52 protein-coding genes and 1 pseudogene are annotated in these 51,109 nt (G+C 67.2%); 32 read left to right on the forward strand and 21 right to left on the reverse strand.

Translation table 11 applies throughout. The features are described 5' to 3' along the window. Window positions 1–12: 12 nt before the first annotated feature. The 4 genes from ABB30_RS01205 (at window position 13) to ABB30_RS01220 (ending at window position 2,373) form a co-directional block, all read left to right on the forward strand. Window positions 13–681, forward strand: a complete 669-nt coding sequence (locus ABB30_RS01205) for an energy transducer TonB (RefSeq protein WP_057636423.1) — start codon at window positions 13–15, stop codon at window positions 679–681. Window positions 682–752: 71 nt separating this feature from the next. Next, window positions 753–1,487: a TonB-system energizer ExbB gene (exbB, locus tag ABB30_RS01210; protein WP_057636424.1), complete on the forward strand. Its 735-nt coding sequence runs from the start codon at window positions 753–755 to the stop codon at window positions 1,485–1,487. 49 nt (window positions 1,488–1,536) lie between these two features. Next, entirely contained in the window at window positions 1,537–1,962 is a 426-nt protein-coding gene (locus ABB30_RS01215; protein WP_057636425.1) for an ExbD/TolR family protein, read from the forward strand. A gap of 3 nt (window positions 1,963–1,965) precedes the next feature. Continuing rightward, complete coding sequence (locus tag ABB30_RS01220; protein ID WP_057636426.1) at window positions 1,966–2,373, forward strand: ExbD/TolR family protein; 408 nt, start codon at window positions 1,966–1,968, stop codon at window positions 2,371–2,373. A gap of 433 nt (window positions 2,374–2,806) precedes the next feature. Here ABB30_RS01220 and ABB30_RS01225 read toward each other — a convergent pair whose 3' ends face one another. The 3 genes from ABB30_RS01225 to cls all read right to left on the reverse strand — a co-directional run bounded on the left by ABB30_RS01225 (window position 2,807) and on the right by cls (window position 5,327). Further along, window positions 2,807–3,574: a pyridoxine 5'-phosphate synthase gene (locus ABB30_RS01225; protein ID WP_057636427.1), complete on the reverse strand. Its 768-nt coding sequence runs from the start codon at window positions 3,572–3,574 to the stop codon at window positions 2,807–2,809. 4 nt (window positions 3,575–3,578) lie between these two features. Then, window positions 3,579–3,800, reverse strand: coding sequence for a hypothetical protein (locus ABB30_RS01230; protein WP_057636428.1), 222 nt, complete (start codon window positions 3,798–3,800; stop codon window positions 3,579–3,581). A gap of 63 nt (window positions 3,801–3,863) precedes the next feature. Further along, the gene (gene cls / locus ABB30_RS01235) at window positions 3,864–5,327 is read right to left on the reverse strand and encodes a cardiolipin synthase (protein WP_057636429.1); all 1,464 of its coding nucleotides are present in this window, start codon (window positions 5,325–5,327) and stop codon (window positions 3,864–3,866) included. 73 nt (window positions 5,328–5,400) lie between these two features. On the opposite strand from cls, the gene ABB30_RS01240 reads away from it, so the two are divergent. The 5 genes from ABB30_RS01240 to ABB30_RS01260 are packed head-to-tail and all read left to right on the forward strand — an operon-like array spanning window position 5,401 to window position 10,313. Next, the gene (locus ABB30_RS01240) at window positions 5,401–5,916 is read left to right on the forward strand and encodes a MarR family winged helix-turn-helix transcriptional regulator (protein WP_057636430.1); all 516 of its coding nucleotides are present in this window, start codon (window positions 5,401–5,403) and stop codon (window positions 5,914–5,916) included. Further along, window positions 5,913–7,964, forward strand: coding sequence for an FUSC family protein (locus ABB30_RS01245; RefSeq protein ID WP_057636431.1), 2,052 nt, complete (start codon window positions 5,913–5,915; stop codon window positions 7,962–7,964). The genes ABB30_RS01240 and ABB30_RS01245 overlap by 4 nt, the downstream gene beginning before the upstream one ends. After that, complete coding sequence (locus ABB30_RS01250) at window positions 7,954–8,151, forward strand: DUF1656 domain-containing protein (protein WP_057636432.1); 198 nt, start codon at window positions 7,954–7,956, stop codon at window positions 8,149–8,151. Before ABB30_RS01245 ends, ABB30_RS01250 begins: the two co-directional genes overlap by 11 nt. Window positions 8,152–8,161: 10 nt before the next feature. After that, window positions 8,162–9,160 (forward strand): HlyD family secretion protein, encoded by a 999-nt coding sequence (locus ABB30_RS01255; protein WP_057636433.1) that lies wholly within the window; start codon window positions 8,162–8,164, stop codon window positions 9,158–9,160. A 55-nt stretch (window positions 9,161–9,215) separates the two neighbouring features. Beyond that, on the forward strand, window positions 9,216–10,313 hold the full coding sequence (locus ABB30_RS01260; RefSeq protein ID WP_057636434.1) for a PA0069 family radical SAM protein: 1,098 nt from the start codon (window positions 9,216–9,218) through the stop codon (window positions 10,311–10,313). Window positions 10,314–10,386: 73 nt separating this feature from the next. Here ABB30_RS01260 and ABB30_RS01265 read toward each other — a convergent pair whose 3' ends face one another. The 3 genes from ABB30_RS01265 to ABB30_RS01275 form a co-directional block, all read right to left on the reverse strand. Further along, on the reverse strand, window positions 10,387–11,076 hold the full coding sequence (locus ABB30_RS01265) for a 2OG-Fe(II) oxygenase (protein WP_057636435.1): 690 nt from the start codon (window positions 11,074–11,076) through the stop codon (window positions 10,387–10,389). 206 nt (window positions 11,077–11,282) lie between these two features. Then, window positions 11,283–12,296 carry a class 1 fructose-bisphosphatase gene (locus ABB30_RS01270; protein ID WP_057636436.1) on the reverse strand — a complete coding sequence of 338 codons (1,014 nt, stop codon included), beginning with the start codon at window positions 12,294–12,296 and terminating at the stop codon, window positions 11,283–11,285. 136 nt (window positions 12,297–12,432) lie between these two features. Next, window positions 12,433–13,635 (reverse strand): amino acid aminotransferase, encoded by a 1,203-nt coding sequence (locus ABB30_RS01275; protein WP_057636437.1) that lies wholly within the window; start codon window positions 13,633–13,635, stop codon window positions 12,433–12,435. Window positions 13,636–13,808: 173 nt separating this feature from the next. On the opposite strand from ABB30_RS01275, the gene ABB30_RS01280 reads away from it, so the two are divergent. Both ABB30_RS01280 and ABB30_RS01285 read left to right on the forward strand, forming a co-directional pair. Beyond that, on the forward strand, window positions 13,809–15,893 hold the full coding sequence (locus ABB30_RS01280) for a TonB-dependent receptor family protein (RefSeq protein WP_057636438.1): 2,085 nt from the start codon (window positions 13,809–13,811) through the stop codon (window positions 15,891–15,893). An 83-nt stretch (window positions 15,894–15,976) separates the two neighbouring features. Beyond that, a complete protein-coding gene (locus tag ABB30_RS01285; RefSeq protein ID WP_057636439.1) occupies window positions 15,977–16,336 on the forward strand; it encodes a hypothetical protein in 360 nt (119 codons plus the stop codon). A gap of 12 nt (window positions 16,337–16,348) precedes the next feature. Here ABB30_RS01285 and eda read toward each other — a convergent pair whose 3' ends face one another. Next, on the reverse strand, window positions 16,349–16,987 hold the full coding sequence (gene eda, locus ABB30_RS01290) for a bifunctional 4-hydroxy-2-oxoglutarate aldolase/2-dehydro-3-deoxy-phosphogluconate aldolase (RefSeq protein WP_057636440.1): 639 nt from the start codon (window positions 16,985–16,987) through the stop codon (window positions 16,349–16,351). 130 nt (window positions 16,988–17,117) lie between these two features. Between eda and ABB30_RS01295 the strand changes: the two genes are divergently transcribed. After that, a complete protein-coding gene (locus tag ABB30_RS01295) occupies window positions 17,118–17,798 on the forward strand; it encodes a HEPN domain-containing protein (RefSeq protein ID WP_057636441.1) in 681 nt (226 codons plus the stop codon). Between the two features lie 3 nt (window positions 17,799–17,801). On the opposite strand, the gene ABB30_RS01300 is transcribed toward ABB30_RS01295, so the two are convergent. Together ABB30_RS01300 and phhA are read right to left on the reverse strand one after the other, a co-directional pair. After that, window positions 17,802–18,386, reverse strand: coding sequence for a cysteine dioxygenase family protein (locus tag ABB30_RS01300; protein ID WP_161808810.1), 585 nt, complete (start codon window positions 18,384–18,386; stop codon window positions 17,802–17,804). Between the two features lie 59 nt (window positions 18,387–18,445). Next, window positions 18,446–19,339 carry a phenylalanine 4-monooxygenase gene (phhA, locus tag ABB30_RS01305; RefSeq protein ID WP_057636443.1) on the reverse strand — a complete coding sequence of 298 codons (894 nt, stop codon included), beginning with the start codon at window positions 19,337–19,339 and terminating at the stop codon, window positions 18,446–18,448. 132 nt (window positions 19,340–19,471) lie between these two features. Here phhA and ABB30_RS01310 point away from each other — a divergent pair, with 132 nt between their 5' ends. After that, a complete protein-coding gene (locus tag ABB30_RS01310; RefSeq protein WP_057636444.1) occupies window positions 19,472–19,957 on the forward strand; it encodes an Lrp/AsnC family transcriptional regulator in 486 nt (161 codons plus the stop codon). A 162-nt stretch (window positions 19,958–20,119) separates the two neighbouring features. Here ABB30_RS01310 and ABB30_RS01315 read toward each other — a convergent pair whose 3' ends face one another. The 4 genes from ABB30_RS01315 to ABB30_RS01330 all read right to left on the reverse strand — a co-directional run bounded on the left by ABB30_RS01315 (window position 20,120) and on the right by ABB30_RS01330 (window position 23,734). Continuing rightward, window positions 20,120–20,698, reverse strand: a complete 579-nt coding sequence (locus tag ABB30_RS01315) for a hypothetical protein (protein ID WP_152980488.1) — start codon at window positions 20,696–20,698, stop codon at window positions 20,120–20,122. Window positions 20,699–20,872: 174 nt separating this feature from the next. Continuing rightward, the gene (locus ABB30_RS01320) at window positions 20,873–21,892 is read right to left on the reverse strand and encodes a patatin-like phospholipase family protein (RefSeq protein ID WP_057636446.1); all 1,020 of its coding nucleotides are present in this window, start codon (window positions 21,890–21,892) and stop codon (window positions 20,873–20,875) included. A 106-nt stretch (window positions 21,893–21,998) separates the two neighbouring features. Then, window positions 21,999–22,634, reverse strand: a complete 636-nt coding sequence (locus ABB30_RS01325; protein WP_057636447.1) for a response regulator transcription factor — start codon at window positions 22,632–22,634, stop codon at window positions 21,999–22,001. After that, entirely contained in the window at window positions 22,631–23,734 is a 1,104-nt protein-coding gene (locus ABB30_RS01330) for a sensor histidine kinase (RefSeq protein WP_083489612.1), read from the reverse strand. Before ABB30_RS01330 ends, ABB30_RS01325 begins: the two co-directional genes overlap by 4 nt. 165 nt (window positions 23,735–23,899) lie before the next feature. Between ABB30_RS01330 and ABB30_RS01335 the strand changes: the two genes are divergently transcribed. Beyond that, entirely contained in the window at window positions 23,900–24,610 is a 711-nt protein-coding gene (locus ABB30_RS01335) for a hypothetical protein (protein WP_057636448.1), read from the forward strand. Window positions 24,611–24,620: 10 nt separating this feature from the next. On the opposite strand, the gene ABB30_RS01340 is transcribed toward ABB30_RS01335, so the two are convergent. Then, window positions 24,621–25,664: a TIGR00266 family protein gene (locus tag ABB30_RS01340; protein ID WP_057636449.1), complete on the reverse strand. Its 1,044-nt coding sequence runs from the start codon at window positions 25,662–25,664 to the stop codon at window positions 24,621–24,623. 181 nt (window positions 25,665–25,845) lie between these two features. Between ABB30_RS01340 and ABB30_RS01345 the strand changes: the two genes are divergently transcribed. The 3 genes from ABB30_RS01345 to ABB30_RS01355 all read left to right on the forward strand — a co-directional run bounded on the left by ABB30_RS01345 (window position 25,846) and on the right by ABB30_RS01355 (window position 30,455). Next, the gene (locus ABB30_RS01345; protein WP_057636450.1) at window positions 25,846–28,140 is read left to right on the forward strand and encodes a TonB-dependent receptor; all 2,295 of its coding nucleotides are present in this window, start codon (window positions 25,846–25,848) and stop codon (window positions 28,138–28,140) included. Between the two features lie 213 nt (window positions 28,141–28,353). Then, window positions 28,354–29,232 carry an Hsp70-binding protein gene (locus ABB30_RS01350; RefSeq protein ID WP_245626391.1) on the forward strand — a complete coding sequence of 293 codons (879 nt, stop codon included), beginning with the start codon at window positions 28,354–28,356 and terminating at the stop codon, window positions 29,230–29,232. An 11-nt stretch (window positions 29,233–29,243) separates the two neighbouring features. After that, on the forward strand, window positions 29,244–30,455 hold the full coding sequence (locus ABB30_RS01355) for a DUF4785 domain-containing protein (RefSeq protein ID WP_057636452.1): 1,212 nt from the start codon (window positions 29,244–29,246) through the stop codon (window positions 30,453–30,455). Window positions 30,456–30,527: 72 nt separating this feature from the next. Here ABB30_RS01355 and ABB30_RS01360 read toward each other — a convergent pair whose 3' ends face one another. Then, a complete protein-coding gene (locus ABB30_RS01360; protein WP_057636453.1) occupies window positions 30,528–31,361 on the reverse strand; it encodes an ABC transporter ATP-binding protein in 834 nt (277 codons plus the stop codon). 125 nt (window positions 31,362–31,486) lie between these two features. Here ABB30_RS01360 and ABB30_RS01365 point away from each other — a divergent pair, with 125 nt between their 5' ends. The 4 genes from ABB30_RS01365 to ABB30_RS01375 all read left to right on the forward strand — a co-directional run bounded on the left by ABB30_RS01365 (window position 31,487) and on the right by ABB30_RS01375 (window position 33,615). Beyond that, entirely contained in the window at window positions 31,487–31,876 is a 390-nt protein-coding gene (locus ABB30_RS01365; protein ID WP_057636454.1) for an EF-hand domain-containing protein, read from the forward strand. A gap of 34 nt (window positions 31,877–31,910) precedes the next feature. Then, window positions 31,911–32,723 carry a bifunctional DNA-formamidopyrimidine glycosylase/DNA-(apurinic or apyrimidinic site) lyase gene (gene mutM / locus ABB30_RS01370; protein WP_057636455.1) on the forward strand — a complete coding sequence of 271 codons (813 nt, stop codon included), beginning with the start codon at window positions 31,911–31,913 and terminating at the stop codon, window positions 32,721–32,723. 100 nt (window positions 32,724–32,823) lie between these two features. After that, window positions 32,824–32,952 (forward strand): hypothetical protein, encoded by a 129-nt coding sequence (locus ABB30_RS16850; RefSeq protein WP_275452391.1) that lies wholly within the window; start codon window positions 32,824–32,826, stop codon window positions 32,950–32,952. Next, a complete protein-coding gene (locus ABB30_RS01375; RefSeq protein WP_211263429.1) occupies window positions 32,953–33,615 on the forward strand; it encodes an alpha/beta fold hydrolase in 663 nt (220 codons plus the stop codon). A gap of 4 nt (window positions 33,616–33,619) precedes the next feature. On the opposite strand, the gene ABB30_RS01380 is transcribed toward ABB30_RS01375, so the two are convergent. Both ABB30_RS01380 and ABB30_RS01385 read right to left on the reverse strand, forming a co-directional pair. Continuing rightward, the gene (locus ABB30_RS01380) at window positions 33,620–34,240 is read right to left on the reverse strand and encodes a thymidine kinase (RefSeq protein ID WP_057636456.1); all 621 of its coding nucleotides are present in this window, start codon (window positions 34,238–34,240) and stop codon (window positions 33,620–33,622) included. A gap of 44 nt (window positions 34,241–34,284) precedes the next feature. Then, window positions 34,285–35,031 (reverse strand): SEL1-like repeat protein, encoded by a 747-nt coding sequence (locus ABB30_RS01385; RefSeq protein ID WP_057636457.1) that lies wholly within the window; start codon window positions 35,029–35,031, stop codon window positions 34,285–34,287. Between the two features lie 81 nt (window positions 35,032–35,112). Between ABB30_RS01385 and ABB30_RS01390 the strand changes: the two genes are divergently transcribed. From ABB30_RS01390 to ABB30_RS01405, 4 genes are read left to right on the forward strand one after another with little or no spacing between them, the layout of a single operon-like run. Continuing rightward, the gene (locus ABB30_RS01390) at window positions 35,113–37,098 is read left to right on the forward strand and encodes a UvrD-helicase domain-containing protein (RefSeq protein ID WP_057636471.1); all 1,986 of its coding nucleotides are present in this window, start codon (window positions 35,113–35,115) and stop codon (window positions 37,096–37,098) included. Between the two features lie 22 nt (window positions 37,099–37,120). Further along, window positions 37,121–37,678 (forward strand): GNAT family N-acetyltransferase, encoded by a 558-nt coding sequence (locus ABB30_RS01395; protein ID WP_057636458.1) that lies wholly within the window; start codon window positions 37,121–37,123, stop codon window positions 37,676–37,678. Between the two features lie 33 nt (window positions 37,679–37,711). After that, complete coding sequence (locus ABB30_RS16020) at window positions 37,712–38,191, forward strand: hypothetical protein (RefSeq protein ID WP_152980490.1); 480 nt, start codon at window positions 37,712–37,714, stop codon at window positions 38,189–38,191. A gap of 60 nt (window positions 38,192–38,251) precedes the next feature. After that, window positions 38,252–38,566 carry a hypothetical protein gene (locus tag ABB30_RS01405; protein WP_057636460.1) on the forward strand — a complete coding sequence of 105 codons (315 nt, stop codon included), beginning with the start codon at window positions 38,252–38,254 and terminating at the stop codon, window positions 38,564–38,566. 84 nt (window positions 38,567–38,650) lie between these two features. On the opposite strand, the gene ABB30_RS01410 is transcribed toward ABB30_RS01405, so the two are convergent. Then, entirely contained in the window at window positions 38,651–39,322 is a 672-nt protein-coding gene (locus ABB30_RS01410; RefSeq protein WP_057636461.1) for a YceH family protein, read from the reverse strand. 104 nt (window positions 39,323–39,426) lie between these two features. Between ABB30_RS01410 and ABB30_RS01415 the strand changes: the two genes are divergently transcribed. The 4 genes and pseudogenes from ABB30_RS01415 to plsB form a co-directional block, all read left to right on the forward strand. After that, window positions 39,427–40,311, forward strand: coding sequence for a 5'-nucleotidase, lipoprotein e(P4) family (locus ABB30_RS01415; RefSeq protein ID WP_057636462.1), 885 nt, complete (start codon window positions 39,427–39,429; stop codon window positions 40,309–40,311). Then, a complete protein-coding gene (pyrF, locus tag ABB30_RS01420) occupies window positions 40,308–41,033 on the forward strand; it encodes an orotidine-5'-phosphate decarboxylase (protein WP_057636463.1) in 726 nt (241 codons plus the stop codon). Before ABB30_RS01415 ends, pyrF begins: the two co-directional genes overlap by 4 nt. A 91-nt stretch (window positions 41,034–41,124) precedes the next feature. Further along, on the forward strand, window positions 41,125–42,105 hold the full coding sequence (locus tag ABB30_RS01425; protein ID WP_083489610.1) for a hypothetical protein: 981 nt from the start codon (window positions 41,125–41,127) through the stop codon (window positions 42,103–42,105). Window positions 42,106–42,113: 8 nt separating this feature from the next. Further along, window positions 42,114–44,699: pseudogene (plsB, locus tag ABB30_RS01430) on the forward strand (glycerol-3-phosphate 1-O-acyltransferase PlsB); the annotation flags it as partial. 307 nt (window positions 44,700–45,006) lie between these two features. Here the strand turns inward: plsB and ABB30_RS01435 are convergent. Further along, a complete protein-coding gene (locus ABB30_RS01435) occupies window positions 45,007–45,171 on the reverse strand; it encodes a YdcH family protein (RefSeq protein ID WP_152980491.1) in 165 nt (54 codons plus the stop codon). 123 nt (window positions 45,172–45,294) lie between these two features. Between ABB30_RS01435 and ttcA the strand changes: the two genes are divergently transcribed. The 3 genes from ttcA (at window position 45,295) to ABB30_RS01450 (ending at window position 48,019) form a co-directional block, all read left to right on the forward strand. Further along, window positions 45,295–46,206, forward strand: coding sequence for a tRNA 2-thiocytidine(32) synthetase TtcA (ttcA, locus tag ABB30_RS01440; RefSeq protein WP_057636465.1), 912 nt, complete (start codon window positions 45,295–45,297; stop codon window positions 46,204–46,206). Window positions 46,207–46,275: 69 nt separating this feature from the next. Next, window positions 46,276–47,184: a recombination-associated protein RdgC gene (locus ABB30_RS01445; protein WP_057636466.1), complete on the forward strand. Its 909-nt coding sequence runs from the start codon at window positions 46,276–46,278 to the stop codon at window positions 47,182–47,184. Then, entirely contained in the window at window positions 47,171–48,019 is an 849-nt protein-coding gene (locus ABB30_RS01450; protein ID WP_425477364.1) for a M48 family metallopeptidase, read from the forward strand. The genes ABB30_RS01445 and ABB30_RS01450 overlap by 14 nt, the downstream gene beginning before the upstream one ends. 53 nt (window positions 48,020–48,072) lie before the next feature. Here ABB30_RS01450 and ABB30_RS16855 read toward each other — a convergent pair whose 3' ends face one another. After that, window positions 48,073–49,872 (reverse strand): methyl-accepting chemotaxis protein, encoded by a 1,800-nt coding sequence (locus ABB30_RS16855; RefSeq protein WP_057636467.1) that lies wholly within the window; start codon window positions 49,870–49,872, stop codon window positions 48,073–48,075. 233 nt (window positions 49,873–50,105) lie between these two features. Then, a partial coding sequence (locus ABB30_RS01460) for a methyl-accepting chemotaxis protein (RefSeq protein WP_245626392.1) occupies window positions 50,106–51,109 on the reverse strand: 1,004 nt, incomplete at its 5' end.

Here is a 51,109-nt window from a genome sequence, read left to right on the forward strand (position 1 = left end):
ACTCTGAGCGCCATGACGGAGCACCTGGTTTTCGACCGCGACGGACCCGCCGGTTACAAAGGCCGGAGCTGGCTTGGCATGGTCGGCTCCGCTGTCGTAATGGCACTGCATCTGACTGCACTGATGCTGATGCTGAGCCCGGCTGTGGCTCCCAAGGCCGCTGCTGAAAAAGAACGCACCGTGATGGTGACGCTGGTGGATGCCCCGCCGCCGCCGCCGCCGCCGCCGCCGCCGCCGCCGCCGGAAGACATCCCGCCGCCGCCGGTGAAGAATCTGGCACCGCCGAAGCCGTCGCCGATTCCGCCGCCGCCTGCTGCCCCGGTTGTCGATATCCCCGAGCCGCGCGCCACCGATATCGTGACCCCGCCGGCACCGCCTGCACCGCCGGCACCGCCGTCTGACATCGGCGCCAGCGTGGACATCTCGTCCAAGGCCATGAACCCGCCGCGCTACCCGCCGGCCGCCTTCCGCGCTGGTATCCAGGGCGAGGTGATCCTGATCATTGATGTCGACGCCAACGGCAACGTCACCAATGTGTCGGTCGAACGGTCCAGCCGTAACCGCGACCTCGACCGTGCCGCAATGGAAGCGGCCCGCAAGTGGAAGTTCAACGCTTCCATTGTCAATGGACAGAAGGCAGCTGGTCGCGTCCGCGTTCCGGTCAACTTTGCTCTGAACTAACAGTCGCCCGGCGGCAACTCCCGCTGCCACGACTTCGCAATACCCATTAACTCTTAACAAAGGTAAGCGTCATGCTGCAGGAAACCTTCATCGCCGCTGCTGGCGGAGCCAACGCTCTCTCGCAGATGGGCTTCGAACACATGATGGCCGAAATGGTCAGCAAGCCGGGTGATTTCGCCGTCTCCTGGATCGTGTTCCTGGTCCTGGTCTTCATGTCCGCCGCTTCGTGGTACTGGACTGTCATCAACATCTTCCGTTCCTCGCGCCTGAAGGCTGCTGCCGATCGCGTGCCGGCCAAGTTCTGGGATGCTCCGAATGCCCAGGCCGCCATCAGCGCCATGGAAGAAGAGCCGGCTTCCGAGCCGTTCTCCAAGATCGCCCTGGACGCTGCCCAGGCTGCTGCCCACCACTCGCGCGTTGAAAGCGCCGATGGCCTGAGCCGCTCGGAGTTCGTTGACCGCGCCCTGCGTCAGGCCGTTGTCCGTGAAACCGACGGCATCCAGGGCGGCATGATCCTGCTGGCCACCGTCGGTGCAACCGCTCCGTTCGTCGGCCTGCTGGGTACCGTGTGGGGCATCTACGGCGCACTGATCAAGATCGGCGCCACCGGTTCTGCCTCGATCGACGCCGTTGCCGGCCCGGTGGGTGAAGCCCTGATCATGACCGCCATCGGTCTGTTCGTTGCTATCCCGGCCGTGTTCGCCTTCAACTTCTTCTCGAAGATGAACAACGCTGTTGTCGGCAAGTTCGACTCGTTCGCCCACGACCTGCACGACTTCTTCGCCACCGGCTCGCGCGTTCGCTAAGCCTGTAACGAAGTCCTCAAGTCCAAGCAACGAATAGACGGAGCCGGTTATGGCCTTCAGTAGTGGAAACAGCGGCGGCCCGATGGCCGACATCAACGTCACGCCCCTGGTGGACGTGATGCTGGTGCTGCTGATCATCTTCATCATCACGGCACCCATGATGTCGCACAAGGTTCAGGTCGACCTGCCGCAGGCCAACCTGATCCAGGATCCGGAGTCGGCGGAAAAGCGCACCAACCCGATCACCATCGCGGTGACCGAGGATGGCTCGCTTTACTGGAACGATGAGCCGATCACGAAGGAGTCCATGGAGGCTCGTTTCGCGACCGAAGCTCAGAAGACCCCGCAGCCGCCGCTGAACCTGCGCGGTGACCGCACCACCAAGATGCGAGTCATCAACGAGGTTGCCAAGATCGCACAGGGTCAGGGCATGCTCGACATCGGCTTCGTCGCAACGAAAGAACAGGGGCAGTAAGCCATGGCATTCAGTTCCGGAAGCAAGGGGCCAATGGCCGACATCAACGTCACGCCGCTCGTCGACGTGATGCTGGTGCTCCTGATCATCTTCATCGTCACCGCGCCGGTCATGACCTACCCGATCGCCGTTGACCTGCCGCAGCGGGTGCTGAACCCGCCGCCGGTTACCCAAGAGCCGCCGCCGCCGATCGACATCCGCATCGACGCCAGCAACCAGGTCACGTGGAACAACTCGCCGGTAGCCGTGGGTGAACTGCAGCAGCGCATGGAGCAGGAAGTGCAGCGTGACCCGACCAACCAGCCCGAACTCCGCATCGACATCAACCCCGATTCGGAATATGAGCTGACGGCCAAGGTCATGGCTGCTGCGAAGAATGCTCAGATGAAGAAGATTGCCTTCGTCCAGTAATACTCGCTGTATCGCAAGACCTCAGTCATGACGCGACTGGAATGCCCCCGCCCAACAGCGGGGGCATTTTTTATGCCCGCCTTGCAGACGCGGATCGCCCAGGGCAGCCGGCAGAGGGGCCCGCCAAGATGTGGCCACCGAGCATGGCCGCAAAGCCGCGCAGGCCGCCGGCAAAGGGCAGGATCAGGTGATGGATGGGGAAGGGGGGCCGCAATGCTGCCCGCAACAGGGGACGCGCAGGAGGCTGGCCTGGACATCATGGCCACGCCTGCCTGCAGCCGGTGGGCGGCCGCAGGGGGGTGTGGCCGGGTCGTGGCGGTCTGGCGATGTCCAATGCACCCACACACCCACGCGTCAGGGGGAGGGCTCAGCTGTTGTTGGCACTGGGCTCAGGTTGTGGCCGGCAGCGCTGGTGCGCTGCAGGGCGGATGTTTCAAGCGGTGTGGATGGCTGCCAGGTAGGCCTTTACCGTGGCTGTCAGGCCGTCATACAGCGCTTCGCTGATCAGCGCATGGCCAATGGAGACCTCCTGCACACCCGGGACCTGGCGCAGGAACTCGGTCAGGTTGGCCTGGGACAGGTCGTGGCCGGCATTGATGCCCAGGCCGACCGCCGCCGCACGCCGCGCCGCCGTGGCAAACAGGGCCAGGCTGGCCTGCGCGCTGCCGTCGGCATGGGCCGCGGCGTAGGGGCCGGTATACAGCTCGATGCGGTCGGCACCGAGTTCGGCCGCACGCTCCAGCAACGGGTTTTCGGCATCGACAAACAGGCTGACGCGGCTGCCCAGCGCCTTGAACTCGGCAATCAGGGCCGCCAGTTGTTGCGGCTCGTGGCGGAAGTCGAAGCCGTGGTCGGAGGTCAGCTGGCCATCGCTGTCGGGCACCAGGGTGACCTGGGCCGGAAGGGTGCTGCGGCACAGGGCGAGCAGGCCGGGATAGCCGACGCGCGGCGGGGCAAACGGGTTGCCTTCGATGTTCAGTTCCACCTGCGCGGCGCGGCACAGGGCGTCCAGGGCCAACACGTCATCGGCGCGGATATGCCGGGCATCCGGGCGCGGGTGCACGGTGATGCCATGGGCACCGGCCTGCAGGCAGGTACGGGCAGCCTGCACCACGTCAGGCTCGCTGCCACCACGGGAGTTGCGCAGCACCGCGATCTTGTTGACGTTCACGCTCAACGCGGTACGGGGGGAAAGGCTCATGCGCTCAGGCTTCCTCGCCGGGGCGACGATGCCCCGGACGGTTGGGTTCATCGGGATCCAGCAGACCCGGCAGTGGGCGGTTGGCCTGGGCCAGGCTCAGGCCACGGCTCCAACCCAGTGCGGCGAGCAGGCTCAGCAGCAGGCTGCCGCCAAGCAGGCCGGAATGGCTGGTCAGGCAGGCCAGGGCAAACAGCGCGACGGCAGACAACAGCAGCAACCAGTGCATGGCCGGCTCCGGCAGACGGGGAGGGCAGAGTGTAGCGCCCGCCTGCCACGGCGGGCAGGGCCGTTACAGCAGCGGCGAGGCGAGGCGGGCGAAGCCCTCGGGCAGGCGGTCGCGCCACAGCGAGCGGTTGCGCGCCGGGGTCACTTCCACCGCCTGCTCGAACTCGGCCTGCAGCAGCTGCTCCAGTTCGCCGGTGATGGCCTTGTCGCGGATCATCATCGACAGCTCGAAGTTCAGGCGGAAGCTGCGGTGGTCGAAGTTGGCACTGCCCACGATGGACAGGTGGTCATCGGCGATGAAGGCCTTGGTGTGCAGCATGCGCGGGCCGTATTCGAAGATGCGTACGCCAGCGGCCAGCAGCTCGTCGAAGTAGGAGCGTGCGGCCAGGGTCACCAGCAGCGAGTCGCTGCGCTTGGGCACCAGCAAGCGGGTATCCAGGCCGCCCAGCGCGGCCGAGGTCAGGGCCATGCAGGCCGCTTCGCCGGGGACGAAATACGGGGTGACCAGCCAGACCCGGCGGCGGGCCTCGTGGATGGCCGCCACGTGCAGGCGGTGGATGGTCTCCCAGCCTGAATCCGGCCCGGAAACCAGCACCTGGGTCTGGATCTCGCGCGACGGCGGTTCGGGCGCCGGTGTGCGCGGCCACAGTTGTGCCGGCATCAGGGCCTGCTTCTTCTGGCCGCTGGCATAGAGCCAGTCCTCGATGAAGACCAGCTGCAGGTTGCGCACCACCGGGCCTTCCACCCGCATGTGCAGGTCGCGGTAGGCATCCTCGCGGATGCGCTCGTCCTGTTCGTCGGTGATGTTGATGCCGCCGGTGAAGGCGACCAGGCCATCGACGATCACCAGCTTGCGGTGGGTGCGCAGGTTCATCCACGGCCGTTTGAACGGGCGCAGCAGCTGGCTGGGGTGGAACCAGACCACCTCGGCGCCGGCGTCGAACAGCGGCTGCAGGAAGGCCTTGCGGATCTTGCTCGAGCCGATCGCATCGATCAGCAGGCGTACCTGCACACCGGCCCGGGCCCGCTCGACCAGGGCATCGCGCAGGGCGGTGCCGTTCTGCTCCGGGGTGAAGATGTAATACAGCAGGTGGACATGGTCACGTGCCTGCTGCACCGCCTCGATGATGGCCGGATACGCATTGCCACCGTCCACCAGCCATTGCAGCGAGGTGGCGGTGGTGGGCGGCAGGCCGGTGGTGGACTGGGCGATCTTGGCCAGCTCGCTGGCGTTCTCGTTGACCGGGCAGACCGCGCGGTAGCTGTTCATTTCCTCGCGGTGGCGGCCACGGCGGATGTTCTGTCGCTTCACCTTCTGCGGGCCGAGCAGGTAATAGATCAACAGGCCGATATAGGGCAGGGCGGCCAGGCTGAGCACCCAGCTCAGGGTGGCCACCGGTTCGCGCTTCTGCAGCACGATGTAGCCAACCAGCCACACCAGGTAGACCAGGTACAGGGCCAGCGCCACGCTGGCCAGGTGGGGGATGCTGGCCAGCCAGTCCCAGGCGTTCTTCAGGGAAGTGATCATGGCCCGATTCTAGGCAGTGTCGGGCGCAGGTGGCGTATAGCGGGGATTTATTTCATAAGTGTAATATATACCAATGAAGAAGATTCCTGCGCCATCACCGCTGGTCGGTGTGATGCTGTCGCGCCTGCAGCAGAGCCAGCAGCGCCATCCCGGTTTCCCGCGCGACCAGGCCGTGCTGGTGCGTCTGGTCAAGTTGCTGCACCGCCTGTTCAACGACAACGCCAACGCGCTGCTGCGCGAGCACGGCCTGAACCATCCCGAGTACAACGTGCTGATCATGCTGGACGGCAGCAGCGAGGGGTTGAGCCCGGGTGAGCTGGCCGAGGCCACCAGCGAGAAGGCGGCCAACACCACGCGCCTGGTGGACCAGCTGCTGGGCAAGGGCCTGGTCACGCGCAGCCCGTGCAATGACGACCGGCGCCGGCTGCTGGTGCGCCTGAGCCCGCAGGGCGAGGCTCTGCTGGAAGTGCTCATCCCGCTCATCGCGCGGCAGCTGGAGGGGTTTTTTGCGCCCCTGGCCGGTGATGAGCAGAGGCAGCTGGAGCAGCTGCTGCAGCAGGTGGTGGCCGGGGTGGAAGCCGGCCAATGAGTGGTGCGGCAAGTACAACGGGCAACGACCGGCAGGATGCGCTTGCCCGGGCAGCGCTGTGGCGCGAGGAAGGCCAGGTCTGGCTGTACATCGGCAAGACCCTGCTGGCCTTGTACCTGACGGCCTGGCTGGCGATGCGTCTGGCCATGCCCTCGCCGCTGACCTGCATGCTGACCGTGTTGATCGTGATGAACCGGCAGACCGGGCTGGTGCTGGCCAAGGCCTTCTACCGTGGGCTGGGCACCCTGCTGGGCTGTATCGGTGGGGTTGCGCTGGTGGCCCTGTTTCCGCAGCAGCCGTTGCTGTTGCTGCTGGCCATGGCCCTGTGGGCCGGGGCGATGGCGGCCGGGGCCATGCTCAACCGCAACCTGCGTGCCTACACCTTTGTCCTGGCCGGTTACACGGTGGCGATGATCGTGCTGCCGTCGGTCAACGACCCGGCAGGCGTGTTCGATACCGCCATCTGGCGTCTGGCCGAGGTCGGCCTGGGTCTGGTGGTGGCCAGCTGTGTATTCGACATTGCCTGGCCCAACCGCCTGCACCAGCCCTTGCGTGGGCTGTCCCAGGCCAAGGGCAAGGCCTTGCTGGCGCTGGTCGGCAAGGTCGCCGTGCAGGGGCTGGAGGATGGCCAGGGGCTGGCATCGCAAGCGCGGGCGCTGGGTGCCAAGGCCGTCGCGCTGGAAGACCTGCGCAGTGTGGCCCTGTTCGATGACCCATCCGTGCGCGCCAGTGACGGCATGCTGCGTCAGCTCAACCAGCGCTACCTGCATGTGCTGTCGCGGCTGCAGCTGTTGCAGCGTGCCTGGCAGCGCAGCCCGGAGCAGGAGCGGCTGCGCCTGGACGCGGCGTTGCGCGCGCTGCCGCCCGGCCTTGCCGATGCCGACCCGCAGCAGGGCGACCTGGTGCCGGCCGTGCAGCGCTGGCGTGAGGGGCTGGCAGCAGGGCATGCCGGTGAAGGGCCGGCCCTGGTCGAGTTTGCCGATGTCCTGGTCGATTACCTGCAACTGGCCGCCGCCAGTGATGTGGACCAGGGCCATCGCCTGCCGCAACGGCTGCGGCGCGCCCCGCCGGCTTTCGTGCGGGTGACCGACCCGCTGGCGGTGCTGCTCACCTTCACCCGCGCGGCACTGGTGATGCTGGTGATGGGCCTGCTGTGGATTGCCAGTGGCTGGAACAGTGGTTCCACCGCCCTGTTCGGCATCGTGGCCCTGCTGTGCATGCTGTCTGCGGCGCCGCAGCCGGCCCTGATCGCCCGCCAGATCTGCCTGGGCCACACCCTGGCACCGGTGCTGGCCCTGCTGCTGTATTCGGTGCTGCCGATCCTGCCGACCTTCGGCCTGCTGGTGCTGGGCAGCCTGCCGTTGCTGCTGCTGATCCTGCGTATCGGTGCCCATCCGCCGCTGGCACCGCTGGGCATGGCCCTGAACATGGGGGTGATGGTGGCTCTGGGGCTGGGCCTGGCTCCGACGTTGAACCCGCAGTTCTATCTCAACGATGCCCTGGCCATTGCCGCGGGGGCCGGGATTGCCCTGCTGGCCTTCATCCTGATGCCCAACCTGACCGGCAGCCGTGGCCAGCGTCGGCGCCTGCACCGCTTGCTGCGCCTGCAGGTGGCCCTGGCCGCGCACGCGCCGCTGCGTGGCTTGCCGCAGCGCTTTGACAGCCGCATGCAGGATTTGCTGCTGCAGCTGGGCAACCTCAGCGCCCCGGGCAGCGTGGCCGCGCGCCGGTTGGACCAATGGATGGGCCAGATCCACCAGGTGGGCCAGAGCGTGATCGGCCTGCGCCAGTGGCAGGCCGCCCAGCCGCGCTTGGCGGCGGCCCCCAGGCGGGCCCTGCGCGAGCTGCTTGATGCCCTGGCCCAGCTGTACCGCCAGCCCGGCCCCGGCCAGCGCCAGCAGGCCATGGCCGCCCTGGCCACGGCCCGGCAGCAGCTGGATGCTGCCCCCGCCCAGCGTCTGCTGGCCCAGCTGGACGTGGAATTGAACCAGGGCCACCGGGCGTTGTGCCCGGCCCCGATTGTTGCCGGAGCTGCCCATGCCGCTTGAGTTTTCCCTGGCCGGCATCTACCTGCCGGCACCGTTGGTGCTGGCCGTGCTGTCGCTGCCGTTCTACCTGTTGCTGGATGTCGTGCTGGCGCGGTTGGGGGTCTACCGCCGCGCGCTGCATCCCTCCTTGTTGCGCATCGCCTTGTTCGTGGTGGTTTACGCCAGCGCGGTGCTGATCCTGCTGTGAGTGAATTGCCATGAAGAATGCAAACGTCGTACGGATGTCGATAACCGCCGTGGTGGTCCTGCTGGCCCTGCTGCTGGCCTGGCTGGCCTGGCACCACTACATGCTCAGCCCCTGGACGCGTGATGCGCGGGTACGGGCCGAGGTGGTGCGCATTGCCCCGGATGTGCCCGGCCGGGTCAGCCAGGTGCTGGTGCAGGACAACCAGATGGTCGAGCAGGGCCAGCTGCTGTATGTGATCGACCCGCAGCCTTACGAACTGGCCGTGGCCAGTGCCCGGGCCGACCTGGCCGCGGCCACTGCCGCCGCCCGCAATGCCGGGGCCAGTGTGGCGGCGGCCAGTGCGGGCATCGCCGCCAGTGCCGCCGAACAGCAGATGCGCCAGCAGCAGGCCGCGCGCCGCGCCGGCCTGGGCGACCTGGTCTCGCGTGAGGCCCGTGATGATGCTGCCGCCCAGGCGCGTGCGGCCACTGCCGGGCTAGCCCAGGCCCAGGCCAACCGGCAGGCGGCATCGGCCGGCCAGCAGCAGGCGCTGGCCAGCGTGGAACAGGCGTCCGTAGCGCTGGCCCGGGCCGAACTGGAGCTGCAACGCACCCAGGTGCGCGCGCCGCGGGCCGGTACGGTGACCAACCTGGATGTCCGCCAGGGCGACTGGGCCAGTGCCGGCCAGGCGCGCATGGCCCTGGTCGGTACCCAGTCGATGTGGGTGTATGCCTATTTCGAGGAAACCAAACTGCCGGCCATCCATGTCGGCGATGTGGTGGACATCCAGCTGATGGCCGGCGGCACCCACCTGCGGGGCCGGGTCGAGGGCATTGCCACCGGTATTGCCGACGCCGCCAGCCCGACCGCAGACAACCTGCTGGCCGATGTGCAGCCCACCTTCAACTGGATCCGCCTGGCCCAGCGCATTCCGGTGCGGGTCGGGATCGATCCGGCCAGCATGCCCGAAGGCACCCTGCTGGCGGCCGGCATGAGCGCCAGCGTGCGCGTGTTGCCCACGCGCAACTGAACCCGGGGCGTTGTCCGGCGCAGCGTCTGCGACGCGGTCACGGCATGCTGTGGGCATGGACAACAACCGGCCAATCAAGGGCCGTGGCAGCCACAGCCGGCTGCCCGGGCGCTTCGAGATCACCACCAGCGAGGCGGTGGATGATGGCTGGTGCGCCGATCAGAGCGAGGAATTTGCCGCGCCGCGCCTGCGCACCCTGGTGCACGAGGAAACCGCGCGCAGCATCCTCAGCCGCAACAACTCGCCGGACGTGGGCTTTGATGTTTCGCTCAACCCGTACCGGGGCTGCGAGCATGGCTGCTCGTATTGCTTTGCCCGGCCCAGCCACGCCTATTTGAATCTGTCGCCGGGGCTGGATTTCGAGACGCAGATATTTGCCAAGACCAACGCCGCCGAGCGTTTGCGGCATACCTTGTCACGCCCGGGTTACCGCCCCCAACCAATTGCGCTGGGGATCAATACCGATGCCTACCAGCCGATCGAGCGCAGTCGGCAGATCACCCGCCAATGCCTGCAGGTGCTGCATGACTGCCGTCACCCGGTCAGCCTGATCACCAAGAACGCATTGATCGAGCGCGACATCGACCTGCTCGCCGACATGGCAGCGGACAACCTGGTCAGTGTGGCGTTTTCGGTGACCACCCTGGATGCGCATCTGTCAGCACGACTGGAACCGCGTGCCAGCGCCCCGCATGCCCGTCTGCGGGCAATCCAGCGCCTGTCGGCGGCGGGCATTCCGGTGTCGGTGATGGTGGCCCCGGTGATCCCGTGGATCAACGATGCCGAACTGGAAGCGGTGCTGCAGGCGGCCTGGGATGCGGGGGCGCGGCGGGCAGGCTATGTGCTGCTGCGCCTGCCGCACGAGGTGGCGCCACTGTTCCGGGACTGGCTGGCGGCGCACTACCCGCAGCGGGCGGCCCATGTGATGAGCACCGTGCAGCAACTGCGTGGCGGCAAGGATTACGACAGTGCGTTCGGCCAGCGCATGCGTGGCCAGGGCGTGTATGCACAACTGCTGGCCCGGCGTTTTGCCCTGGCCTGCCAGCGCCTGGGCTACGGGGCCAGTGCCGCGCAGTGGCAGGCGCTGGACTGCAGCCGTTTTGTGGCGCCGGCCGTGCCGCGTCCGCCGTCGCCCCAGGGCGAGTTGTTCTGAGTTGCCCCCATCCTGTGGATAACCCTGTGTGAAGGTCGTGGGTTGCCCACAGGAAAAGGCGGCAAATCGTCGGCTAGCCGACGTAGAGGGACTCGGCGCGCTGGAACAGGATCCAGCTGGTGGCGATGAACTTGTCCCCGTCCCGGGGCCGGTTGCCGCGGTGGGTATGGGTGAAGGCGGTCGGGGCGATCAGCAGGCTGCCGGTGCGCGGGGCGATCTTGCGCTGCTGGTACAGGAACTCGGTTTCCCCTTCGGCAAAATCATCGTTCAGATACAGCGTCCACAGCAGGTGGCGGTGCAGGGTCTCGGCCTGGGCATCGCGGGGATACAGCTCGCAGTGCCAGTACGGGTAGCCGCCCTCGTTGGCGCGGTACCACTGCAGGTTCACCGCGCCCGGGCGGAAACAGGTCTGGGCCAGTTGTCCCAGGGCCTGGTCATCCATGCCGGTCACATCCTCGGCGCCGAGCCGGCGGCTGCCACCGTCCACCGGCACCTGCAGCATCAGCGGTGAAATCAGAGCTTGTGGATAAGTACGTAGATAAGCCTGCAGGCCGGCAAACACGGCCTGCTGGATCACCGCATTGGCCTGGGCCCATTCCGGTTGCCCGGCCAGGCGCAGGTCACGGCTGTGCTTGAGCTCGGGAAACACCCCGCCGCCCACCTCGCCGGGTCGCAGGCCTTGGGATTGCTGCATCTGCGCCACGATGGCGGCGCAGGTGGCCGGGTCCACGGCGTTGTCGATGACTTCGATGAAATCGCTCATGGCCCAAGCCTAGCAGCGCAACGGCAAGCCTTGACAGAGGGCATAAACAATTGTGGACAACTTTGTGCGTCGCATCGCAGATGCGTGGAACCAGAACATGTTTCACGCCGCGTATTGACCCGAAACCCTTTCAGCACAAGGGCTTCAAAGAAAACAGGCAGGGCAGCCAATGCTGCCCTGCCTGTGGATAACCGTGTGGAAGAGGCTTATTCGGCCTGATCGGCATTGCGGTGGTAACGGGTGGCTTCGGCCACTTCGTTCTTCGAGCCGAGGAACACCGGCACGCGCTGGTGCAGGGCGGTCGGCTCGATCTCCAGGATGCGCTCGCGGCCGTTGGTGGCCGCACCGCCGGCCTGCTCGACCAGAAAGCCCATCGGGTTGGCTTCGTACATCAGGCGCAGCTTGCCCGGCTTGGACGGGTCCTTCTTGTCCCACGGGTAGATGAAGATGCCGCCGCGGGTCAGGATGCGGTGCACGTCGGCCACCATCGAGGCGATCCAGCGCATGTTGAAGTTCTTGCCGCGCGGGCCGGTTTCGCCGGCCAGCAGGTGCTCCACATAGGACTGCATGGCCGGTTCCCAGTGGCGCTGGTTGGACATGTTGATGGCAAATTCCTTGGTGTCCTCGGGAATCTGCATGCCACGCTGGGTCATCAGGAAGGTGCCGCTCTCGCGGTCCAGGGTGAAGGCGTGGGTGCCGTGGCCGACGGTCAGCACCAGGGTGGTCTGCGGGCCATACACGGCATAGCCGGCAGCGACCTGGGCGGTACCCGGCTGCAGGAAGTCCGCATCACCGGGGATTTCGACCCCGGCCGGCTTGCGCAGCACCGAGAAGATGGTGCCCACCGACACGTTCACGTCGATGTTGGAGCTGCCGTCCAGCGGGTCGAACAGCAGCAGGAAGTCGCCGTGCGGGTACTCGGCCGGCATCGGCGTGGAGTGGTCCATTTCTTCCGAAGCGCAGGCGGCCAGGTGGCCACCCCAGGCATTGGCTTCCAGCAGGATGTCGTTGGAGATCACATCCAGCTTCTTCTGGGCCTCGCCCTGGATGTTGCCGGTACCGGCATCGCCGAGCACGCCGCCCAGCGCACCCTTGCCCACGGTGATGGAGATCAGGTTGCAGGCGCGGGCGACGATGGCGATGAGCTGGCGCAGGTCGGCGGTGATGCGGCCGGCTTGCTGCTCTTCGACCAGGAAGCGGGTCAACGAGGTACGGGACATCGGAAGGGCTACCTTCAGCGGAAAGGAGGCGCATATTGTCGCCCCTTGCCGGCCCCTTTACGAGGTGCCCAAAGACACAAAGCCCCGGGAAGTTGCCTGTCCGGGGCTTTGGTTCAGTGCGTTGCGCGTGGCTGGATCAGCCGCGGCTGACCTCGTACACGGCCTTGGCCACGTAATCCAGGCTCTTGCTGCTCAGTGCGGCCACGCAGATGCGGCCGGTGCCCACGGCGTAGATGCCGTAGTCCTGGCGCAGCTTTTCCACCTGCTCACGGCTCAGGCCGGAGTAGGAGAACATGCCGGCCTGCTGCTGGATGAAGTTGAATTCCGGGGCGCCCAGCTCGGCCAGCTTGTTGACCAGGCCCGAGCGCAGGTCCTGGATGCGGGTGCGCATCTGGCCCAGTTCGTCTTCCCACAGCGCGCGCAGTTCGCTGGAACCCAGCACGCCGGCCACCAGCGCGGCACCATGGGTGGACGGGCTGGAGTAGATGGTGCGGATGATGCGCTTGATGTGCGACTGCACGGCCTTGGTCTGGCCGGCATCGGCGGCCACCACCGACAGCGCACCGACGCGCTCGCCGTACAGCGAGAACGACTTGGAGTAGGAATTGGCCACGATGAAGCTGTCGATGCCGGCCTCGGCAACGATGCGCACGGCCGCGCCGTCCTCGGCAATGCCCTTGTCAAAGCCCTGGTAGGCCATGTCGATGAACGGGAACAGGCCGCGTTCCTTCAACAGGGCAGCCACCTGCTTCCACTGCGCCTGGCTCAGGTCCGCGCCGGTCGGGTTGTGGCAGCAGGCGTGCAGCAGCACCACGGTGCCCGGCTCCAGCTTGGCCAGGTCGGCCAGCATGCCGTCGAAGTCCACGCCGTGGGTGGCGGCATCGAAGTAGGTGTAGTCCTTGACGGTGAAACCGGCAGCGCCGAACACCGCGCGGTGGTTTTCCCAGCTCGGGTTGGAGATGGCCACGGTGGCATGCGGCAGACTCTGGGCCAGCAGCTCGGCACCCACGCGCAGGGCACCGGAACCGCCGATGGTCTGGGTGGTGGCCACACGGCCGGCAGCCACCAGTTCCGATTCGGCGCCGAACACCAGCGCGCGGGTGGCGTTGGTGTAGGTGGCCAGGCCATCGATCGGCAGGTAGCCGCGCGGGCGGCCGGCAGCGGCGAGCTGCTCCTCGATCTTGCGCACGGCGGCCAGCAGCGGAATGCGGCCGTCCTCGTCGTAGTAGATGCCCACGCCCAGGTTGACCTTGGTGGCGCGCGAATCAGCGTTGTAAGCATCGGTCAGGCCCAGGATCGGGTCACCGGGAACTTGTTCGACATGTGCAAAGACGGACACGGCAGTACTCGTTAAAGACAGTGGCGGGAGGAGGACAGCAAGGTGTGCCAAGGTTGGCGTAAAAGCTCCTCATCCTAACAGGGCCTGAGGTCATGCGCGGTCAGGGTTGCAGCTGAAACCGGCTGCACCGGCTGCCGGTTTGCGAAGCGGGCCGCAGCGGCGATCATGAGCCGATGAACAGTGCCTTCCTGCTTGCCACCGCCCTGTTGCCGGGCACCTCCACGCCCCCCCCATCGGCCACCACGCTGGATGCACTGGAGGTGCGCGCGCTGGGGATCGCCGGGCGTCCTGCCTTCGACTTGCCGGCCACTGCCAGTGTGGTGCGGGTGGGCGAGGACCCGGCCACCGGTGTGGTGGACCTGACCGGGGCGTTTGCCGGCATTCCCGGGGTGCTGGCGCGTGACCGCCACAACCGTGCCCAGGACCTGCAGCTGTCCATCCGCGGCTATGGCGCCCGTTCCACCTTCGGCGTGCGCGGGATCCGGGTGCTGGCCGATGGCCTGCCTGCCGGTGCGCCGGATGGCCAGTCCCAGCTGACCCAGTTCAACCTGCTCGGGGTGGAACGCATCGAAGTGGTACGCGGCCCGTTTGCAGCCCTGCACGGCAATGCAAGTGGTGGGGTGGTGCAGCTGCTCGGCCGTGCCGGCCAGGCCGGTGATCCGTGGTGGCTGCAGGTGCAGGCCGGCAGTCATGGCGAGGCCATGCTCGGGGCCCGCCTGCAGGGCGGCAGTGCCGGCTTTGGCTACAGCGTGGTGCCCGTGCACTGGCGCAGCGGTGGCGCCCGCGACCACAGCAGTGCGCAGCGCAGCAGCCTGTCCGGCCGCTTTGACTGGACACTGCCGGGCAGCGGCAACCTGGCCGTGTTCGTGCAGCATTTCGATGCGCCCGATGCCCAGGACCCACGCGCCCTGACCGATGCCGAATGGCGCGCCGACCCGCGCCAGGCTGCCGCCGTGGCGCGCACCTTCAACACCCGCAAGTCGGTGGCCCAGGACCAGCTCGGCATGGTCTGGGAACAGCCGCTGGGCACCGGCCAATGGCGCCTGGCGGCCCATGCCGGCCAGCGCGAGGTGCTGCAGTTCCTGGCCATCCCTGCCGCCGCCCAGGCCAATCCCCTGCATGGCGGTGGCGTGGTGGACCTGGACAGTGACTACGCCGGGCTGGACCTGCGCCTGTCCGGCCAGCCGCATCCGGCCTGGCAATGGAGTGCCGGCCTCAACAGCGAGGGCCAGCGCCAGCAGCGGCGCGGCTGGGAGAACTTCATCGGCCGGCAGCTGGGTGTGCGGGGGCGCCTGCGGCGGGACCAGAGCGACACGGTGTGGAACCTGGACGGCCATGCCCAGTTGGCCTGGCAGCCGGCCGCGCACTGGCAGCTGCAGGCCGGCCTGCGCCACAGCCGGGTGCAGTTTGCTTCCCAGGACCGTTACATCGGCCCCGGCAACCCGGATGACAGCGGACGTACGGCCTACCACCGCACCACCCCGGTGGCCGGGCTCAGTTTTGCCCCGGCCGCCCACTGGCGCTGGCACCTGGCCGTGGGCCGTGGGCTGGAGACGCCGACCTTCAACGAACTGGCCTACCGTGCCGATGGCGCGCCGGGCCTGGCCCTGGACCTGCGCGCCGCCCGCAGCCAGCAATGGGAAAGCGGCCTGCGCTGGCAGGGCGACGGGGCGGCCCGGGCCGGCCTGACCGTGTTCCAGGCCGATACCGATGACGAACTGGCGGTGCTGGCCAGCAGTGGTGGGCGCAGTGCCTACGGCAACATCGGCAGCACCCGCCGCCAGGGATGGGAACTGGAACTGCAATGGCCGCTGCGCGAGCAGCTGCAGCTGCAGCTGGCCTGGACCCGCCTGGATGCCTCGCTGCGGGCCTGTGGCAAGCAGGGCTGTGCCGGCCTGCAGCCCGGTGCGCGTCTGCCGGCCACGGTGCGTGATGCCGTGCAGCTGCAGTTGCAGGGGCAGGCGGCGGCCTGGCAGTGGCAGCTGGGGGCGGCCGCGCTGTCGGCGATGCCGGCCGATGATGCCAACCTGGCCCGGGCTCCTGGCCATGTGCTGCTGGATGCCGGCATCAGCCGGGAGTGGGACAGTGCGGCCGGGCCACTGCAGCTGTCGCTGTCGGCGGCCAACCTGACCGACCGCCGCCATGTGGCTTCGGTGGTGGTCAACGATGGCAACGGGCGCTACTACGAACCCGGTGCCGGGCGCAGCCTGCGTCTGGGCCTGCGCTGGCGCTTCGAGCGGCTGAACAGCGCGCGCTGACAGCCCGCCCACAATGCGCTCACTGCTGGCTAACAGGGCGCGGCGTACAGCTGGGCGCCCCGATGTGACCGGAGTGCACCCACATGTACCGGCAGCCGCAGATCACCGCCCCGGCATGGCTCAATGCCCACACCCCCCCGTTGCTGCCTGCGCGGCACTCCTGCCCGGGTCTGCAGGCCTGGCTGCTGGCCGATTACCAGCGCCGGGCCCGTAGCGGCCTGCGCTGGAGTGATGTCGGCCCGGCCTACCTGATCGCCGTGCAGTGCCATCGCGCCTGTTGGCCCAGCGATGGTGATGGCTGGGACGATACCCTGGCCGAGCACTGGGAGGCCGCGCGGGGTGATTCGCGGCTGGACTGGTCCCAGGCCCGCAGCATCGTGCAGGAGGCCTGGCATGCCATCGCCAGTCTGCCTGGCGAGGCACCGGCGACGCGGCGTCAGTAAGCGGGCCGGCTGTCAGCTGCCGAGCACGGCGGCCTGGGCGGCCAGCGCGCGAATCGCGGCGTAGTCGCCGGCCTGCAGCAGGTTGCGCGGGGTCAGCCAGGAACCGCCCACGCACAGCACATTGGGCTGGGTCAGGTAGTCACGCGCGTTGGCCGCGCTGATGCCGCCGGTGGGGCAGAAGCGCACATCGGCAAACGGGCCGTTCCAGGCCGAGAGCAGGGCGGTGCCACCGGCCGCGGCCGCCGGGAAGAACTTGAAGGTGTCCGCGCCGTGTTCCAGCCCGCGCATGATGTCGCTGCCGCTGGCCACGCCGGGCAGCAGCGGCAGGTCCTGCTCGCGGGAGGCAAAGTACAGCGCGTCGGTGGCGCCGGGAGACACTGCAAAACGGCCACCGGCGGCCTTGACCGCGGCCAGCTGTGCCGGCTCCAGCACGGTGCCGGCCCCGACCACCGCATCGGGCACGGCCTGCACCATCGCCGCGATTGCTTCCAGTGCCACCGGCGTGCGCAGGGTCACCTCGATCACCGGCAGGCCGCCGTCCAGCAGGGCCTGGGCCACCGCGACCGCCTCGTCCACCGATTCCGGGGTGTAGACCGGGATCACCGGAGCCAGGCGCAACATCGCACGCAGGCGGGGATCGGAACGGGACATGGCATTACCTCGACAGCGGGCTGCCCGGGAGCCGGGCGGGGCAGTCATGCTACCCCTTGTTGCCGCGCTTGCACCGGCCGTTGCGTCGCCTCAATCTGTGATCCATCGCACATCCATGGCAGGGGGCCACATGTCGAGCAGTGTTCAGGCGCTGGAGCTGCGCCAGCGGCAGTTGCGTGACGGGCAGGACGAGGCGATGCGTACCCGGCTGCACCGCGCCTTGAGCTGGCTGCGTCGCGCCGGGCAGGAAGACGACGATGACGATGCGCGCTTCCTGTTCCTGTGGGTGGCCTTCAATGCCGCCTACGCCGGCCAATTCACCGATGAAGGCAAGGAGCTGCTCAAGGCCCGTGTGTTCATCGACCGCCTGCTGGCGCTGGACCACGGGCGGCGCATCCACGCGTTGCTGTTCCAGCGCTTCAGCGGCCCGGTGCGCACCCTGCTGGACAACCGCTATGTGTATGCGCCGTTCTGGCGTGCCCTGGCCAACCATGACGGCAGCGAGCGCTGGAAGCAGAGCTTCGAGGAGAGCAAGCGCATGGCCATGCGTGCGCTGGTGGACCAGGCCACCGACATCTGCCTGATGCTGGTGCTGGAGCGCCTGTATGTGCTGCGCAACCAGCTGGTGCACGGGGGAGCCACCTGGCGCAGCTCGGCCAACCGCAGCCAGTTGCGTGACGGGGTGGGGCTGCTGGGCACCCTGGTGCCGCTGATGCTGGAGCTGATGATGGAAGCAGACAGCGCGCAGCAGGAAGGTTTCGGCCCGGTGGCCTACCCGTGGTTGCCCAGCATGCAGGCCGACCGCGCCTGAGTTTCAGGCGTCTGCGGCCAGTGCCTGTGGCCTGGGCCAGTAGCGGCCGTTACTGTCGGCCTGGAACACCGTGCATTGCTGCAGACGGCGCTGGTAGACATGCAGGGACACGGCCACCTTTTTCGGATCGGGGTTGTACACGCTGTGGTACTGCGCGGTGCCCTGCAGCCCGGCGCAGTCGCCGGCGCACTGGCGCTGGCTGGCCCCGCGGGCAAAGCGCCAGCCGGCATCATCATCGGCTTCCAGCAGCTGCCAGTCGGTGACTTCCAGCTGGCCGGACCACACCGCCTCCACACACCAGCGCCCGTCATGGTCATGCACCGGTGCGCCCTGTCCCGGTGCCCAGACCATGGCCACCACGCAATAGCCATGCTCGCGGCTGCAGTACAGCTCGTGGCGCGCGTAATGCTCCGGATGCGGACGGTAGGCAAGGGCCGGCAGCTGCACCTGGGCATCGCCCACCAGCAGGGGCAGGGCGGCACGCACGCCGGCATAGGCATGGGCGGCGCTGCGTCCGGCCACTGCGGTGTCCAGTACCTGCACCAGTTTCTGCAAGCCGGGCAGGACCTGATCGTTTCCCTTGATCATCGCCATGAGCCGCAGTCTAGGACAGCCGGGTTAACAGACCGTTGGCCGCAAGCTGCGGCTCAGACATCGCCGGCATCGCTCCAGCCCTGGCCGTTGCCACGCTGGAACACTCGGTCGCTGGGCAGGACATCACCGGCGGCGATGGCCGGTGCGCTGGCCAGCCGGGCATACAGCGGGGCAAAGTCAGTGGCGGTGGCCGCCATCAGCTCATCGAAGCTGTCGATGACGAAATAGGTCTTCTGGAAGGTATCGATGCGGTAGCGGGTGCACATGATCCGTTCCAGCCCGAAGCCGATCCGGTTGGGCGCGGTCGATTCCAGGCTGTAATGCGATTCGCCGGCCGAGGACACAATCCCGGCGCCGTAGATGCGCAGGCCGTCGGCGGTGTTGATCAGGCCGAATTCCACCGTGTACCAGTACAGGCGGGTCAGGTTCTGCAGGGCCTGCTCGCCGAACTGCTGCGCGGCGCGCACGCCGCCGGCGCCGTAGGCCTGCATGTAATCGGCAAAACGGGGCTCCATCAACAGCGGCACGTGGCCGAACAGGTCGTGGAACAGGTCCGGCTCGGCGATGTAGTCGATCTGCTCGGGGCGACGGATCCACCAGGTCACCGGGAAGCGGCGGTTGGCCAGGTGCTCGAAGAAATCCAGTTCCGGCAGCAGGCCTTCCACCCCGATCAGGGTCCAGCCGGTGGCCGCCTGCAGGATGCGGTTGAGCTGGTCAAAGCGCGGGATGTGCGCATCGTCCATGCCCATCGCATCCTGCGCGTCCAGAAACTCCTGACACGCACGGCCGAGGAGCAGTTCGCGCTGGCGCCGGTACAGGGTGCCCCAGGTGGCGTGGTCGTCGCTGCTGTAACTGTCCCAGGGCTGGGTCACGATGGCGGTGGTGTACACCGGCACATGGCCCTTGTCGGTGTGCTGGTGTTCGACGCGGCGGGGTGTGCTGTCCATGGGATCGGGGCCGGATTGCGGGTCAGCCCCTGATGCTAGTCACAGTGCCGCGCAACAAGGGTGCGTAGTTGCATTGATCTGGCTTTGTGACGCAACAATATTGCGCATATCTCATGGTGCAAGGCAGTAAACATGTCGAACATCGCGCTTGACCGCACAGACCTGCGGCTGTTGGCCGAAATCCAGCGGCATGGCCGCGCCACCAACGCCGAGCTGGCGCAACGGGTGAACCTGTCGCCCTCGGCCTGCCTGCGCCGGGTGCAGCGGCTGGAGACGGACGGTGTGATCGGTGGCTACGGGGCCTGGCTGCAGCCGCGGGCGATCGGCCTGGGCCTGCAGGCCTTTGTGCGCGTGCAGCTGTCCAAGCACGGCAAGGAAGCCATTGCCCATTTCATCGATGCCGTGGCGCTGTGGGATGAGGTGGTGGCCTGCCATGCCCTGACCGGCGACATGGATTATTTGCTGCACGTCTACGTGCGAGACCTGGACCACTTCTCCGCCTTCCTGCTGGACAAGCTGCTCAACGCCGCCGGGGTGGCCGACGTCAATTCCAGCTTCGTGCTGCGTACGGTCAAGGAATTCCGCGCCCTGCCGTTGTCACAGCTCGAACGGGGTTGAGTTCTGGTCAGTGCAACCGGGGCAAGGGCGCGATCTCTCGCGCGCATCGACAAGGTGAGAGCATTGACTGAGTGGCACGGTTGCAGTCGCCACCGGTATTGATGTTGGCCGGCAGGGCCTGGGCTTGCGGGCTGATGGGCATCCAGATGGCCGGGTCGTGAGTCAGGGGATGGAGACCATGCGCACGCACAGGTGCTGGGCATTGCCGGCCGATTCACCCTGGGGGTACACGCTGACCTGCAACCCGGGTTTGCTGAATGTTTCGTGCTGCAGCCGGCCATGTTCACCGAGCACCGCAGAGCGCTGCAGGCCCAGGCCCTGCAGTCTTGCGGCGAATGCGGCGTAGTCCAGCTGGCACAGCGGCTGCATCGAGGCAGCCTCGTCGCTGGGGTTGAAGCTCAGTTCAAATCGCGGTTTTTGCTGGGTGTCCAGCAGCACGCCGTAATTCCAGCTGTCATCCAGACGCACACCGAAGCCATACCGAGGGCTACCGTCGGTGGCCTGCTGCAGGGTTTGGCCCATATGCCGGCCGACGTGCTCGACGCTCAGGTCGGACAACTGCTGGCTGTCCTGGATCAGGCCAAGCACGGCCAGCAAGGCTGTTGGCGCATCCCGGGGTGCTTGGCGGGTGCCGTTCGAGGTGCTTTTTTCCGGGGCAGCAGTGGTTGCCGGGTCATGGCTACAGGCGACCAGGCCGGCCAGGCTGATGGACAGGGCAAGGGTCACGGAAGAGGAGGGCATGGCAACGGTTGTGCTCCGTTTGCTTGACGAGCAGCGGCAGCATCGCGGGCTCGGACATGGCATATCGCCGGGATGCCCACACCTTGGCACAGGCCTGGCCACTCTTGCCGCGCGGAAGTTCACAAATCGACCGGCTGTTGCCGGCCTGATGCCGCGGGCAGCAAGCCAAGCGGTTTACTGCCGCGTGTCGCACATCGCTTCGTTGCCGCGCAGCTTGTCCACCCGCGAGCGGGCTTCCAGGCAGGCCTGGCGGGCCTGTTGCTGCTGCGAGAGCTGGGCGCGGGCGGCACTGTTGGCGGCCTGCTGCTTCTGCGCACGCACCCGGGCCACGGCGGCACGGATCTGCGGCATCGCTGCCTGGGCGGCCTTTTCGCCTTCGACAATGGCACGCCCGCGCTGGGCAAAATCGGCCGCGCCGATATCCAGCACGTTGGGGCGGATGATCACCTCGGCACGTGCCAGTTCCTGCTCACCCAGGCGCTGGCCCATGATCGCGATGGACTGGTTGACCGTGCCCAGCAGGCCATCCGGGCGCTGGCCCGAGGCACGCGAGGAAATGTCCACCGCGATCACCACCTCGGCGCCGAGCTGGCGTGCCGCATCCACCGGCACCGGCGAGACCACGCCGCCATCGACATAGGTCTTGCCGCTGATGGACACCGGCTCGAACACGCCGGGAATCGAGCTGGAGGCGCGCACGGCCTGGCCGGTGTTGCCACGGGTGAACACGGTGCGCTCGCCGGTTTCCAGTTGGGTGGCCACCACCGCCAGCGGCTTGCGCATCTGCTGCAGGTTGCGGTTGCCGAGCAGGCCGTTGATGTAGTCCTGCAGCTTCTGGCCCTGGATCACCCCGCCGGAGAACAGGCGCACGTCGCGGATCTCGGCCTGGTCCAGGGCCACGGCCTTTTCCTGCATCTCGAAAGCATTCATGCCGCTGGCATACAGGGCGCCGACCACGCTGCCGGCGCTGGTGCCGGAGATCACCACCGGCTCGAAGCCGTTGGCCTCGAGCATCTTGATCACGCCGATGTGGGCAAAGCCCTTGGCCGCACCACCGCCCAGGGCCACGCCGATCTTGACCGGTGCCACCGGGGCATTGGCCACCGGCGCGGCCGGCCGGGTGTTGTCACCGCCGCAGGCGGCCAGCAGCAGGGTGAGGGCGGAAGCAACGGCGGCAAGACGGATCGAAGCCATGGTGGTAACGCGGGCAGTGGCGGGTGAGGCGTGCAGCATAGTCGTTTGCCGTCGGGCCGGCGTCAGCGCTGTTCGCGCCGGTTCAGTGGCCAGCGATGGCGGTGGTTCAGATGATCTGCAGGGTGATGGCCTTGAGCACGGCGCGGGTGCGGTCGCGGGTATCGAGCTTTTCCAGGATCACCGAGACATAGTTCTTCACCGTTCCCTCGGCCAGGAACAGGCTGGCGGCGATCTCGCGGTTGCTGTAGCCGCCGGCCATCAGGCGCAGCACGGCCACCTCCTTGGCACTGAACAGTGCCTTGGGCGCGCTGTCGGCGTGGTAGCGGTAGCGCTGGCGCACGGCCTCGGTGCTGACCGGCTGCAGCAGGCTGTGGCCGGCAGCCAGGCGCTCGATCGCATCGAGCAGGTCGGCCGGGTCGGCATCCTTGAGCAGGAAGCCCTGCGCGCCGGCGGCGGTGGCCTGCAGCAGCAGGTCGGCCTCGTCAAAGGTGGTCAGCAGCAGGCAGGGCGTGCTGTCGCCACGCGCGCGCAGCTGGCGCACCGTCTCGATGCCGTCCATGCCGGGCATACGGATGTCGCTCACCACCACCTGCACCGGCTGGCGGGCCAGTTGCTCGAGCAGGGCGGCGCCATCGGCGGCCTCGAACACGATGTCGATGCCCTGCTGCTGCAACAGCGCGCGCAGGCCGGCACGGATCAGGGCCTGGTCATCGACCAGGGCAATGCGCAGTGCGGTTCTCATGACGGGAAGCTTGCCTGCAGCTGCAGGTTGCCGGCCGGGGCCCGGCTGATCTGCAAGTGCCCGCCCAGCTCGCGGACACGCTCGTCCATGCCGGTCAGGCCATTGCCCGGACGCAGCTGGCCGGCGAGCTGGCCGTCATCGTCGATGCACAGCAGCAGGGCCTGCGGTTGTTGTGACAGCTGCACCCGCAGCTGGCTGGCCTGGCTGTGGCGGGCGCTGTTGGTCAGCGCCTCCTGCACGCAGCGCAGCAGCACGTGGGCCAGCTCGGGGTTGTTGATGCTGACACCTTCATCCACTTCCAGTTGCAGCCGTGGACGTGGCAGCGGTGCGGCCACCGCCCGCAGCGCGGTGGTGATGTCCAGCTGGCCGGTATCGCGCAGGGCCTGGACCACGGCGCGCAGGTCACCGAGCAGTTCGGCACTGAGCTGGCCGCACAGTTTGAGCTGGTCACTGGCACCGGGTTCGTTGGCCAGCGCCCGCAGGTGCAGGCGCAGGGCGGTGAGCTTGTGCCCGGCCACGTCGTGCAGTTCACGCGACAGGCGCAGGCGTTCGGCGTCGCGCAGGGTGTCGGCATGCAGGGCGCGGGTGGCCAGCAGGTCGGCATGGGCCAGAGTGAGGCGGTCGCGTGCCTGCTCGGCGACCCGCGCGTAATGCACGGTGAGCATGGCAAAGCCCTGGAAACCGGCAAAGGACAGCACCACCAGCAGGGGTTGGGTATGCATCGGCCGCAACAGCAGGTACAGGGCCACGTTGGTCAGCCCCATCAACAGCAGTGCCTGGCGCAGGGGCCAGGTGGCGGCGGCCTGGGCGGCCAGCAGCACCAGCAGTGCCGGCGCGATGCCGCTGCCGGGCAGCATGGCCAGGCCCAGTGCGCTGCCGGCTTCAACCAGCAGCAGCCAGTGGCGCAGGCGTTCGTGGGCCGGGTACAGCAGGGTGGCCAGGTAGGCGGCCAGGAACAGCAGGGCGCAGCCCCAGCGCAGGGCCAGGTGGTCGGGCTGTCCCAGGTGCAGGGTCATGGCCACCGTGGCCCAGGTCAGCAGGGCGGCCAGGGTGAGCGGGTGGCGCAGGGCGGGACGGCCGGCAGGCAGGGTCGCAGTCATGGCCGCCATGCTGTGCGCAGGCGGGCAGGGCAACAAGGGGGGAGGGCAACAAAGTGACTTCCGGCAGGGTGGATGGGTGACCACGGCAACTGCCCGCCAGTGCCGTGGCAGGCAATCCTGATGGCCCGTACAGGCAACCGCGTTGCCTACCCCTGGAGGATTGTGATGCCCGGCTATTGGTTGTTTGTCACCCTGCATGTCATGGCCGGCGCGCTGGCCCTGGGCTGCTTCTGGGCTGCGGCATGGCTGCGCAAGGGCTCGCCCCGCCACCGCGCCGTGGGCAAGGTGTTCCTGCTGGCGATGACCCTGATCGTGCTGACCTCGGTGCCGATCACCGTGCAGTTTGCCTGGTACCGGCAGCAGCCCCTGTCGGCGCTGTTCCTGGTCTACCTGATGGCCCTGACCGGCAATGCGCTGTGGTTGTCCTGGCGCGCGGTGACCGACAAGCGCGACTGGCGCGTGCTGGTGGCCCGCCCGGGCTGGGCGCTGTCGCTGTGGCCGATGCTGCTGTCGGCCATCGCCGTGCTTGCTGTCGGGCTGGGGATCGGGCAGCCGTTGTTCGTGGCCTTCTCCAGCATCGGCCTGTGGGCCGGCTGGCGGATGTGGCGCTTTGCCCGGCGTGGTCCGCAGCGGGCGGACTGGGCGCTGCGCCAGCATTACCAGTCCATGCTCGGTGCCGGCATCGCCACCCATGTGGCTTTCTTCAGCATCGGCATGCGCCCGGTCTGGCGTTGGTTGCAGGCCCACCTGAGCGTGCCTGCGGTGGTGATCGAACTGTTTCCGTGGCTGGTGCCGGTGGCGGTTGCCGTGCTGGCCAGCTGCTGGCTGGAGCGCCGCTACGGCCGTTCCCGGTCCGCAGCGGCTACCTCACGCTGAGGGGCGTGGCTCAGAAGTTGTTGTCGCCGTCCAGGATGCGGCCCAGCCCACCCAGCACCGAGCCTTCGCCGCGGTTCTGGCCACCGCCCTGCGGGGCGGCGGCAAACACGCGGCCGGCCAGGCGCGAGAACGGCAGCGATTGCAGCCAGACCTTGCCCGGGCCGGTCAGGGTGGCCAGGAACACACCTTCGCCGCCGAAGATCATGCTCTTGATCCCGGGCACGCGCTTGACGTCCATCTCCACCCCGGCGGTGTAGGCCACCACGCAGCCGGTATCCACATCCAGGCGTTCACCGGCGCGCAGTTCACGCTCGACCACACAGCCACCGGCATGCACGAACACCCAGCCATCGCCTTCCAGCTTCTGCATGATGAAACCCTCGCCGCCGAACAGGCCGGTCATCACCTTGCGCTGGAAGTGCACCCCGACCTGCACGCCGCGCGCGCCGGCCAGGAAGCTGTCCTTCTGGCAGATCAGGCGGCCGCCGAGCTGGTCCAGCTTCATCGGGATCACCGTGCCCGGGTAGGGGGCGGCGAAAGCCACCTTGGCCTTGCCCTGGCCGGTGTGGGTGTACAGCGTGGCAAACAGCGACTCGCCGGTGATCACACGCTTGCCGGCGCTCAGCAGCTTGTCCATGAAGCCACCACCGGCACCTTCGTGGCGGCCGTCGCCGAACACGGTGTCCATCTGCACGGAAGCGTCCTTGAACATCAGTGCGCCGGCTTCGGCAATCGCGCTCTCGCCCGGGTCCAGCTCGATTTCCACGAACTGCATTTCCTGGCCGTGGATGGCGAAATCGATGTCGTCATTGCGACGCCCGGCCGCGGCGTGGTGGGTGCCAGCCGGGGGCGGTACCGGCGGCATCCCCGGCATCGGCGGCGGGCCACCGGCCGCTGCCAGTTCGGGCACCTGGGCCAACGGGGTCCAGCCGCTCATGCCGGCGCGCCAGACCTGGGCCTGCGGGGTCTGCGCGGCCTGGGTGCGGGCGGCGGCGTCATCGAACGGGCCCAGGCGCTCGGCCTGGCCGGGAACGTGGAAATACCAGGTGCTCATGTGCGGCGCTCGGCAAGGGGAAGGGAGGGCACAGTGTAGGGCCAGGGTATGGCCGGGCCATTGCCGGAAGGAAATATGAATAGGTGTGGCATTGCGACGTCGGTGTTGTGCTGCAACAATTTCGCCCCGTAAGGCACCGAAGACCGGTGTCGTCCACAACTTGAAGGTTCCTGGCATGTCCATGTCGTCCCGCTCTGCCCACGTCCGTAAGCCGGTCGTGCGTCCCCTCGTCGTCGCTCTGGCGACCCTGCTGCCGGCCGTTGCCATGGCACAGGACAACGCCGCACAGCAGGCGGCCACCCTGGACACCATCAGCGTCACCGCTGCACGCAAGACCGAAAACATCCAGGACGTGCCGGTATCGATCAGCACCGTCAGCGGCGAAAAGCTCGATGCCCTGGTTTCCGGCGGCACCGATATCCGCTTCCTGTCCGGCCGCGTGCCGAGCCTGAACATCGAATCGTCCTTCGGCCGTGCCTTCCCGCGCTTCTACATCCGCGGTTACGGCAACACCGATTTCCGCATGAACACCTCCCAGCCGGTGTCGCTGGTGTATGACGACATCGTGCAGGAAAACCCGATCCTGAAGGGCTTCCCGCTGTTCGACATCCAGCAGGTGGAAGTGCTGCGCGGCCCGCAGGGCTCGCTGTTCGGCCGCAACACCCCGGCCGGCGTGGTCAAGTTCGACTCGGTGCGTCCGTCGCAGGAGTTCGAGGGCTACGGCAAGGTCGGCTACGGCAGCGACAACCTGTGGAATGTGGAAGGCGCCGTCGGCGGCGCCCTGAGCGAGCGCTGGTCGGCCCGCGCCTCGATGCTGTACCAGCGCCGCGACGACTGGGTCAAGAACACCGGCACCGGCCCCAACGACGGCCTGGAAGGCTATGACGAATCCGCCGCCCGCGTGCAGTTCCTGTACGAAGGCGAGGATTTCGAGGCCCTGTTCGGCGCCCATGCCCGCCGCCTCAACGGCACCGCACGCCTGTTCCGCGGCAACATCTTCAAGCCGGGCAGCAATGACTTTGTCGACGGCTTTGACGAAAACAGCATCGCCATCGACGGCCAGAACCATTCCGAGCTGGAAAGCCAGGGCGCCAATGCCCGCCTGGTGTGGGACCTGGGCAACTACCGCCTGCACTCCATCACCGGCTTTGAAACCCTGGAAACCTTCAGCGTCGGTGACATCGACGGCACCAACGAGTACTACACCGCCGATGTGCCGTTTGCCTCGGAAACGGCCGACGGCATCCCGAACCACTCGCAGTTCACCCAGGAATTCCGCCTGGAGTCGCAGTACAGCGGCCCGCTGAACTGGCAGGCAGGCGTGTTCTACTTCAGCGAAGACTACGACGTGGACAGCGTCAGCTATGACAGCACCAACGGATCGGTGCAGGACGGCTTCCAACGTATCAACCAGACCAACGACGCCTGGGCGGTGTTCGGCGGCCTGAACTACCAGGCCACCGACAAGCTGGAGCTGCGTGCCGGCATCCGCTACACCGTCGATGAGAAGGACCTGATCGTCAAGGATTACTGGAACACCGGTTTCTCGCCGTGCTTCCTGTCGGCCAAGTGCGACCTGGCTGGCCTGCTGGCTGCCCAGCAGCTGGCCTATGCCAATGGCGATGCGGTGGACCCGTTCCTGAGCGCCTCGACCAAGGACAAGAAGTTCAACTGGGACGCCTCGGCCACCTACGCCATCAATGACGATGTGAACGTCTATGGCCGCGTCGCCACTGGCTTCCGTGGCAGCTCGATCCAGTCGGCCGGTGCCTTCAACGACAAGACCGTTGCCGAGCCGGAAACCGTGCTGTCCTTCGAGCTGGGCATGAAGGCGGACTTCTGGAACAACCGCGCCCGCATCAACGCCAGCGTGTTCCATTACGAGGTCAAGGACCAGCAGCTCACCGCCGTGGGTGGTTCCACCGGCAATGCCAACATCCTGCTCAATGCCGACAAGAGCACCGGCAAGGGCTTTGAAATCGACATGCAGGCCTGGTTGACCGACTCCCTGCTGGTCACCCTGGGCAGCGGCTACAACCACACCGAAATCAAGGACGCCAGCCTGTCCGTGGCACCGTGCTTTGCCTGCACCGTGACCGACCCGGTCGATGTCAACGGCAAGGCCCTGATCAACGGCAACTCGCTGCCGCAGGCACCGAAGTGGACCCACAACCTGACCGCGCGCTGGTCCACCCCGGTGGGCGATGCCGGTGAGTTCTATGTGTTCACCGACTGGGCCTACCGCAGCGACGTGAACTTCTTCCTGTATGAATCCAAGGAGTTCACCGGCAAGTCGCTGACCGAAGGCGGCCTGCGCCTGGGCTACAGCTGGAACCAGGGTGACTACGACGTGGCCCTGTACGGCCGCAACATCACCAACCAGATCCGTGCCACCGGCGCGATCGACTTCAACAACCGCACCGGCTTCATCAACGAGCCGCGCGTGGTGGGTGTGGAGTTCAAGACCCGCTTCTGAGACATCACAAGCTGGTAAGTGGGGACAAGGGGCGCGGGCAACCGCGCCCCTTGTCGTATCCGGCGGCGGGCCGGGGAGTGCCGGAGTGTGATCCGTGCACGTATTCATAATCCCGAATCGACACAGAATCGACGCGCACGGCATCGCCGTGCCCGGGGCGGGGCCTCAAGGGGGATCCCCACCCGGCCGGATCGATCCACTGATGGAGGGGATATGGCAATTGCAATGCAACGCCTGGCCTGTGCCGGGCTGCTGGCCCTCGGCCTGCTGGGGGTCAACCAGGCCCAGGCCAACCGCGGCGTGGTATTCGTGCACGGCACCGGACACCAGACCGATGCGCTGAACAACTACTGGGAGCCGGCGATCGTCAACACGGTGCGCGCCGGCCTGCCCAACAGCGCCAACTACGCGGTCATCAACTGCAACTTCGAAGCCTACATGTGGACCAGCGAGGCGGCCGGCTGCCTGGCCACCCAGCTGACCAGCTTCATCAATGCCCGTGGCATCACCTCGATGACGGTGATCACCCACTCCAACGGCGGCAACGTGATGCGCTGGATCCTGTCCAACCCGACCTGGGACAGCCGTTACCCCAACATCATTGCCAAGACCCGCAAGGTCAACGCCCTGGCACCGTCCTCGGCCGGCACCCCGCTGGCCGATGCGGTGATGAACGGCAATGTGTTCGAGCAGGCCCTGGGCTGGCTGCTGGGCTACAAGAGCGATGCGGTGCGCATGCAGCAGGTCAGCTGGATGGCCACCTACAACGCCAACAACCTGTACGGCACCTCCGGCCGCCCGGCCCTGCCCAAGCCGTTCCGCGCGGTGGTGGGCACCGACGTGGAATCCTCGCCGTTCGACAACGACAGCTATTGCGGTGGCTATGCCTCCAATGTCGGCCTGGAAGCGACCCAGAACTGGCTGGCGGCCTGCTCCGACGGCTTCCTCAACTGCACCAGTCAGTCGGCGGCCGGCACGGTGTGGTTCCGGGACATCAACCGCACCCGCGACGGTGAGCCGTTGAGCCATGGCCAGAGCCGGCGCAACTGCTTCAACCTGGACACCATCCTGCGCGCGGACGTGAACCTGTGAGGACTCCTGCGATGAAGACCCGTTTGATGATCGCCCTGGCCCTGGCAGGCGCCACCTCCGGTGCCTGGGCCAGCAGCGCCAGCCTGATCGACAAGACCCTGCCGGCGCTGAGCGCCGGTGACCGCACCAGCGCCGGTGTGGTGTCCGCACCGCTGCCGCCGGGCCAGTTCGAGCGTGCACCGGTGCAGTTTGCCTGGGCACTGGACCCGACCGATGCGGTGAATGCGCCGGCGGTGGAAGTGATGGAAAGCCGCAGTTTCTGGCGCACCGTGGATGCGGCCGAGCTGCAGCGCGGGGTGGAGCTGCAGTTGTCCGCCCCCGGCGCGGTGGTCCAGCTCAGCCCGGGAGCCGGGGCACGCGCCTTGCCGGCGCAGAGCCTGAAGGTGCGTGATGCCGCCAACCAGGTGATGAGCACCCGCCAGTTTGAAAGTGCCCAGCTGCAGCAGGCCGGGATGGCCGTCGCCCCGGGCACCCAGCTGCTCAAGCTGGAGAGTGCCGACATCGGCAGTTACCGTCTGCAGGCCGCCGATGGCCAGGGCCAGTACGTGCTGCAGGTGCTCGAGCCCAACAGCCCGGTGGTGCTGCGTGCGCGTACCGACCGCCATGTCGCCTTTGCCGGTTCGCGGATCAACCTGCAGGTGGACATGGATGGCGAGCAGACCGCCCCGGCCAGCCTGGCCAAGCGCCTGGTGGCCGCCCCGCTGGCCGGCCAGGGCCTGCTGGTGGCACCGGACGGCCGCACCTGGGAGGTGCCGTTGCAGGCAGGACGCAGCGGCGGTTTGAGCACCAACGTGGCCCTGCCTGAGCAGGGCAGTGACACCCCGGGGCTGTGGGAGCTGCAGGTGTTCACCGAGCAGGGCGGGATTGCCCGCGATACCCGCCTGGCCTTCGCCGTGAGCCGGCCGACTGCGCGCATTGCCGGGGCGATCAGTGCCGCCAATCCGGGTGATGTGCGCTTCCCGCTGCAGCTCGGTGCGCCGGGCCGTTACGAGGTGCGCGCGACCCTGTTTGCCACCGGCAGTGACGGCGTGCTGCGCCCGGTGGCCCAGGGCCACAGCGCGGCCTGGTTCAACAAGGCCGGTACTGGCCAGCTGGGGCTGTCGTTTGCCGACGTGGCCCTGCCGGCCGGCTACGGCGCTCCGTTCGAGCTGCGTGAGGTCGAGCTGCACGACCAGACCCGGATGGCCCCGATCGAGCGCCGCGCCCGCGCGCTGCGTTTCTGATCCAGCGCTGCCGGTGACAGGACGGCGCCGGCCGAGCCGGCGCCGTTTTCATGTGCAGGCCCGGCGCCTGGCTCAGGCTGACAGCGGCAGCACCCGTACCTGCAGCTGGCCGTCGTGTTGATGGATGTGCAGTGGCGCATCGAAGGCGGCCGACAGCGGCCCGTCCTGCAGCACCGTCTGGCGTGGGCCGTCGGCCAGGATGCGGCCATCGCGCATCAATAGCACCCGTTCGATTTCCGGGATCACCTCTTCGATGTGGTGGGTGACCAGCAGCAGGGTGATGCCCTGCCGGGCCAGTTGCGAGAGGGCATCGAGCAGGTGCTGGCGGGCCACCACATCCAGGCCGCTGGACGGCTCATCCAGCAGCAGGGCCTGCGGCTTGTTGACCAGGGCGCGGGCGATCAGGACGCGTCGCCGCTGGCCGGCCGACAGCTGCGCATACGGGCGCTCGGCCAGCGCCTGGGCACCGACCTGGGCCAGGGCCGCCAGGGCCTGGTCGCGCATGTCATCGCTGACCTGTTTGTGGCCGGGGATGACGTGGCTGGCAAAAAAACCGGACACCACCGCGGCCAGGGCATCCAGGCCGTGCTGGTCGGCCAGCGCGTCTTCCAGGTCGCCGCTGACGATGCCCAGCTGGCTGCGCAGGCGGTCCACCTGCCAGCGGCTCTGGCCCAGCACCTGCACCGCGGGCAGGCCATCGCCACGCGCCAGCGGGTACAGCTCGCGGGTGATCAGCTTGATGAAGGAGGATTTGCCGCAGCCATTGGGGCCGAGCAGGGCGGTGTGCTGGCCCTGGGCGATGGCCAGGCTCAGGCCGTGCAGCACGCGCACCTGGCCACGGATGACGTGGGCCTGGTCGAGCTGGATCAACGGGGCGGCCGGGCCGGAGGAAAGGGACGGACTCATGCAGTTTCCAGACGAAGGGACAACGCTCACCGCCGGGCGGTGACCGGCCAGTGTGGCCTTGCCGCGGCAATCCTGTCTGCATTTGTGGCAGCCTTGCGGTGATTTTTGTGCGGGAGATCGCATCGATGAGGGCAGCACTGGGCAGGCAATCGTGGTCGTGCGGCATCGCTGCTGGCGTGGTGGCGCTGCTGGCCAGCATCCCGCTGCTGGCGCAGGAACCCGCCGACGGTGGCCGGCCGGCGGTGGAGAGCACCGGCAGTTACCTGCAGCGCATGGACAGCGATGGCGATGGGCGCATCAGCCTGGATGAATACCAGGCCTGGATGGGCTACGGCTTTGCGCAGATGGACCGCGATGGCGACGGCGTGCTCAGCCCGCACGAACTGCCCGGTGGGCGCGGCAGGCCGATCACCCATGCCGCCCATGTGGCGCAGATCGCCCAGCGCTTTGCCCGCCAGGATGCCAATGGCGATGGCTATCTGAGCGCCACCGAGCTGGCCGCACCGCCACGCTGAGCCGGCACAGGCAGGCGCTGGGTACAATCGGCGCATGCCTGAATTGCCTGAAGTCGAAACCACCCGCCGTGGCCTGGCCCCGCATGTGGAAGGCCGCCGCATCCACGGCGTGATTGCCCGCCGGGCCAACCTGCGCTGGCCGATCCCGGCCGATCTGGATGCCCTGTTGGCCGGGCAGCCGATCCTGGCGGTACGCCGAAGGGCCAAGTACCTGTTGATCGACACCCCGCTGGGCAGCGTGATCGTGCACCTGGGCATGACCGGCAGCCTGCGTGTGCTGCCCGGCGATACCCCGCTGCGCAGCCACGACCATGTCGACATCAGCCTGGACAACGGCAAGTTGCTGCGCCTGAACGACCCGCGCCGCTTCGGTGCGGTGCTGTGGCAGGCGGCCGGCACCACCCACGAACTGCTGGCCGGGCTCGGCCCGGAGCCGCTGTCGGAGGACTTCGATGGGGATTACCTGTTTGCCCGCAGCCGTGGCCGCAAGGCGGCGGTGAAGACCTTCGTGATGGACCAGACGGTGGTGGTCGGGGTGGGCAACATCTACGCCGCCGAAAGCCTGTACCTGGCCGGGATCAGCCCGTTGCGCCCGGCCGGCGGCGTCTCGCGCGAGCGCTACCTGCGTCTGGCAGGCCACATCAAGGACGTGCTGGCCTATTCGATCGAGCGCGGCGGCACCACCCTGCGTGACTTCATCAGCCCCGATGGCCTGCCCGGCTACTTCGAGCAGGAGCTGCTGGTGTACGGGCGCGATGGCCAGCCGTGCCCGGGCTGCGGGCGGCCGCTCAAGCACGCGATGATCGGCCAGCGCGCCAGCGTCTGGTGCGGCCACTGCCAGCGCTAGAGCGGCGCCAGGGGGCGCGCCTGGCTGACAGGCGGAGAAGCTTCCGCCGGCACGGGCGATCGGGCAGACTGCATCCATTCTTGTGCGTATGGAAGCGGTGATGAGCGAGCAGGTGGTGCAGCACGATCACTATGTGGCCGTGCCCGGTGGCGAAGTGTTCGTACGCACCTGGCAGCCGGCCGGGGAGCGCGGCGCGCCCCTGTTGCTGCTGCATGACTCGTTGGGTTAGGTGGCGCAGTGGCGTGACTGGCCGGACCTGCTGGCCCGGGCCTGCGGGCGGCGGGTCATTGCCTATGACCGGCTGGGTTTTGGTGCCTCCAGCGTGCAGCAGCAGCCCCTGGGGCCGGATTTCATCGCCGACCAGGCGCAGAGCGTGGCACCGGCCGTGCTCGATGGCCTGGGTGTGGGCCAGTTCGCGGTGCTTGGCCACAGTGTGGGCGGGGCCATGGCCCTGTCCCTGGCGGCGAGCCTGGCCCCGCGTTGCATGGCGGTGGTCAGCATCGCTGCCCAGGCTTTCGTCCAGCCACGTACCCTGGCCGGGATCGAGCAGGCCAGGCAGGCCTTCGCCGACCCGGACCAGCGCGCCCGCCTGGGCCGCTGGCATGGCGAGCGCAGCGACTGGGTGCTGTCGGCCTGGATCGATACCTGGACCGCGCCCGGCTTTGCCGACTGGTCACTGGCCGCCGTGCTGCCGCAGGTGCGCTGCCCGGCACTGGTGATCCATGGCGAGGACGATGAATACGGCTCGGTGGCCTTCCCGCAGGCGATTGCCGCCGGTGTGGGCGGATCGGTCGAGTTGCTGATCCTGCCCGGCTGTGGCCATGTGCCGCAGCGTGAGCAGCCGCAGCAGACCACCGCGGCGGTGGTCGACTTCCTCGCTGCCCAGGCCTGATCGGTTACAGCGGCAGCACGTCCTGCAGCGGTTCGATCGCGCCCTGGCCCTGGGTGACCTTCTTGAACTCGGCGCGTGATACCGACACATAACGTTCGTTGCCGCCGATCTCCACCTGCGGGCCGTCCTGCACGGCATGGCCCTGGGCGTCGACACGCACGTTCATGATCGCCTTCTTGCCCGAATGGCAGATGGTCTTGATCTCCTGCATCTCGTCGGCCCAGGCCAGCAGGTACTGGCTGCCTTCAAACAGCTCGCCGCGGAAATCGGTACGCAGGCCGTAGCACAGCACCGGGATGCGCAGCTGGTCCACCACCTCGGAGAGCTGCCAGACCTGGGCGCGGGACAGGAACTGGGCCTCGTCCACCAGCACGCAGCTGAGCTTGCCGTGGGCGGCGATGTCGCGGCCGATCAGCTGTTCCAGGTCGGCGTCGTGGGCAAAGGCGATGGCGTCCGAACGCAGGCCGATGCGCGAGGCCACCACGCCGGCACCGGCGCGGTCATCCAGACGCGGGGTCAGGATCGCCACCCGCATGCCGCGCTCGCGGTAGTTGTGCGCGCTCTGCAGCAGGGTGGTGGATTTTCCGGCGTTCATCGCCGAGTAGTAGAAGTAGAGCTTGGCCATGGGCAGGGATTTTACCTCCTGCCGCACGGCGCTCACTGTTTTGCTTACGGGTTGGTCGGCGGCACCGGCGGCTGGGTCTGCGGCAGCACCGGCTCCAGCGAGGAGGCCGGCAGGTTCTGCGGCAGGCCGACATCGACCGTGCCCACCGGCACCTTCTCCCAGGTGGCGTCCTGCCAGCGGTGATATTCCACCGGATCCCAGTATTTCGGTGCGTAGTACTCCGAACCCTTGATGGTGCGGGCCATGCCGCCCGATTCGTACTGGATGTCCATGTTGCTGACCTGCGAGCCGGTGCGGCTGCCGGTCAACTCCAGCTTGGCCCGGCGCAGCACCTCGGCGATGCGGGGCTTGGCTACCTCATCGCCGTATTCAGCGAACAACTCTGCCTGGATCCGCTGCGAACGCTGCCGCTGCTCGGCACTCAGGCCGGCAGCAAAGCGCTCACGCATTTCCACGAACATGGGATAGCCGCGTTCGGCAGCCACTGTCATCCAGGCGTGGGCCAGGGCGCGATCGGCCGGCATTTCCACACCGTGCCAGTACATCTCGGCCAGGTAGCCCTGGGAGGGCTTGTCGGCAAAGCGGGCGGAGCGGCGGAAGTAATCCATCGCGGTGCTGACTTCGTGACGGTGCAGGGCATCGACGGCCCACTTGCGGAAGCGCAGGTCGGGGTGGGAATCCAGGAAGCCGGGGACAGCCATCACCCGCTGGTCAGACAGGCTGGCGGCGGGGCCGGAGGCCAGGGTAGTGAGCGGCAACAACAGGCAGACCAGAAGACAAAGACGGCGCATTCACGTATTTCCGAACAATGAACGGCGAGGGTAAGAGAGTCCACAGGGGTTGTAAAATGCCATTCTGCACGGATGGTGACGATGCTCGATTTCCTCAATCCCCCCCAACGCGCTGCGGTGCTGCATGCCCAGGGCCCCTTGCTGGTGCTGGCCGGTGCCGGCAGCGGCAAGACGCGTGTGATCGTGGAAAAGATCGCCTACCTGATCGAAAGCGGGCGCTATACCGCGCGGCGGATCGCGGCGATCACCTTCACCAACAAGTCGGCCAAGGAAATGCGCGAGCGTGTGGCCAAACGCCTGCGCGGCGAATTGGCCAGCGAGGTGACCATCTGCACCTTCCACGCCCTGGGCCTGAAGTTCCTGCAGATCGAACACGCGGCGGTGGGGCTGAAGCGTGGCTTCTCCATTTTCGATGCCGATGACGCCAGCGCCCAGGTCAAGGACCTGTGTGGCGGGGTCAATGCCAAGCCCGATGACATCGAGGATGTGAAGAACCTGATCTCGCGGGCCAAGAACGGCGGCCTGTCGCCGGAGCAGGCAATGGCGGCGGCGCGCAGCAACCGCGAGCGCAATGCGGCCTTGATCTACGGCCTGTACCAGGCCCGCCTGACCGCCTTCAACGCGGTGGACTTTGACGACCTGATCCGCCTGCCGGTGCAGGTGCTGGAAGAAAACCCGGATATCGCTGCGGCCTGGCGCGAGCGCATCGGTTACCTGTTGGTGGACGAATGCCAGGATACCAATGACGCCCAGTACCGCCTGCTCAAGCAGCTGGCCGGGCCGGCCGGCAATTTCACCTGCGTGGGTGATGACGACCAGTCCATTTATGCCTGGCGCGGCGCCAACCCGGAAAACCTGAGCAACATGGGGGTGGAATACCCCAACCTGCAGATCATCAAGCTGGAGCAGAACTACCGCTGTTCCAACCGCGTATTGCGTGCGGCCAATGCCTTGATCGCGCACAACCCGCACGAGCACCTGAAAACGCTGTGGTCCGACCAGGCCGATGGCGAGCGCATCCGGGTATGGGAATGCCGCAATTCCGAACACGAGGCGGAAAAGGTTGCTGCCGAGATCCAGTTCCTGGGCAACAACAAGCAGATTCCGTGGAGTGATTTCTGCATCCTGTTCCGCGGCAACTTCCAGAGCCGGCCGCTGGAAAAGGCCTTGCAGATGGTCAGCGTGCCGTACCACCTCACCGGCGGTACGGTGTTTCTGGAACGTCAGGAGGTCAAGGACACCCTGGCCTGGCTGCGCCTGCTGGTGAACCCGGATGACGACACCGCTTTCATGCGTGCGGTGCAGTCGCCCAAGCGCGATGTCGGTGCCGGCACCCTGGCCAAGCTGGCCGAGCTGGCGATGGACAAGGACATTTCCATGGCCCAGGCCGCCGAGAGCATGGGCGCGCTGGCCCAGCTCACCCCGCGTGCGGCCAACAGCCTGAGCAAGTTCACCGACATCGTGCGCGCGCTGCGACATGACATGGCCGGCCTGTCTTCGGGGGATTTCATCCGCCGCATGGTCAAGGACAGCGGCATGCTGTCCGAGCTGCGCCATCAGTCCAAGGACGAGGCCGCCTACCAGCGCCGGGCCAACAACCTGGAAGAGCTGGCGCAGTGGTTCGAGCGTGGCCCGCGCGGTGCCAGTGCTGCCGACATGGCCGGCCAGCTGGCCCTGCTCTCGCGCAACGACAAGGACGAGGGCGGCAATGCGGTGCGCATGATGACCTTGCATGCGTCCAAGGGACTGGAGTTTCCGTACGTGTTCATCGTCGGTTGCGAGGACGGGGTGCTGCCGCACCAGGTCAGCCTGGACGAAGGCAACCTGCAGGAAGAGCGCCGCCTGCTGTACGTGGGCATCACCCGCGCCAAGATCCAGCTGTGGATGACCTATTCCAAGCTCACCCGCAAGTTCGGCGAGCACATCCGCCTCAAACCCAGCCGTTTCTTCGAGGAGATCCCGGCGGCGGAAATGCAGCGCGACGGCGCCGACCCGGTGGCCGATGCCGCGCACAAGCAGGAACGTGCCAAGGCCGGCCTGGCCGCGATCCAGGCCTTGTTTGACTGATAAAGCCACAGGAATGCCCGTGATGTCTGCCCCGCCTGCATTGCCGGTATCACTGCACAGCCAGCGCCTGCTGCTGCGGCCCTTGCGTGACGATGCGCCAGACGCCCACCAGCTGTGCCGCCTGCTCAACCAGCCGGGATTCCTGCGCCACATCGGTGACCGCGGGGTGCGTTGCGAGGGCGATGTCAGCAGTTATCTGCAGCACGGCCCGTTTGCGAGCTACCGTGAGCATGGTTTTGGCCTGATGGCGATCGAGCGTCACAGTGATGGCCAGTGGCTGGGCATGGCCGGCCTGCTGCGCCGGCCCAGCCTGCCCGGGGTGGATATCGGCTATGCCTTGCTGGCCGAACACGAAGGCCATGGCTATGCCCGCGAAGCGGCGGCCGCAGTGTTGCAGCATGCGGCCAATGACCTGCAGCTGGCAGGGGTGTATGCCATTGTCGGCATGGACAACACACGTTCGTTGGCCCTGCTGCACAAGCTCGGCTTCATCGCCGATGGCACCACCTGCCTGCCGGGCAGCGAACAGGTACTGCGAAAGCTGCTGTGGCGTGCGCCAGTGGTAGCGTTTTTAGGGTAGTGGCCATGGTCAGTCCAGATAAGGATGTGCGCTGTGCAAAAAATTGATTTATCCGAGGCCTCGGTGAGGTTGGTTGATAATGGTGAAGGACGTGCCAAGGGAGTAGGTATGAAGTTGCGTACTTCCATTTCGGTATTGGTGTGGGTGCTTTGTGTCCCGGGCATCATTCTTCATTCAACACTTTCATTCCCGGCTTTCGGAGGGATTTTTATTGGGATTTTTAATCCGAATTCCATTTCATTTCTTGAGTGGTGCTTCCTCCTTATGCTTTTTCTTTCGTTGTTTTCCTGGTTCATTCTTGCTGAGATGAATGTCGCCTGGTTGAAGGGACGCCGTTTGCACTGGGTCTGGCCGGTTTCCGGGGTGATCCTTTCTACGGCCTGGATGCTGCCGGTCAAAGATGGCGCTGGTTTGGTGGCGCTTCTGTTTGTTTCCCCCGGTGTGGTCCTGGCATCTTTCCTGGTTTTCTGGCATCTGTGGCGAGCAAAAACTGCCGGTGTGATTGACAGTTGAAATGTTTCGCCTGATTGTCCCTTCTATTTTCAATAGCAACGCGTTGGGTCACTTATAGCCATGGATAACTGCAGCAAGTGCAATGAAGTCATCGAAACCGGTTTCGATCGCTGCTGGAAGTGCGGTACCCATGTGGATGGCTCACCGGCCTCGGCGGATTTCAAGCGGGTGGATGTGGATGCCGCCGGTGTCCGTGCGCTGGATTGCCTGCGTTGCCAGCAGCCGATGCAGTTCGTACGGCGGATGAAATTCCACGAGGGCAGTCGCTTGTCGGGTGTGCTGGGTGACCTGGGGCATCTGTTGGACAACCGCGAGGAATTTGATGCGTATGCCTGCAGCGGTTGCGGAAAGCTGGAGTTTTTCCTGCCCGGATGAGCGGGTAATACAATCTGCAAGGCAACAAAAAACCCGCGCATCTCCGGCGCGGGTTTTTCAATGGCGGCATGGCCGGCGGTATTTTCAGGCCAGCCGGGTCTGCAGTTGTTCCAGTTGCTGCTGCAGGGCGGCGACGCTGGCTTCCAGCGCGGCCACACGCTCTTCCAAGGCAGTGGTGTCGCTGCCGGTCATCACCGGGGCCGCACTGCGTGCATTGGCCGCCAGGGCTGCGGCATCCACCTCGCCGCTGAGCAGGTGCACATAACGCTCCTCGCGCTGGCCGGCAGCACGCGGCAGCTGCAGGACCAGGGCCGGTTGGCGCGAGCACAGGCGTTCGAGCTGGTGGCTTACTTCCTCGGCGCTGGCGAACTTGTGCAGGCGCTCGCTGCGGGCAAACAGCTCACCGATGGTCTGCGGCCCGCGCAGCAACAGCAGGGCCAGCAGGGCGGTCTGCTGGCGGGTCAGGTTGAAGGCGCTGTCCAGGCGGTGTTCGTAACGCTCGGCACGGCTGGAGAACTGCTGCCGGGCCAGGCCCAGTCCTTCCAGATCGCGCAGTGCGCGATGCACCGCGCCCTGTTCCAGGTTGAGCAGGGGCTCGCGTGCGGTCTTCTGGTTGGCGGCGCCGAGCGCGGCGTTGACCGTGAGCGGATAGACATCCGGGGTGGTGGCCTGCTTTTCGACCAGGCAGCCGAGCACGCGGGCCTGGGCGGTGTCGAGCACGGGCAGGGTGGGGGTGTGGTCGAGGTTCTGGCTCATGGGCAGGCTCCAGCCGGCAGGGGCGGCAAGGATAACCGCCGGCGCCCGCCGTCGCCGCCAGTGCCGTTAAAATGGCCGCCTTTCCAGTAGTCCGGACCTGTGCCATGACCCGTACCCCGACCCTGACCCTGTTGGCCGCCGCTGTACTGGCGCTGGCCGGTTGTGCCTCCACTGCACCGCGCAGTGCGCCGGTGGCCAGCCCCGCCGCTGTGGTGGCTGCCGATGACAACCTCAATGCCGTGCTGTGGGTGCAGACCGCGCAGGAATACAGCGCGCTGACCACCCAGACCTGGCGCGCCGCGCAGGCCCAGCTGGATGTGGCCCTGGCCGATACGGCGTGGACGGCCCTGTTGCCGGGCGAGGGCGCCGAACTGCAGAAGCCGACCCTGCCGCCAGCGGTGATCGTGGACATTGACGAAACCATGCTCGACAACGCCGCCTACCAGGCCCGCCTGGTGGTCGATGGCAAGAGCTACGGCAATGACAGCTGGGCGGCCTGGGTGGCCGAGCGTCGCGCCACCCCGGTGCCGGGCGCGCTGGAGTTCGCCAAGGCGGCTGCGGCCAAGGGCGTGACCATCGTCTACATCTCCAACCGCACCCACGACATGATGGCCGACACCGTGGCCAACCTGCGCCACTACGGCTTCCCGGTGGACGAGGCCAACTATTACGGCCTGGGCGTGGAAGTGCCGGGCTGCACCCCGCACGGCAGCGAGAAGGGCTGCCGCCGCATTGCTGCGGCCAGCAAGTACCGCGTGCTGCTGCAGGTCGGTGACCAGATCACCGACATGGCCCAGGTCACCAGCAACAGCCGCGCCGAGCGCGATGCTCTGTTCAACGACCACAAGGCCTGGTTCGGCCAGCGCTGGTTCGTGCTGCCGGGCCCGACCTACGGTGGCTACGAGCCGGCCGCCTTCGGCAATGACTGGTCGCAGCCGGCCGACGTACGCCGGGCCAAAAAGCACCAGGCCCTGGAGCTGGCCCGATGAGCCGCGGCCCGCTGCCGCTGACCGACCATGAGCGCCTGATCTTTGCCCTGGACGTACCGGGCAAGGCGCCGGCCCTGGAGTGGATCGACAAGCTCGACGATGCGGTGTCCTTCTACAAGATCGGCATGGAACTGCTGGGCTCGGGCGAGTACTTCGACGTGCTCGAGGAGCTGGCCAAGCGCAACAAGCGCATCTTCGTGGACCTGAAGTTCTTCGACATCCCGGCCACCGTGGGCGGGGTGATCAAGCGCCTGTCGCAGTGGCCGGTGGACTACTGCACCATCCACGGCTGGCACCCGGGCATGATGGAAGCGGCCGCGGCGGCCAACAGCGCGGACATGCGCCTGCTGGCGGTGACCGTGCTGACCTCGATGGGCCGTGCTGACCTGGCCCGGATGGGCATCGACCGCGAGCCGGTGGAGGTGGTGGTCGAGCGTGCACTGGCCGCCCAGGCTGCCGGCATCGACGGGGTGATTGCCTCGGGCCAGGAAGCGGCACCGATCCGCGCAGCGACCGGCGCCGGTTTCTCCATCGTCTGCCCGGGCATCCGCCCCGGTGGCCCGGTGGGCGATGACCAGCAGCGCACCGTGGGCGTGGCCCAGGCCTTCAACGATGGCGCCGATGCCATCGTGGTGGGCCGGCCGATCCGCCTGGCCGCTGACCCGCGTGCGGCGGCACTGGCCATCCAGGCCGAGATTGCCGCCGCCCGTCACGGCGCATAAGCGGCACTGCGGCACAGACTGGTGACGGCTCACTTGCGGGCCGTCACCCGGTTTGGGCACGATGCCCGGGCTTGTCTTAGGGGGAACATCGATGCTCAGCCGTGGGTCTTTTTCCGTGCGCCACTGGTGGCTGGCCAGTGTGGGCATGTTGTTGCTGGCCGGGTGTGGCCGAAATGAGCCGCCGGCGCTGCAGGGGGCGGCGACCGAACCGGCTGCCGCCGTGCGGCAACTGGCCGATTACCTGCACAAGGGGGATCTGGTCGGTTTTTCGCGCGCTGCGGTGCCGCCGTCCACCCACCAGGCACTGGGTCAGGCCTGGGCCGAAGGGCACAGCCTGTGGCCGCTGACCGGCCTGCCGCTGGATGAACATCTGCCCGGCCTGCTGGAGGTGCTGGCCGCCGAGGATGCCGAGGCCGAACTGCAACGCGTGTTCAAGGCGCAGTTCGAGGGCCAGGCCACCAACCTGCGCCAGACCGCGCATTCATTGGGCATGTTCGGTGCCCAGTACGTCAGCCACCAGGGCGATTACAGCGAGCTGCAGCGCGAGCATTACCGCCAGCTGGTGCTGGGCCTGAGCCGCTGGGCCGGGCAGGCGCCGCTGAGTGATCCGGCCCTGGCCCAGGCCACCATCGCCGGGCTGACCCAGGCCGCGCACAGCAGTGGCCTGGATGGCGCCGCCGCCCTGCAGGCGGCTGGCATGGAGCCGGCCCTGGAGCGGTTGTCCGGCCTGCAACTGGCCATGTTCGAGATGTTTGCCCGCTATGGCCTGGACCTGCGCCAGAGCCTGGCCGGGCTGCAGGTGGGCCTGCTGCAGGAACAGGGCGACCAGGCCCTGGTCCAGGTGCAGTACACGCTGGGGGAGCAGGCGGTGTCGTTCAAGGCACAGATGCGCCGTATCGATGGCCGCTGGTACATGCAGCAGAACCTGGATGACGCCCAGCGCATCCTGGATGCCGCCGCCCAGGCGCGCCAACTGCAGGCACCGCCGGCCGCGGCGCAGGGCAGCGATGATGCGGGCACGGAGCCTGCGCAAACCGACGTGCAGGACGCACAAATGGCCTCTGGGCCATAATGTGCCCGATGTCGAACCCGAATTCTCTGCCCTCCGGTGAGGGCCAGCCACCGAGCGAGCCGGCCTTGTCGCCGGCTTCATCCGTTATCGTGCCACGTACTGGCCGCCGCCCGCTGTGGGCGCGCCTGCTCGGCCGGGTGATCGCACCCTGGCTGTCACTGAAGATTGAAACGCCCGAACATGCGGTGGACCCGGATGGCCGTCCGGTGGTCTATGTGCTGGAAGATTACGGCCTGTCCAATGCCCTGATCCTGGACAAGGCCTGCCAGGATGCCGGCCTGCCGTCGGCCCTGATCCCGCTGCCGGGGGACCTGCTCGGGCGCAAGCGTGGCTACCTGGCGCTGTCGCGGCGCAGCTCGGCCAACCCGCTCAACCCGTTGATGCCGGAGAAGAAGGCCAAGCGCACCCACTCCGATTCGCTGAGCAAGCTGCTGCAGGCCCACCAGCGTGATGCGGGCCTGGACGTGCGCCTGGTACCGGTGAGCATCTTCGTCGGCCGTGCCCCGGAAAAGCAGACCGGCTGGTTTGCGGTGCTGTTCTCGGAAAACTGGGCCCTGGTCGGCCGCTTCCGGCGCATGCTCTCGGTGTTGCTCAACGGCCGCGACACCATCGTGCGTTTTGCCGCCCCGGTGGCAGTGCGCGAGACCGTGGACGAGGGCCTGGACCACGCGCGCAGCGTGCGCAAGCTGCAGCGCGTGCTGCGCATGCACTTCCGCCGCATCCGTGAGTCGGTGATCGGCCCGGACCTGTCCACCCGCCGCCTGCTGGTGGACAAGGTGCTGGCGGCTGAGCCGGTGCGCGATGCGATCATCGCCCAGGCCAAGCGCGACAACAGCAGCCCGGCCGAAGCCTGGAAGAAGGCCCACGCCTATGCCTGGGAAATCGCGGCCGATTACTCCACCCCGGTGGTGCGTTCGGCCAGCTTCATGCTGTCGCATGTGTGGAACCGCATCTATGCCGGCGTGCTGGTCCACCACCTGGACAAGTTCAAGGCCGCTGCGCCCGGGCACGAAGTGGTCTACGTGCCCAGCCACCGCAGCCACATGGACTACCTGCTGCTGAGCTACCTGCTGTATGACCGCGGCATCGTGCCGCCGCATATCGCCGCCGGCATCAACCTCAACCTGCCCATCGTCGGCACCCTGCTGCGCAAGGGCGGTGCGTTTTTCATCCGCCGCTCGATCCGCGGCAATGCGCTGTATTCGGCGGTGTTTTCCGAATACGTCGGCCAGCTGATGGCCGGTGGCTATTCGATCGAATACTTCATCGAGGGCGGGCGTTCGCGTACCGGCCGCCTGCTCAAGCCCAAGGGCGGCATGATCTCGATGACCGTGCGTGGCTACCTGCGCCAGCCGCGCAAGCCGGTGCTGTTCCAGCCCATCTACATCGGCTACGAAAAGCTGATGGAGGGCAACAGCTACCTGGATGAACTGACCGGCCGGCCGAAGGAAAAGGAATCGATCTGGGGCCTGATCTGGGGCATCCCCAAGGTGCTCAAGTCCAATTACGGCCAGGTCGTGGTCAATTTCGGCGAGCCGATTGCCCTGAACGACGTGCTCGCCGTGCAGGCCCCGGAATGGGACGGCAACCCGGTGGCTGATTCGGAAAAGCCGGCCTGGCTGGGCGACACCGTGGACACCCTGGCGCGCACCATCCAGGAACGCGTCAATGGCGCGGCCGACGTCAACCCGATCAACCTGCTGGCCCTGGCCCTGCTGTCCACGCCCAAGCATGCGATGGGCGAGGCCGACCTGATCGCGCAGATCCAGCTGAGCAAGCAGGTGCTGGAGGAGATGCCCTATTCGGACCGCATCACCGTCACCCCGCACAGCGCCGAGCGCATCATTGCCCATGCCGAGGAGATCGGCGTGCTCCAGCGCATCAAGCACCCGCTGGGCGATGTGCTGACGGTGTCCGGTGACAATGCGGTGTTGCTGAGCTATTTCCGCAACAACGTGCTGCACCTGTTCACCGCTGCCTCGTGGGTGGCCTGCTGCTTCCAGAACAACAGGCGCATGAGCCGCACCGCGCTCAAGCGCGTGGGCCGTCGCCTGTATCCGTTCCTGCAGGGCGAGTTGTTCCTGCCGTGGAGCGAGGAGGAGTTCGTCGAGCGCATCGACCGCACCATCAGCGTGTTCGAGCGCGAAGGCCTGCTGCAGCGCGTGGGCGACGAGGACGAGGACATGCTGGCGCGTTCGTCCGGGCAGACCGACGAGGTGTTCCGCCTGCGTGCGATCGGCCATTCCTTGCAACAGGCGTTCGAGCGCTACTACATCACCATTTCGGTGCTGGTGAAAAATGGCCCGGGCACCCTGGGGGCCTCCGAACTGGAAGGCCTGTGCCAGCAGGCGGCCCAGCGCCTGAGCCTGCTCTACGCCCCGGCCGCGCCGGAGTTCTTCGACAAGGCCCTGTTCCGTGGCTTCATCCAGAAGCTGCGCGAGCTCAAGCTGGTCTGGCCCGATGCCAGCAGCAAGCTGCTGTTCGACGAGCGCCTGGATGCCTGGGCCAAGGATGCCAACTTCATCATTGGCCGCGAGCTGCGCCACACCATCGAGCGCATCAGCCCGGAGGCCAGCAAGCCGGACGTTGCCAGTGAGCCGGTGGCGACACCGACCGACAAGGCGCCGGCAGCCGACGCCCGCTCGGACCAGGAACCGCCGGACACCGGCCCACAAGCCTGACCCCCAACGCCGCGCGAACAGCGCGGCGTTTTTTTGCATGTACAGCCGCGCGGGCTGCCTGCCTGTTCCTTGTGGGAGCGGCGCCCGCCGCGACGTGCTTGGCAGGCAGGTCGGGCTCGGTCGGGCGTCGCGCCTTGAGGCGCTCCCACACAGGCCGAGAGGTTGCGCTTCCGCGGTAGGAGCGGCGCCCGCCGCGATGTTCTACGCGACAGTGGCCGGCTCAGGCCGGTTCGTCGGGGATCAGCAGGTTCTCCAGCTGGGCGATGCAGTCGCGCAGCTGCAGCTTGCGCCGTTTCAGGCGCTTGAGCTCCAGGTCGTCTTCCAGGTTGGCCGGCAGGGCGGCAATGGCCGCATCCAGGGCACGGTGCTCGCTGCGCAGGGCCATCAGGCGCGCAGTGATCCGGGCCAGGTTGTCCGGTGTGATGTCCACAGGCGCACCGTACACCAAGCCCGGGGCCGGCGTCGCCTTGCTCAGGTGCGGGCGCAGGCGAGCCGGTAGAATGGCCCGATGAGCGCCGTCATCTCCCTTCCCGATCCCATCCGGCCCTCGCGCGATGCGCGCGCGGCCGAACGCGAACACAGCAAGCTGGGCAAGCGCCTGCGTCACCAGGTTGGCCAGGCCATTGCCGATTTCGGCATGATCGAGGCCGGTGACAAGGTCATGGTCTGCCTGTCCGGTGGCAAGGACAGCTACACCCTGCTGGACATCCTGATGCAGCTGCAAAAGAAGGCCCCGGTGCCGTTCGAGCTGATCGCGGTCAACCTGGACCAGAAGCAGCCGGGTTTTCCCGAACATGTGCTGCCGGAGTACCTGCGCGGCATCGGTGTGCCGTTCCACATCATCGAGCAGGACACCTATTCGGTGGTCAGCCGGGTGATCCCGGAAGGCAAGACCATGTGCTCGCTGTGCTCGCGCATGCGCCGTGGTTCGCTGTACAGCTGGGCCGAGGCCAACGGGGTGACCAAGATCGCCCTGGGCCACCACCGCGACGACATGGTGGCCACCTTCTTCATGAACCTGTTCCACCATTCCAAGGTGTCGGGCATGCCGCCCAAATTGCGCAGCGATGACGGCAAGCATGTGGTGATCCGCCCGCTGGCCTATGTGCGCGAGGCCGACATCATCGAGTACGCCGACAGCCGCCAGTTCCCGATCATCCCGTGCAACCTGTGCGGCAGCCAGGAGAACCTGCAGCGCAAGCAGGTGGGGCTGATGATGCAGCAGTGGGAGCGCGACCATCCGGGCCGGATCGAGCAGATCTCGCGCGCGCTCGGTGACATCCGTCCCTCGCAGCTGGCCGATCGCAACCTGTTCGATTTCATGGCCCTGGGCCGTCGTGATGACGCCGCCCAGGCGGCTGCCGGGGCCTGGCTGGCCGACAGCCCGGCCAGCGACGGGGCTGACCCGGTACCGGCCTGATTTCCTTTCCGGCCTGCGTTGCCACTGACTGGCGCGGCCACTTTCCCAAACGCATTCACAGGCAAGACTATGTTCTTCAAGAACCTGACGTTCTTCCGTTTTCCCACTGCAGTGGATTTTTCCGAGGTCGAGACCTTCCTGCCGCACGCCCTGCTCAAGGACGTCGGCCCGCTGGAAATGACCAGCCGTGGTTTTGTGTCCCCGTACGGCCGCGAAGAGAAGGAGCAGTTCTCCCAGCGCCAGGGCGATGCCTTGTGGCTGGCCGTCGGCTCGCAGGAGAAGATCCTGCCGGCGGTGGTGGTCAATGACCTGGTCGCGCGCAAGGTCGAGGAGATCGAGGAAAAGGAAGCGCGTCGTCCGGGCGGCCGCGAGCGCAAGCGGATCAAGGATGACCTGCTGCACGAGCTGATGCCGCGCGCCTTCGTCAAGGCCTCGCGCACCGATGCGCTGATCGACCTGCAGCACGGCTACATCGCGGTGGATACCTCCAGCCGCAAGACCGCCGAGAGCGTGGTCAGCGATGTGCGCGGCCTGCTCGGCAGCTTCCCGGCGATGCCGGTCAACGCCGAGATCGCCCCGCGTTCGATCCTGACCAGCTGGATTGCCGGCGAGCCGATGCCGGCCGGCCTGGAACTGGGCGAGGAGTGCGAGCTGAAGGATCCGATGGATGGCGGTGCGGTGATCAAGTGCCAGAAGCAGGAACTGCGCTGTGCCGAGATCGACAAGCACCTGGATGCCGGCAAGCAGGTGACCAGGCTGGCACTGACCTTCGAGGACAACGTGTCCTTCGTGCTTGGCGATGACCTGATCGTGCGCAAGCTGAAGTTCCTGGACGGCGCCCTGGACCAGCTGGAAGACAGCGAGGGCGAAGGCCGCCGGGTCGAGTTCGAAGCGCGCTTCGCGCTGCAGAGCGGAGAGATCCGCCGCCTGTTCCAGATCCTGGAAGAGGCCTTCAAGCTGAGCCGTGCCGACGCCTGAGCCCGGCCTGCTGGGCCGCCTGTTGCGGCGGGCGGCTGCCGGCAGTGGCAAAGCGGCCGCCCGGGCCCGGCCCAAGGCCACCGCACGCGTGCGTGATGTGCTGCAGCTGGAGGTGGAAGGCAGGCCGCTGCAGATCCAGCGCCTGCGCGACCCCCGCTGCCGGCGCATGCGCCTGGTGGTGGATGAGCGCGGGCCGCGCCTGAGCATGCCGCTGCGGGCCAGCCAGGCGTCCGCCGAAGCCTTCGTGCGCGACAACGGGGCATGGTTGCTGGCCCAGCTGGCCGCCCTGCAGGTGGATGACAGTGGCCAGCACGAGGCGCTGCGCATCACGCAGACCACCCAGCTGCCGCTGCTGGGCAGCGAACGCGCGGTGCACTGGCTGCCGGCCCGGCATACCCATGTGCTGCTGGCCGCCGATGGCAGCCTTGAGTTCCACTACAGCCCGCGTGCCGGCCAGGCGGCCCTGGCCCGTGCCCTGTCCGATTTCTATCTGGCCCAGGCCCGCAGCCTGATCGGCCCGGAAACTGCACGCTGGTTGCCCGGCCTGCCGCGCGCGCCTCGCCGTTTCGTGTTCAAGCAGATGAGTTCGCGTTGGGGCTCGCTGGCGCCCGATGCCACGGTGGCACTGGATCTGTCGCTGGTGCTGGCACCGCCGGCGGCGCTGCAGTACGTGCTGGTGCACGAGCTGTGTCATTTGCTCCAGCCCAATCATTCACCGGCGTTCTGGGCCGAGGTCAGTGCCCGCCTGCCGGACTGGCCGCAGCAGCGTGACTGGCTCGGTGAGCATGGCCGGCGGGTCAAGTACCGCCTGCGCCAGCTGCTGGCGGTGGCCTGAGCGCAACTCCCCCGAGCGCCTTCAGGCCACCACCAGTTCCTCCGCCTTGGCGCTCAGCGCCGGTCCCCTTGTCCGAATACCGCCACTGCCTCGCGCAGGCCGCGCACGTGTTGCTGCATCAGCCGCGCCGAGGCCGTGGCCTCCTCCACCAGGGCGGCATTGCGCTGGGTGGTCTGGTCCATCTGGGTCACGGTCTGGCTGACCTGGCCGATGCCGTCACTCTGCTCGCGCGAGGCGGCGGCAATCTGCCCCATCAGGTCGGTGACCTGTTCGACCTGGGTGACCACCCGCGCAATGGTGGTGGTGGCCTGGTTGATCTCGCGCGCGCCCTCATCGACGCGGTGCACCGATTCGTCGATCAGGCCCTTGATCTCCTTGGCCGCGGTGGCGCTGCGCTGGGCCAGGGTGCGCACCTCGCCGGCCACCACCGCAAAGCCGCGTCCCTGGTCGCCGGCACGTGCCGCTTCCACCGCTGCATTCAGGGCCAGGATGTTGGTCTGGAAGGCAATCCCGTCGATCACCGAGATGATGTCGGCGATGCGCCGCGAGGATTGCTCGATGCCGTGCATGGTGGTCACCACCGTCTGCACCAGTTCGCCGCCGTGGCGGGCCACGCCGGCCGCATCGATGGCCAGTGCATTGGCCTGGCCGGCATGGTCGGCATTGCGCTGCACGGTGGCGGTCAGCTCTTCCATCGAGGCCGCGGTTTCTTCCAGGTTGGCCGCCTGCTGTTCGGTGCGCTGGCTCAGGTCCTCGTTGCCGGCGGCAATTTCGGCGGCCACTTCCTCCAGCGTGTTGCTCGAGCTCTGGATGCGCAGCACGATGTCGCTCAGGCGCTCGGCAGTGGTGTTGGCATCGCTCTGGATCTGCGCGAACACGCCGTTGTACTCACCGTGCATGCGCGCACCGAGCTGGCCGTCAGCCAGCGAGCCGAACATCTGCCGTACCTCGCCCAGGGTGCCTGAGAGGATGTCCAGCAGGTGGTTGATGCCGCCGGCCAGGGTCTTGAGGAAGGCGATCTCGCCATCGGCGCTGATGCGCTGGTCCAGCTCGCCACGCGAGGCCGCCTCGATGATGCTGGCCACCTGGCCCTGGATGGCCAGTTCCTCCGTCTGGTCGGTCCACTCGACGATGAAGCCGGTCTGGCCTTCGTCGTTGAACAGCGGGGTGATCAGCTGGCTGAAGTGCACGTGGCCGATGCTGACCTTGCCGTGGTGCATCGAACGCAGCTGCTGCAGCATGCCGCGGATGCGGTCCGGGTTGGTGTGGAACTGGTGGATGGTGGTGCCTTCCAGCTTGTCGGCATCAAAGTTGGGCCAGCGCTGGCGCAGTACGTCACCTTGATTGTTGAGCATGGCGCGCATGGATTTGTTGAGGTAGCGGATCACATGCTCGCGGTCGGCAATCATCACCGCGGTGGTCGATACATCCAGGGCCTGACGGATCTTCAGGTTTTCCTCGTGCTCGCTGCCGGCAGCATTGCCGGTGTCGGCCAGTAGGCGGCCATGGCGCAGCAGGGCATGGGCCAGCGAACCGTGCGGCGGCTGCAGGTCACGCAGGCTGTCCGGCAGCGGGCTGCCGTCCTGGACCAGGCCGACCAGCGCCTGCAGCTGCCCATCGCTGGCACCGAGCAGGCGGCGTTGCTCGTTCAGGCGCAGCAGCAGCACGCAGGACAAGGCCATCGCCGGCAGGCTGAACAGCAATGCCGGCCAGTGGCCGTTGCCGATGGCCAGCACCGCGGCCACCACCATCAGGCCGAGCAGGAAACGGATCGGGGTCTGCTGCCGGCGCGAGAGCGCCGCATCGGCAGGCAGCGGGGCGGAGCGGCTGTTGATCACAATGGACATCGGCATGCTCTCTGCGCAGGACAAGGGGGATCGCGGCAGGGCAGGCCGGCCGCCCGGTCAGCGCCGCATTGGCGATGACTGTTCCGGTTCTATCGGCGGCCGCTGGCAAGGGCTGAGTACCGCCGGTCGGCTGCCCTGTATTGCTTTTTGTGACCTCTGCGTGAGGGTTGGCCGGATACAAAAAAACCACGGGCCGCAGTGCGGCCCGTGGTCATGGCATGCCGGCAGGCGGTGCCGGCTCAGGCGTCGATGTCGGCCGTCTGCCCGACCTGGAACATGGCTACGGCAGCGGTGAGCTGCTCGGCCTGCTGCTGCAGGGCGCGGGCGGCGGCGGTGGCTTCTTCGACCAGGGCGGCGTTCTGCTGGGTCACCGAGTCCATGTGCATCACCGAGGTGCTGACCTGCTCGATGCCCATGCTCTGTTCGCGCGAGGCGGCGCAGATGCTGCTGACGATGCCGGCCACATCGCGCACCGAGCCGACCACCTCGTCGATGGTGCCACCGGCCTGGTTGACCAGGCTGGCGCCGTGGGTGATGCGCTCCACCGAGTCGGTGATCAGCTGCTTGATCTCGCGCGCAGCGGTGGCGCTGCGCTGGGCCAGGCTGCGCACCTCGCTGGCGACCACGGCAAAGCCGCGGCCCTGTTCACCGGCGCGTGCCGCTTCCACCGCGGCGTTGAGGGCCAGCACATTGGTCTGGAAGGCGATGCCGTCGATCAGGGCGATGATGTCGCTGATCCGGCGCGAGGACTGCTCGATCTGGCCCATGGTCTGCACCACCTGGGTCATCACCTGGCCGCCGCGCATGGCCACATCGGCGGCATTGCCGGCCAGGGTGCTGGCCTGCTGCGAGGAATCGGCGTTGTGGCGCACGGTGGAGGTCAGCTCCTCCATCGAGGCGGCGGTTTCCTCCAGGTTGGCGGCCTGTTGCTCGGTACGTGCGGACAGGTCCTCGTTGCCGCTGGCAATTTCCTGGGCGGCCACGTGGATGCTGTTGGCACTGAAACGGATGGCCTGGACCATCTGGCTCAGGCGCTGTGCGGTGAGGTTGGCGTCGGCCTTCATCGCCTCCAGGTCACCGGCATAGTTGCCCTGCATGCGGAAGCCGAGATCGCCCTGGGCCAGGGCGGCCAGCAGCTGGCGCACTTCGCTGGTGACCGTGCCCATGGTGTCCAGCAGCTGGTTGATGTTGCTGGTCAGGGTCTGGGTGAAGCCCTGGCCGGGCAAGGCCGGCAGGCGCTGGT

It is taken from the genome of Stenotrophomonas ginsengisoli, assembly GCF_001431485.1.
In the GTDB taxonomy this organism is placed as follows: Bacteria; Pseudomonadota; Gammaproteobacteria; order Xanthomonadales; family Xanthomonadaceae; genus Stenotrophomonas; species Stenotrophomonas ginsengisoli.

Excerpts from the sequence above, each read along its gene's own strand:
- ABB30_RS01405 (WP_057636460.1), top strand. The coding sequence starts at position 38,252 with ATGGATAACTGCAGCAAGTGCAATGAAGTCATCGAAACCGGTTTCGAT.
- ABB30_RS01330 (WP_083489612.1), bottom strand. The coding sequence starts at position 23,734 with ATGACTGCGACCCTGCCTGCCGGCCGTCCCGCCCTGCGCCACCCGCTC.
- ABB30_RS16855 (WP_057636467.1), bottom strand. The coding sequence starts at position 49,872 with ATGCCGATGTCCATTGTGATCAACAGCCGCTCCGCCCCGCTGCCTGCC.
- ABB30_RS01415 (WP_057636462.1), top strand. The coding sequence starts at position 39,427 with ATGACCCGTACCCCGACCCTGACCCTGTTGGCCGCCGCTGTACTGGCG.
- ABB30_RS01325 (WP_057636447.1), bottom strand. The coding sequence starts at position 22,634 with ATGAGAACCGCACTGCGCATTGCCCTGGTCGATGACCAGGCCCTGATC.
- ABB30_RS01255 (WP_057636433.1), top strand. The coding sequence starts at position 8,162 with ATGAAGAATGCAAACGTCGTACGGATGTCGATAACCGCCGTGGTGGTC.
- ABB30_RS01425 (WP_083489610.1), top strand. The coding sequence starts at position 41,125 with ATGCTCAGCCGTGGGTCTTTTTCCGTGCGCCACTGGTGGCTGGCCAGT.
- ABB30_RS01435 (WP_152980491.1), bottom strand. The coding sequence starts at position 45,171 with ATGGCCCTGCGCAGCGAGCACCGTGCCCTGGATGCGGCCATTGCCGCC.
- ABB30_RS01360 (WP_057636453.1), bottom strand. The coding sequence starts at position 31,361 with ATGAGTCCGTCCCTTTCCTCCGGCCCGGCCGCCCCGTTGATCCAGCTC.
- ABB30_RS01225 (WP_057636427.1), bottom strand. The coding sequence starts at position 3,574 with ATGAGCCTTTCCCCCCGTACCGCGTTGAGCGTGAACGTCAACAAGATC.
- ABB30_RS01355 (WP_057636452.1), top strand. The coding sequence starts at position 29,244 with ATGAAGACCCGTTTGATGATCGCCCTGGCCCTGGCAGGCGCCACCTCC.
- ABB30_RS01230 (WP_057636428.1), bottom strand. The coding sequence starts at position 3,800 with ATGCACTGGTTGCTGCTGTTGTCTGCCGTCGCGCTGTTTGCCCTGGCC.
- ABB30_RS01260 (WP_057636434.1), top strand. The coding sequence starts at position 9,216 with ATGGACAACAACCGGCCAATCAAGGGCCGTGGCAGCCACAGCCGGCTG.
- ttcA (WP_057636465.1), top strand. The coding sequence starts at position 45,295 with ATGAGCGCCGTCATCTCCCTTCCCGATCCCATCCGGCCCTCGCGCGAT.
- ABB30_RS01240 (WP_057636430.1), top strand. The coding sequence starts at position 5,401 with ATGAAGAAGATTCCTGCGCCATCACCGCTGGTCGGTGTGATGCTGTCG.
- ABB30_RS01445 (WP_057636466.1), top strand. The coding sequence starts at position 46,276 with ATGTTCTTCAAGAACCTGACGTTCTTCCGTTTTCCCACTGCAGTGGAT.
- ABB30_RS01335 (WP_057636448.1), top strand. The coding sequence starts at position 23,900 with ATGCCCGGCTATTGGTTGTTTGTCACCCTGCATGTCATGGCCGGCGCG.
- ABB30_RS01320 (WP_057636446.1), bottom strand. The coding sequence starts at position 21,892 with ATGGCTTCGATCCGTCTTGCCGCCGTTGCTTCCGCCCTCACCCTGCTG.
- ABB30_RS01270 (WP_057636436.1), bottom strand. The coding sequence starts at position 12,296 with ATGTCCCGTACCTCGTTGACCCGCTTCCTGGTCGAAGAGCAGCAAGCC.
- phhA (WP_057636443.1), bottom strand. The coding sequence starts at position 19,339 with ATGGACAGCACACCCCGCCGCGTCGAACACCAGCACACCGACAAGGGC.
- ABB30_RS01300 (WP_161808810.1), bottom strand. The coding sequence starts at position 18,386 with ATGATCAAGGGAAACGATCAGGTCCTGCCCGGCTTGCAGAAACTGGTG.
- ABB30_RS01395 (WP_057636458.1), top strand. The coding sequence starts at position 37,121 with ATGTCTGCCCCGCCTGCATTGCCGGTATCACTGCACAGCCAGCGCCTG.
- ABB30_RS01350 (WP_245626391.1), top strand. The coding sequence starts at position 28,354 with ATGGCAATTGCAATGCAACGCCTGGCCTGTGCCGGGCTGCTGGCCCTC.
- ABB30_RS01340 (WP_057636449.1), bottom strand. The coding sequence starts at position 25,664 with ATGAGCACCTGGTATTTCCACGTTCCCGGCCAGGCCGAGCGCCTGGGC.
- ABB30_RS01250 (WP_057636432.1), top strand. The coding sequence starts at position 7,954 with ATGCCGCTTGAGTTTTCCCTGGCCGGCATCTACCTGCCGGCACCGTTG.
- ABB30_RS01390 (WP_057636471.1), top strand. The coding sequence starts at position 35,113 with ATGCTCGATTTCCTCAATCCCCCCCAACGCGCTGCGGTGCTGCATGCC.
- ABB30_RS01280 (WP_057636438.1), top strand. The coding sequence starts at position 13,809 with ATGAACAGTGCCTTCCTGCTTGCCACCGCCCTGTTGCCGGGCACCTCC.
- ABB30_RS01315 (WP_152980488.1), bottom strand. The coding sequence starts at position 20,698 with ATGCCCTCCTCTTCCGTGACCCTTGCCCTGTCCATCAGCCTGGCCGGC.
- ABB30_RS01215 (WP_057636425.1), top strand. The coding sequence starts at position 1,537 with ATGGCCTTCAGTAGTGGAAACAGCGGCGGCCCGATGGCCGACATCAAC.
- ABB30_RS01410 (WP_057636461.1), bottom strand. The coding sequence starts at position 39,322 with ATGAGCCAGAACCTCGACCACACCCCCACCCTGCCCGTGCTCGACACC.
- ABB30_RS01205 (WP_057636423.1), top strand. The coding sequence starts at position 13 with ATGACGGAGCACCTGGTTTTCGACCGCGACGGACCCGCCGGTTACAAA.
- ABB30_RS01285 (WP_057636439.1), top strand. The coding sequence starts at position 15,977 with ATGTACCGGCAGCCGCAGATCACCGCCCCGGCATGGCTCAATGCCCAC.
- ABB30_RS16850 (WP_275452391.1), top strand. The coding sequence starts at position 32,824 with ATGAGCGAGCAGGTGGTGCAGCACGATCACTATGTGGCCGTGCCCGGT.
- eda (WP_057636440.1), bottom strand. The coding sequence starts at position 16,987 with ATGTCCCGTTCCGATCCCCGCCTGCGTGCGATGTTGCGCCTGGCTCCG.
- ABB30_RS01365 (WP_057636454.1), top strand. The coding sequence starts at position 31,487 with ATGAGGGCAGCACTGGGCAGGCAATCGTGGTCGTGCGGCATCGCTGCT.
- ABB30_RS01245 (WP_057636431.1), top strand. The coding sequence starts at position 5,913 with ATGAGTGGTGCGGCAAGTACAACGGGCAACGACCGGCAGGATGCGCTT.
- ABB30_RS01345 (WP_057636450.1), top strand. The coding sequence starts at position 25,846 with ATGTCGTCCCGCTCTGCCCACGTCCGTAAGCCGGTCGTGCGTCCCCTC.
- ABB30_RS01385 (WP_057636457.1), bottom strand. The coding sequence starts at position 35,031 with ATGCGCCGTCTTTGTCTTCTGGTCTGCCTGTTGTTGCCGCTCACTACC.
- ABB30_RS01295 (WP_057636441.1), top strand. The coding sequence starts at position 17,118 with ATGTCGAGCAGTGTTCAGGCGCTGGAGCTGCGCCAGCGGCAGTTGCGT.
- pyrF (WP_057636463.1), top strand. The coding sequence starts at position 40,308 with ATGAGCCGCGGCCCGCTGCCGCTGACCGACCATGAGCGCCTGATCTTT.
- ABB30_RS01265 (WP_057636435.1), bottom strand. The coding sequence starts at position 11,076 with ATGAGCGATTTCATCGAAGTCATCGACAACGCCGTGGACCCGGCCACC.
- cls (WP_057636429.1), bottom strand. The coding sequence starts at position 5,327 with ATGATCACTTCCCTGAAGAACGCCTGGGACTGGCTGGCCAGCATCCCC.
- ABB30_RS01220 (WP_057636426.1), top strand. The coding sequence starts at position 1,966 with ATGGCATTCAGTTCCGGAAGCAAGGGGCCAATGGCCGACATCAACGTC.
- exbB (WP_057636424.1), top strand. The coding sequence starts at position 753 with ATGCTGCAGGAAACCTTCATCGCCGCTGCTGGCGGAGCCAACGCTCTC.
- ABB30_RS01310 (WP_057636444.1), top strand. The coding sequence starts at position 19,472 with ATGTCGAACATCGCGCTTGACCGCACAGACCTGCGGCTGTTGGCCGAA.
- ABB30_RS01380 (WP_057636456.1), bottom strand. The coding sequence starts at position 34,240 with ATGGCCAAGCTCTACTTCTACTACTCGGCGATGAACGCCGGAAAATCC.
- mutM (WP_057636455.1), top strand. The coding sequence starts at position 31,911 with ATGCCTGAATTGCCTGAAGTCGAAACCACCCGCCGTGGCCTGGCCCCG.